This is a genomic window from Clostridium guangxiense (genome assembly GCF_021043395.1).
Classification (GTDB): domain Bacteria; phylum Bacillota; class Clostridia; order Clostridiales; family Clostridiaceae; genus Clostridium_S; species Clostridium_S guangxiense.
Map to the genome: position 1 here is coordinate 58,056 of NZ_JAJNKE010000002.1, position 57,671 is coordinate 115,726.

At 30.2% G+C, this 57,671-nt stretch carries 45 protein-coding genes and 2 riboswitches (1 of these 47 only partly in view); of the genes, 35 read left to right on the plus strand and 10 right to left on the minus strand.

Annotated features, from left to right (window positions below; all coding sequences use genetic code 11):
• Positions 1–219: 219 nt before the first annotated feature.
• The 13 genes from LQK79_RS02200 to LQK79_RS02260 all read left to right on the plus strand — a co-directional run bounded on the left by LQK79_RS02200 (position 220) and on the right by LQK79_RS02260 (position 16,552).
• Positions 220–882 (plus strand): class II aldolase/adducin family protein, encoded by a 663-nt coding sequence (locus LQK79_RS02200; RefSeq protein ID WP_231015347.1) that lies wholly within the window; start codon positions 220–222, stop codon positions 880–882.
• Between the two features lie 15 nt (positions 883–897).
• Positions 898–1,899: a dihydroxyacetone kinase subunit DhaK gene (locus LQK79_RS02205; RefSeq protein ID WP_231015348.1), complete on the plus strand. Its 1,002-nt coding sequence runs from the start codon at positions 898–900 to the stop codon at positions 1,897–1,899.
• 388 nt (positions 1,900–2,287) lie between these two features.
• Entirely contained in the window at positions 2,288–2,908 is a 621-nt protein-coding gene (gene dhaL / locus LQK79_RS02210; RefSeq protein WP_053241138.1) for a dihydroxyacetone kinase subunit DhaL, read from the plus strand.
• A 477-nt stretch (positions 2,909–3,385) separates the two neighbouring features.
• A complete protein-coding gene (gene glpX, locus LQK79_RS02215; protein ID WP_231015351.1) occupies positions 3,386–4,339 on the plus strand; it encodes a class II fructose-bisphosphatase in 954 nt (317 codons plus the stop codon).
• A 450-nt stretch (positions 4,340–4,789) separates the two neighbouring features.
• Complete coding sequence (locus LQK79_RS02220; RefSeq protein ID WP_231015352.1) at positions 4,790–5,464, plus strand: GntR family transcriptional regulator; 675 nt, start codon at positions 4,790–4,792, stop codon at positions 5,462–5,464.
• Between the two features lie 189 nt (positions 5,465–5,653).
• On the plus strand, positions 5,654–7,267 hold the full coding sequence (locus LQK79_RS02225) for a mannitol dehydrogenase family protein (protein WP_231015354.1): 1,614 nt from the start codon (positions 5,654–5,656) through the stop codon (positions 7,265–7,267).
• A 19-nt stretch (positions 7,268–7,286) separates the two neighbouring features.
• A complete protein-coding gene (uxuA, locus tag LQK79_RS02230; RefSeq protein ID WP_231015355.1) occupies positions 7,287–8,360 on the plus strand; it encodes a mannonate dehydratase in 1,074 nt (357 codons plus the stop codon).
• A 356-nt stretch (positions 8,361–8,716) separates the two neighbouring features.
• On the plus strand, positions 8,717–9,739 hold the full coding sequence (locus tag LQK79_RS02235) for a zinc-binding alcohol dehydrogenase family protein (protein WP_231015356.1): 1,023 nt from the start codon (positions 8,717–8,719) through the stop codon (positions 9,737–9,739).
• An 89-nt stretch (positions 9,740–9,828) separates the two neighbouring features.
• Positions 9,829–11,172 carry an MFS transporter gene (locus LQK79_RS02240; protein WP_231015357.1) on the plus strand — a complete coding sequence of 448 codons (1,344 nt, stop codon included), beginning with the start codon at positions 9,829–9,831 and terminating at the stop codon, positions 11,170–11,172.
• 454 nt (positions 11,173–11,626) lie between these two features.
• Positions 11,627–12,664 carry an ArsR/SmtB family transcription factor gene (locus LQK79_RS02245; RefSeq protein ID WP_053241144.1) on the plus strand — a complete coding sequence of 346 codons (1,038 nt, stop codon included), beginning with the start codon at positions 11,627–11,629 and terminating at the stop codon, positions 12,662–12,664.
• 167 nt (positions 12,665–12,831) lie between these two features.
• Positions 12,832–14,634 carry a MutS family DNA mismatch repair protein gene (locus LQK79_RS02250; protein WP_407928498.1) on the plus strand — a complete coding sequence of 601 codons (1,803 nt, stop codon included), beginning with the start codon at positions 12,832–12,834 and terminating at the stop codon, positions 14,632–14,634.
• Between the two features lie 187 nt (positions 14,635–14,821).
• A complete protein-coding gene (locus tag LQK79_RS02255) occupies positions 14,822–15,529 on the plus strand; it encodes a DUF975 family protein (protein WP_053241145.1) in 708 nt (235 codons plus the stop codon).
• A 171-nt stretch (positions 15,530–15,700) separates the two neighbouring features.
• A riboswitch (SAM riboswitch) is annotated at positions 15,701–15,901 on the plus strand.
• Positions 15,902–15,979: 78 nt separating this feature from the next.
• A complete protein-coding gene (locus tag LQK79_RS02260) occupies positions 15,980–16,552 on the plus strand; it encodes a class I SAM-dependent methyltransferase (RefSeq protein ID WP_231015360.1) in 573 nt (190 codons plus the stop codon).
• Between the two features lie 68 nt (positions 16,553–16,620).
• Here the strand turns inward: LQK79_RS02260 and LQK79_RS02265 are convergent, their stop codons facing one another.
• The 4 genes from LQK79_RS02265 to LQK79_RS02280 form a co-directional block, all read right to left on the minus strand.
• Positions 16,621–17,115 carry a PTS sugar transporter subunit IIA gene (locus LQK79_RS02265; RefSeq protein WP_231015362.1) on the minus strand — a complete coding sequence of 165 codons (495 nt, stop codon included), beginning with the start codon at positions 17,113–17,115 and terminating at the stop codon, positions 16,621–16,623.
• Between the two features lie 28 nt (positions 17,116–17,143).
• Positions 17,144–17,917, minus strand: a complete 774-nt coding sequence (locus LQK79_RS02270; RefSeq protein ID WP_231015363.1) for a MurR/RpiR family transcriptional regulator — start codon at positions 17,915–17,917, stop codon at positions 17,144–17,146.
• A 121-nt stretch (positions 17,918–18,038) separates the two neighbouring features.
• Positions 18,039–19,364, minus strand: a complete 1,326-nt coding sequence (locus tag LQK79_RS02275; RefSeq protein ID WP_231015365.1) for a 6-phospho-alpha-glucosidase — start codon at positions 19,362–19,364, stop codon at positions 18,039–18,041.
• 89 nt (positions 19,365–19,453) lie between these two features.
• The gene (locus LQK79_RS02280) at positions 19,454–21,031 is read right to left on the minus strand and encodes a PTS transporter subunit EIIC (RefSeq protein ID WP_231015366.1); all 1,578 of its coding nucleotides are present in this window, start codon (positions 21,029–21,031) and stop codon (positions 19,454–19,456) included.
• Positions 21,032–21,475: 444 nt separating this feature from the next.
• Between LQK79_RS02280 and LQK79_RS02285 the strand changes: the two genes are divergently transcribed.
• The gene (locus LQK79_RS02285; protein ID WP_407928499.1) at positions 21,476–21,733 is read left to right on the plus strand and encodes an ATP-binding cassette domain-containing protein; all 258 of its coding nucleotides are present in this window, start codon (positions 21,476–21,478) and stop codon (positions 21,731–21,733) included.
• A 46-nt stretch (positions 21,734–21,779) separates the two neighbouring features.
• Positions 21,780–21,938: an FtsX-like permease family protein gene (locus LQK79_RS21150; RefSeq protein ID WP_407928505.1), complete on the plus strand. Its 159-nt coding sequence runs from the start codon at positions 21,780–21,782 to the stop codon at positions 21,936–21,938.
• A 327-nt stretch (positions 21,939–22,265) separates the two neighbouring features.
• Here the strand turns inward: LQK79_RS21150 and LQK79_RS02290 are convergent, their stop codons facing one another.
• On the minus strand, positions 22,266–23,252 hold the full coding sequence (locus LQK79_RS02290) for an HD-GYP domain-containing protein (protein WP_084756853.1): 987 nt from the start codon (positions 23,250–23,252) through the stop codon (positions 22,266–22,268).
• Between the two features lie 429 nt (positions 23,253–23,681).
• A riboswitch (cyclic di-GMP riboswitch) is annotated at positions 23,682–23,766 on the minus strand.
• A 174-nt stretch (positions 23,767–23,940) separates the two neighbouring features.
• On the opposite strand from LQK79_RS02290, the gene LQK79_RS02295 reads away from it, so the two are divergent.
• From LQK79_RS02295 to LQK79_RS02305, 3 genes are all read left to right on the plus strand, one after another.
• The gene (locus tag LQK79_RS02295) at positions 23,941–27,075 is read left to right on the plus strand and encodes an alpha-mannosidase (protein WP_231015368.1); all 3,135 of its coding nucleotides are present in this window, start codon (positions 23,941–23,943) and stop codon (positions 27,073–27,075) included.
• A 609-nt stretch (positions 27,076–27,684) separates the two neighbouring features.
• Positions 27,685–28,875 carry a tyrosine--tRNA ligase gene (tyrS, locus tag LQK79_RS02300; protein WP_053241151.1) on the plus strand — a complete coding sequence of 397 codons (1,191 nt, stop codon included), beginning with the start codon at positions 27,685–27,687 and terminating at the stop codon, positions 28,873–28,875.
• A 127-nt stretch (positions 28,876–29,002) separates the two neighbouring features.
• Complete coding sequence (locus tag LQK79_RS02305) at positions 29,003–29,590, plus strand: type II toxin-antitoxin system PemK/MazF family toxin (protein WP_231015494.1); 588 nt, start codon at positions 29,003–29,005, stop codon at positions 29,588–29,590.
• A gap of 255 nt (positions 29,591–29,845) precedes the next feature.
• Here LQK79_RS02305 and LQK79_RS02310 read toward each other — a convergent pair whose 3' ends face one another.
• From LQK79_RS02310 to LQK79_RS02320, 3 genes are all read right to left on the minus strand, one after another.
• Positions 29,846–31,354 (minus strand): HAMP domain-containing sensor histidine kinase, encoded by a 1,509-nt coding sequence (locus tag LQK79_RS02310; RefSeq protein ID WP_231015370.1) that lies wholly within the window; start codon positions 31,352–31,354, stop codon positions 29,846–29,848.
• Complete coding sequence (locus tag LQK79_RS02315) at positions 31,344–32,045, minus strand: response regulator transcription factor (protein ID WP_053241154.1); 702 nt, start codon at positions 32,043–32,045, stop codon at positions 31,344–31,346. Before LQK79_RS02315 ends, LQK79_RS02310 begins: the two co-directional genes overlap by 11 nt.
• A gap of 252 nt (positions 32,046–32,297) precedes the next feature.
• A complete protein-coding gene (locus LQK79_RS02320; RefSeq protein ID WP_231015372.1) occupies positions 32,298–33,281 on the minus strand; it encodes a cache domain-containing protein in 984 nt (327 codons plus the stop codon).
• 192 nt (positions 33,282–33,473) lie between these two features.
• On the opposite strand from LQK79_RS02320, the gene LQK79_RS02325 reads away from it, so the two are divergent.
• From LQK79_RS02325 to LQK79_RS21035, 7 genes are all read left to right on the plus strand, one after another.
• Positions 33,474–34,865 carry an ABC transporter substrate-binding protein gene (locus LQK79_RS02325; RefSeq protein ID WP_157055653.1) on the plus strand — a complete coding sequence of 464 codons (1,392 nt, stop codon included), beginning with the start codon at positions 33,474–33,476 and terminating at the stop codon, positions 34,863–34,865.
• 74 nt (positions 34,866–34,939) lie between these two features.
• Complete coding sequence (locus LQK79_RS02330) at positions 34,940–35,878, plus strand: carbohydrate ABC transporter permease (RefSeq protein ID WP_053241156.1); 939 nt, start codon at positions 34,940–34,942, stop codon at positions 35,876–35,878.
• A 14-nt stretch (positions 35,879–35,892) separates the two neighbouring features.
• The gene (locus tag LQK79_RS02335) at positions 35,893–36,774 is read left to right on the plus strand and encodes a carbohydrate ABC transporter permease (protein WP_231015373.1); all 882 of its coding nucleotides are present in this window, start codon (positions 35,893–35,895) and stop codon (positions 36,772–36,774) included.
• Between the two features lie 98 nt (positions 36,775–36,872).
• Positions 36,873–39,167, plus strand: a complete 2,295-nt coding sequence (locus LQK79_RS02340; protein ID WP_231015374.1) for a glycoside hydrolase family 65 protein — start codon at positions 36,873–36,875, stop codon at positions 39,165–39,167.
• Between the two features lie 11 nt (positions 39,168–39,178).
• Positions 39,179–41,455, plus strand: a complete 2,277-nt coding sequence (locus LQK79_RS02345; protein WP_231015375.1) for a glycosyl hydrolase family 65 protein — start codon at positions 39,179–39,181, stop codon at positions 41,453–41,455.
• Positions 41,456–41,474: 19 nt separating this feature from the next.
• Positions 41,475–41,723, plus strand: a complete 249-nt coding sequence (locus tag LQK79_RS21030; protein ID WP_331000624.1) for an HAD hydrolase-like protein — start codon at positions 41,475–41,477, stop codon at positions 41,721–41,723.
• A gap of 14 nt (positions 41,724–41,737) precedes the next feature.
• A complete protein-coding gene (locus tag LQK79_RS21035) occupies positions 41,738–42,103 on the plus strand; it encodes an HAD family hydrolase (RefSeq protein WP_331000625.1) in 366 nt (121 codons plus the stop codon).
• Between the two features lie 58 nt (positions 42,104–42,161).
• Here the strand turns inward: LQK79_RS21035 and LQK79_RS02355 are convergent, their stop codons facing one another.
• Together LQK79_RS02355 and LQK79_RS02360 are read right to left on the minus strand one after the other, a co-directional pair.
• Positions 42,162–43,901 (minus strand): cache domain-containing sensor histidine kinase, encoded by a 1,740-nt coding sequence (locus LQK79_RS02355; protein ID WP_084756854.1) that lies wholly within the window; start codon positions 43,899–43,901, stop codon positions 42,162–42,164.
• 13 nt (positions 43,902–43,914) lie between these two features.
• Entirely contained in the window at positions 43,915–45,180 is a 1,266-nt protein-coding gene (locus LQK79_RS02360; RefSeq protein ID WP_231015376.1) for a response regulator transcription factor, read from the minus strand.
• A 312-nt stretch (positions 45,181–45,492) separates the two neighbouring features.
• Here LQK79_RS02360 and LQK79_RS02365 point away from each other — a divergent pair, with 312 nt between their 5' ends.
• The 10 genes from LQK79_RS02365 to LQK79_RS02410 all read left to right on the plus strand — a co-directional run.
• On the plus strand, positions 45,493–48,768 hold the full coding sequence (locus LQK79_RS02365; protein ID WP_053241160.1) for a CARDB domain-containing protein: 3,276 nt from the start codon (positions 45,493–45,495) through the stop codon (positions 48,766–48,768).
• Positions 48,769–48,990: 222 nt separating this feature from the next.
• Entirely contained in the window at positions 48,991–50,919 is a 1,929-nt protein-coding gene (locus LQK79_RS02370; RefSeq protein ID WP_231015377.1) for an elongation factor G, read from the plus strand.
• A 106-nt stretch (positions 50,920–51,025) separates the two neighbouring features.
• Positions 51,026–51,181 carry a hypothetical protein gene (locus LQK79_RS02375; RefSeq protein WP_231015378.1) on the plus strand — a complete coding sequence of 52 codons (156 nt, stop codon included), beginning with the start codon at positions 51,026–51,028 and terminating at the stop codon, positions 51,179–51,181.
• Positions 51,182–51,230: 49 nt separating this feature from the next.
• Positions 51,231–52,241, plus strand: a complete 1,011-nt coding sequence (locus LQK79_RS02380) for an ABC transporter substrate-binding protein (protein WP_053241161.1) — start codon at positions 51,231–51,233, stop codon at positions 52,239–52,241.
• The gene (locus LQK79_RS02385) at positions 52,216–52,974 is read left to right on the plus strand and encodes an ABC transporter permease (RefSeq protein WP_053241162.1); all 759 of its coding nucleotides are present in this window, start codon (positions 52,216–52,218) and stop codon (positions 52,972–52,974) included. Before LQK79_RS02380 ends, LQK79_RS02385 begins: the two co-directional genes overlap by 26 nt.
• Before the next feature lie 45 nt (positions 52,975–53,019).
• Positions 53,020–53,742 carry an ABC transporter ATP-binding protein gene (locus tag LQK79_RS02390; protein WP_231015380.1) on the plus strand — a complete coding sequence of 241 codons (723 nt, stop codon included), beginning with the start codon at positions 53,020–53,022 and terminating at the stop codon, positions 53,740–53,742.
• Between the two features lie 79 nt (positions 53,743–53,821).
• Complete coding sequence (locus tag LQK79_RS02395) at positions 53,822–54,778, plus strand: 2-hydroxyacid dehydrogenase (RefSeq protein WP_053241163.1); 957 nt, start codon at positions 53,822–53,824, stop codon at positions 54,776–54,778.
• Positions 54,779–55,126: 348 nt separating this feature from the next.
• Complete coding sequence (locus LQK79_RS02400) at positions 55,127–56,482, plus strand: MATE family efflux transporter (RefSeq protein ID WP_053241164.1); 1,356 nt, start codon at positions 55,127–55,129, stop codon at positions 56,480–56,482.
• A gap of 232 nt (positions 56,483–56,714) precedes the next feature.
• Positions 56,715–56,852, plus strand: coding sequence for a hypothetical protein (locus tag LQK79_RS02405; RefSeq protein ID WP_157055655.1), 138 nt, complete (start codon positions 56,715–56,717; stop codon positions 56,850–56,852).
• Positions 56,853–57,343: 491 nt separating this feature from the next.
• Positions 57,344–57,671 carry the start of a hypothetical protein gene (locus LQK79_RS02410; protein WP_231015381.1) on the plus strand. 1,169 nt of this gene lie beyond the right edge of the window, so only the first 328 of its 1,497 coding nucleotides appear in the window; its start codon is at positions 57,344–57,346; its stop codon lies off the right edge, out of view.

Consider the following 57,671-nt stretch of genomic DNA (forward strand, 5'->3'; position numbering starts at 1 on the left):
GATGAAAATCGCGGGGTTTGGGCGGAGCCCATTATCCTTCTAGAACCCAAAGCGAGCACTGTTTAAGCAACAGGCAAGAACAAAAAGTAATAAGAGATGAAAATCGCGGGGTTTGGGCGGAGCCCATTATCCTTCTAGAACCCAAAGCGAGCACTGTTTAAGCAACAGGCAAAAACAAAAAGTAATAAGAGATGAAAATATATGAATGGAGTGATATTAATGTTAGAAGAATTAAAAAAAGAAGTTGTTAAAATAGCTAAAGAGGCTGATAGATCTGGATTATGCAAACATAGATCAGGTAACTTCAGTATAAGAGATAAAGAAACGGGGTATGTTGTTGTAACTCCTACAGGTGTAGACAGAGAAATATTAACTTACCATGATATATGCGTTATGGATTTAGATGCAAATGTAATTGAAAACGTTACAGGTTTAAGACCTACAAGTGAGGTTTTAATGCATCTTGAACTTTATAAAACAAGAGATGACATATTTGCAGTTGCTCATACACATTCACGTTTTGCAACAGCTTTTGCAGTTCTTAACAAGCCAATACCAGCAATAATATATGAGTGTGCAAATCTTGGACTTAAAGATGCTGTAATACCTGTAGCACCATATGGAAGACCAGGAACAAGAGCTCTTTCTGACAGCGTTATAGAACCTATAAAAAGAGCAGATACAATACTTCTTGAAAAGCATGGAGTAGTAGCTGTAGATAAAGATCCTGAAGAAGCACTATTAAAAGCTCACTATGTAGAAGAGTTAGCAGAGGTTTATTATAGGTCACTTACAATAAATGGAGGGAAAGAACCAGCTTCATTTGCACCAGAAGAACTTCAAAGATGGGAATATCCTTCAGAAATTAAATTAAAAGGATAAGAGAGGTGAATTACTATGAAGAAATTAATGAATAAGGCAGAGGATTTTTCAAGGGAAACTATAGAGGGAATTATCCTTGCACATTCAGAAAGTTTAAAAATGGTTAATAATAACTTCAGATGTATAGTTAGAGCGGATGAAAAGAGGCCTGGTAAGGTTGCAATTGCTACAGGTGGAGGTTCAGGACATCTTCCAACCTTCCTTGGATATGTTGGCTATGGGCTTGCTGATGGGGTAACTGTTGGAAATGTTTTTGCATCACCAAGTGCTGAAGCTATGTACGAAGTGGACAAAGCTATAGATAATGGAGCTGGAATTCTTCACTTATATGGAAGATACGGTGGAGACATAATGAATTTTGGAATGGCAGCAGATCTTGCTTCAATGGATGATATAAGAGTTGAAGAAGTTTTGGTTACAGATGATGTTGCATCAGCACCAAAGGGTGAGGAAGATAGAAGAAGAGGAGTTGCAGGACTTTTCTATGCATATAAGACAGCAGGAGCAGCAGCAGAAAAAATGTATTCACTTGATGAAGTTAAAAGAATTGCTCAGAAAACTGTGAATAACACAAGAACTATGGGAGTTGCTTTAAGTCCATGCACAGTTCCAGAAGCGGGAAAACCTACATTTGCTATTGCTGATGATGAAATGGAAATAGGTATGGGTATACATGGAGAGCCAGGAATTGAAAGAACAAAACTTAGAACTAATGATGAAATTGTAGAAATCATGTTAAATAAGATAATTGAAGATTTACCATTTGAAGAAGGAGATGAAGTTTCAGTTCTTGTTAATGGACTTGGAGCGACTCCACTTGAAGAACTTTATATTGCATATAGAAAAGCTTATGAGATATTAAATAAAAATGGTATAAAAATATACAGAAATTATATAGGAGAATTTGCTACTTCAATGGAGATGGCAGGTATGTCATTAACTCTTCTGAAACTAGATGACGAGCTAAAGGAAATGCTAGATTTTGAAGCTTATTCACCATTTTTTAAACAAGAATAGATTTAAATTACTTGTATAATATTAGACTTATTAACTTGAAAGGTTAAAATGACTAATGCCAAATTAATCCTGTTAAACTGGAATTTAACTCAGAGTACAAAGTACAGAGGACAGAGTACAGTGAAGGATGATTTTTCTCCGCTGTTGCTACAAAAAATCTTAAACTTAATACACGCAAAGCGCTTAAAATATAGTGTTCAGCGCAGCTGACACTATTAAGTTCTAAGATTTACCTGAGAGTAACGAAAGGTAAATCTACCTTTACTGTACTCTGTACTTTGTACTCTGTGCTCTGAATCAACTTCCAGTTTGTCAGGATAAAGCTGGAACTTATAATTTTCAAGTTTCACGTTGTCTATCTATAGCATAATTAATTGGAGGGTGAAAAATGAATAAAGAATTTTTGAAAAAAATACTTGGAGAAATAACTAAGGTCATGAATGAAGAAAAAGAGTATCTTATAGAACTTGATGGTGCTATGGGCGATGGAGATCTTGGATTAACAATGTCAACCGGATTTAAAACTATGTATGATGAAGTTAATAATGTAGATTCAGATGATATAGGTACGGTAATGATGAAGCTTGGAATGAAAATGAACTCAACTGTGCCATCTACTATGGGAACTTTAATATCGATATGTTTTCTAAAAGCAGCTAAAGAAGCAAAAGGAAAAGCAGAAGTAGATCTTTTAACTGCTTCAAAAATGGGAAGGGCCGCTGTAAATGGAGTTATGGAAAGGGGAAAGGCTAAAGTAGGACAAAAGACAATGCTTGATGCTTTAGATCCAGCAGTAAGAGCACTTGAAAAGGCAGCAGAAGAAAACCAAGCTGCAAAAGCAGCTTTTGAAAAAGCTTATGAAGCAGCAAAACAGGGTGTCGAAAATACAAAACAAATAAAATCAGTTCATGGAAGAGCTGCATACTATGGAGAAAAGTCCCTTGGAAGACCAGATTCAGGAGCAGTTGCAGTTATGTTTATATTTAAAGGAATTGCGCAAAGCTTTTAAGTGTGAAGTAACAATGCTTCGTCATGTTAAAAAATTCTATAAATCTAAGGCTGAAAAATTTATTAGAATTTTTTTAAAATCATTCCTTCAGCATTGTTACTTCACTTCCACGGTAGTGCAAGGAAAAAATTCCTCCGTACCTACGGAATTTTTGGTGTGAACTTGTCCACTCATTTATTGATTAACAGTGATTATAGAGTATTTTTCGTAGGCAACCGTAGAAAAATTTACCTTGCATTTCCGGTTTAGCGAAGTAACAGTATTGAAGAGATGATTTAAATGAAAGCTAATAAATCTTAGGCAATGATTGTTAAAAGGCTTAGAAGCTTCAATTTGTTTGAGCCACAGGCGAGTTATTGAAACTTCTTAGAATTTTGACAATCATCGCCTTAGATTTATAGTTTTCATTTAACATCTCAAGATACTGTTAGTTCGCAATCTTTTTAATTTGTGTGATAAAGAATTGGGGGTGAGAAAATGGACGGTGATATGATTATTGGTCTTGCCAAGGTTACTGAAGCGGCGGCAATTAGATCGGCAAAGCTTGTTGGTAGAGGAGATAAAAATGAAGCAGATGGTGCAGCAGTAGATGGTATGAATGATGCATTTGCCTCTATGCCTATAAGGGGAACTGTGGTAATTGGAGAAGGTGAGCTGGATGAAGCACCAATGCTTTATATAGGACAGAAGGTAGGAAAATGGGAAATGGATATGCCAGAGATGGATATAGCTGTAGATCCAGTAGATGGTACTACCTTAATAGCAAAAGGATTGTCTCATGGAATAGCTGTTGTGGCTATGGGAACAAAGGGGACTCTTCTTCATGCTCCAGACATGTACATGGAAAAGATAGCAGTAGGTAGAGGTGCAAAAGGCGCAATAGATATAGGAAAATCTCCAATGGAAAATATGATAAACACTGCAAAAGAGCTAGGTAAGGATGTAAGAGAACTTACAGTACTGCTTCAAGATAGAGATAGACATAACTATATAATTGAAGCTGCTAGAAGAATAGGTGCAAAGGTAAAAGTATTTGGCGAAGGTGATGTAGAAGCTATTTTAACATGTGGACTGGAAAGTTTAGGTGTGGATATATTTATAGGAACAGGAGGGGCACCAGAAGGAGTAATAGCTGCTGCGGCAATAAAATGTTTAGGTGGAGATATGCAGTGTAGACTAAAACCATATACTACTGAAGAGATAAATAGATGTTTGAAAATGGGAATTAAAGACATTAACAAGGTACTTACCTTAGATAATCTTGTTAAAGGTGAAGATATATATTTTTCTGCTACAGGAATTACTAAATGTGAATTTTTGGATGGTGTAATTTTTAATAATAATCAAGCTATAACTCATACTATGGTAATGAATTTAAAAGATAGGACAACAAGGTTTATAAAGACAATGCGAAGTAACATAGTGTCTTAAAAAAATAAATAAAATTAATAAATTCTATTTAAGTTATTATGTTACTAAAGATATATTAATGTGAAACTTAAAGTTCATGTATATCAAAATTCGATATTTAGGGTATTTTGGTATATATGAATTTTACTAGTTTCAGTACTAAAAGGCAAGGAGGATTTTCTGTGAGAGGAAAATCTTCCTTTACTATTAACTTATTGTTAGTAGCTTGCAGAATACCGCAAGCAGTAAATATTATAACTTTTTAAGCATTAGGATATTCATCTAAATGTTGGCAAAAAATAACAAAATACTTATATATTTTAAGCTATCTTAGGCTGTAGATTATTGTACTAAGAATTAATATAAATTAAAATCATAAAAATATATTGAATTTATCGTATTATATGCTATAATTATTTATATCTACCATACAAGTATGGTTGTATGGTAAGCCAAAAGGAGAGTTAATAGATGATTTTTGAAACGGGAAAAAAATTAACAAGCAAAAAATTATATCAAATTTTGAAAGAAGAGATTATAAAATTAAATTTAAAACCAGGTCTTAGCATTTCTGAAAAGGGTATCTCAGAAAAGTTTGATGTAAGCAGAACTCCTGTTAGAGAAGCATTTTTACTTCTTTCTCAAGAGGGTCTCCTTGATATCTATCCTCAAAAGGGTACATTTGTTTCATTAATTGATCTTTCTCAAGTAGAGGAAGCAAGATTTTTACGTGAGCATATGGAAAGAGCCGTAGTTAAACTAGCTTGCACAACAGATTTTTCGGAAAAGAAGCTAATATCTCTTGAAATGAGTGTAAAAGTTCAAAAGATGTGCATCAAAAATAAGGATTATATAGGAGCTTTTAAAGCTGATGAAGATTTTCATAGGACTATCTTTGAAGGCTGCAATAAGTTAAGAACCTGGAATACGATTTGCCAGGTTGAAATGGATTTTCAACGTATTCGTATGCTGACGCTGGCTTCTAATTTAAAAGTTGATGATATAACTTCTCAGCACTCAGCTCTCATCGATTTAATAAAGAATAAAAAGCCTGAGGCTGCTGATGAAATTATGAAAAACCATCTAACAATGGTTAACTACAATTTAAAGAAAATAAAAGAAAACTATCCTGAGTATTTTAAATAATAATTGGTTTAAAAGAGGGGTGTTAAAATACTTCTGCAAAAGTATATAAAAATAACATCTCCTCTTTCAATAAATAATAATCGTTTTAATTTTAACACAACTACAAATTATATGCTATTAATTATTATTGGTGTATTTTAAATGAAATGGTTTACTAAAAACATTAATTTATGAGGAGGTAATTTTATTATGTTAAATTTAAGTAGTAAAGGCATTAAAGATAAAGAAGCATGGAAAAGTGCAGATATTGAACTTCCTAAATTCTCTTATGAAAACATGGCTAAGGAAACTAAAGCAAATCCAGCTTGGGTGCATTTTGGTTCAGGTAATATTTTCAGAGGTTTTATAGCTGCACTAGAACAAACACTTTTAAATTCAGGAAAAGAAAAATCTGGAATTGTTGCTGTTGAAACTTATGACTATGAAATCATAGACAAAATATATACACCATTTAATAACTTAAGCTTACAGGTGATTATGGAACCCAACGGAAAATTAAAGAATGCAGTAATTGCAAGTATAGGAGAAAGCATTGCAGCAGATACTGAAAGAAAAGAAAATTGGGCTAGATTAAATTCGATATTCGAAAATCCTTCACTTAAAATGATAAGCTTTACTATAACTGAAAAAGGATATAACTTAAAGAGTTTATCTGGAGATTTCTCAGCTGAAGTAGCACAGGATATAAAAAATGGACCAGCTAAGCCAAATAACGTTATGTCAAAGGTTACTTCTCTTTTGTACACTAGATTTAAGGCTGGAAAACTTCCACTTGCAGTAGTTAGTATGGATAACTGCTCTCACAATGGAGAAAAATTATATGCTTCAATAAACACAATAGCAACTAAATGGGCTGAAAACAAGCTTGTCGAGAAGGAGTTTGTTGACTATTTAAACGATACTACTAAAGTAACCTTCCCTTGGAGCATGATAGACAAGATTACCCCAAGACCTTCTGATATAGTAGAAGAAAAATTAACTAAGCTTGGCCTTACTAATTTATCTCCTATTATAACAAGCAAACATACTTATATAGCACCTTTTGTAAATGCTGAAGGACCGCAATACTTAGTTGTTGAAGATAGTTTTCCAAATGGAAGACCTGCTCTTGAGGATGCTGGAGTATATTTCACAAACAGAGAAACCGTTGAAAGAGTTGAAAGAATGAAGGTTTGCACATGCCTTAACCCTCTTCATACATCTTTGGCAGTTTTCGGCTGCGTACTTGGATATACTCTTATTGCTGATGAAATGAAAGATGACTGCTTATCAGCACTTGTAAACAAAATAGGCTATGAAGAAGGTATGCCTGTAGTTATAGACCCTAAGATACTTAACCCTAAGGATTTTATAAAAGAGGTTATAGAAGTAAGACTTCCAAACCCATTTATTCCTGATACTCCTCAAAGAATTGCCACAGATACCTCACAAAAGGTTGGTATAAGATTCGGAGAAACAATTAAGGAATATGTAAAGAGATCAGATTTGGATGTAACGTCACTTAAATATATACCACTTGTTATTGCAGGCTGGTTACGATACCTTCTTGGAGTAGATGACGATGGTAAAATTTTTGAAATTAGCTCTGACCCACTTCTAGAAAGTTTAAAAGAATATTTATCAGAAGTAGAACTAGGCAAAAAATACATCAAAGGTTCCTTAAAACCTATACTTTCAAATAAAGCCATCTTTGGATCAGATCTCTATGAAATAGGTCTTGGCGAGAAAGTTGAAAATTACTTTGAAGAAATGCTTGTAGGACCAAAGGCAGTAAGAAATACACTAAATAAATATTTAAAATAATGAAGAAAGAGGTGTTTTTATGAAAATGACATTTAGATGGTTCGGTGAAAATGATGACAGCGTCACACTTGACCAAATACGTCAAATACCAGGAGTTACAGGAGTTGTAGGCTTTTTATCAGATATTCCAGCAGGAGAATTATGGCCACTTGATACAATAATGGAGTACAAGAAGAACATAGAAGCTCATGGATTAGAGCTTGAAGTTATAGAGAGCGTAAATGTACACGAAGACATAAAGCTTGGCTTACCTTCAAGAGATAAATATATAGAAAATTACAAAGAAACAATCAAAAACTTATCAAAAGCTGGAGTAAAGGTTATATGCTATAACTTCATGCCTGTATTTGATTGGCTTAGGACAGACCTTGCAATGAAGCTTCCTGATGGTTCTGAAGCTATGGATTATGATGATGCTAAATTAAGGGGAATGGACCCAGTAAAATTAGTAGAAGCTACAACAAAAAATTCTAATGGCTTTACACTTCCTGGTTGGGAACCTGAAAGACTTAAGGAATTAAAAAGAGTTGTTGAACTTTATAAAGATGTACATGAAGAAAAATTATTTGAAAACTACAAGTATTTTCTTGAAGGAATAATACCTACTTGCGAAAAATACGACGTTAAAATGGCAGTTCATCCAGATGACCCTGCATGGGGAATATTTGAACTTCCAAGAATAGTACATTCAAAGGAAAACTTAGATAGGATAGTTAAGCTTGTGGACAGCCCATACAACGGACTTTGTCTATGCAGTGGTGCACTTGGATGTGAAAGAAAGAATAACATTCCTGAAATTATAAGACACTTTGGTGCTATGGGAAGAATACACTTCGGTCATGTTAGAAACATAAAATTTGTAGGCGAAAGACATTTCCACGAGGTATCTCACCTTTCAAGCGATGGAGACTTCGATATGTTTGAAATAATGAAGGCATATCATGACGTAGGCTTTGAAGGCTATATAAGACCTGACCATGGAAGAATGTTATGGGGAGAAAAAGCAAGACCAGGATACGGTTTGTACGACAGAGCTCTTGGAGTAGCATACTTAAATGGATTGTGGGAAGCAATTAAAAAAACGAGTAAATAAATTAATTTATTTAAATAAAAAAAGACATTTCACAATTTGCTATTATAAGGACTACCATCCGAATATAACAAATTATGTATGAAATGTCTAATATAAAATGTTTTCAAGGCTTAATATAACACAAATTAAATTAATTAACAAATGCATTTAAAACAGTTTTTTATTTTTTAATATGCATAAAAACGTTTTCTAGTACAAAAGTTTAAGGTCATATTTAAAATATCAAATGTTTACTAGATATTGACGTTTTTTATTACAACAGATTTTTAATAAAGTTTCTAAGTTAAAATTATTAATTTGGCTTTATTAATAAATAAAATTTTACGAAATTAACACAAAAATAGGAGGAAAAAGTTATGAAAATTGCAAGAGTTTATGGGAAAGACGATCTTAGGGTGGAAGAAGTTGAGATACCTAAAGTTATAAAATCAGATGATGTTTTGATAAAAACAAAGAGAGTTGGCATTTGTGGGTCTGATGTTCATCTATATCATGGTGAAAATCCATTAGCTGTACTACCAAGAGTTATGGGACATGAAGTTGTTGGTGAAGTTGTTGAAATAGGCAGCGATGTAAAAAATCTTAATGTTGGTGATCATGTTGTAATTGAACCAATTAACTATTGTGGAAAATGTTACGCGTGCCGTCATGGTATGCCTAATGTATGTAAGGATCTATCTGTATTTGGTGTTCATGAGGATGGTGGCATGCGAGAATATTTCACAGTATCTGAAAAACAATGTCATGTAATGAATAAGGATTTGGATTGGGATACTGCAGTATTAACTGAACCATATACGATTGGTGCTAATTCAACAGCTCGTGGTAATGTTGGTGTCGGAGATACTGTACTTATTCAAGGAGCAGGCCCTATAGGGGTATGCATACTTAAATTGGCTAAGATAAAGGGTGCATCCGTAATGATAACAGATGTTGTTGAGGATAAGTTAAAATTTGCTAAAGAAAATGGAGCAGATAGAGTTGTCAATATTGCTAAGGAAGATATTAAAGAAGCAGTTAAAGATTGGACAAATGGTGAAGGCGTAAATAAAGTTATTGATGCAGTTGGATCTACAAAGACATTTGAAGTTAGCTTTGATTTGATATCACCAGCTGGTACAATTGTTGTTTTGGGATTTTCTGAAAGAGCATCACAAATTCCTCAACTTCCTATTACTAAAAATCAATTAACTGTTGTTGGCACTAGACTACAAGCATATCAATTTGCTAATGTCATTCGTTTAATGGAATCTGGAATGTTAAAAAATGATGGATTAATTACGCATAGATTTAAATTTGATCAAATTCAACAAGCTTTTGATTTTATTAATGAACACCCTGAAGAGGTTAAAAAAATGATTCTTACTTTTGATGATTAGTTAAAATTGCTTTTTGTTTATAAACATCTAAGGTTAAGTGCGGGAAGATAAAGTTAATTTTTGTAAATAGTAAGGAAGGTGTATTAAAAATGCAGAAAAATGGTAATGATACTTATGAAATTGAAACAAAAGAATTGGTTAAAGTTGCTGCAAGTGGCTGGCTTGGAACAGCAATGGAATTCATGGATTTTCAGTTGTATTCTCTTGCAGCTGCTATTGTTTTTAATAAGGTATTTTTTCCAAATGCAAGTCCTGCCATAGGTTTAATAATGTCGATGGGAACATATGGAGCTGGATATATTGCTAGGTTAGTCGGAGCATATATATTTGGAAGAATTGGTGATAAAGTAGGCCGTAGAGCAGTTCTTTTTATTACTATAACTCTTATGGGTCTTACATCAACACTCATAGGTTTCCTGCCTACTTATCAAAAAGTTGGTATATTAGCTCCAATTGGATTAGTTATACTAAGAATTTTCCAGGGTTTAGGTGCTGGAGCAGAAATAAGTGGTGCCGGTGTTATGGTTGCTGAATTTTCAAAAGTGAAAAATAGAGGTTTAATTGGTAGTTTAGTTTGTTTAGGAACTTCATCTGGGACATTATTAGCAAATTTAATTTGGACTGTCATTTTGACGAATATTAATGAAAAGGATTTATTTGCGTGGGGATGGAGAATTCCATTCTTTGCATCTTTTATTGTTATGATTGCAGCAATTTTAATTAGAATTTTCGTTAAAGAAAGTCCGGTTATGGCAGAGAAGAAAAAGCTGCTTTTAGAAGAAAGACAGGAAATAGGGAAGAATGGCAAATCAGTTGAGGCTGATAGAAAAGGAAAAAAGAGTTTTTTAGTTGCACTAGGATTACGTTTTGGACAAGCTGGAAATAGCGGTATTTTACAAACATATTTAGCTGGTTTTGTTGTTACTGTCCTTTTGATGCAAAAAACAATTGCAACAGATGCAAATATTATTTCATCCTTAGTATCTTTTATAACTATTCCTGTGGTTGGATATCTTGGCGATAAATTTGGAAGAAGAAAAATATATATGATTTTGTCATTGGCAATGGCAGTTTATTCAATCCCAATGATGATGTTGATTAATTCAAAAAATGTTGTTTTACTGACTATTGCACTGGTAATCGGTTTGAATGTTGGCTGTCAAGGAATATTTGCTTTGGAAAATGTAATGCTAAGCGAATTATTTGGATCAAAAAATAGAGTTACTTTGGTTTCACTTGCTAAAGAAGTAGCAGGAGTTATAGCTACTGGTTTTGGTCCCTTAATTGCAGCTAGTTGGGTATCAGCAATGTCAGGTAGTTGGATTCCAGTTGCTATAATGCTGATTATTTTTTCTTTAAGCACCTTCTTTAGTTCTTATGTTTCTGAAGACGTTACCGGAAGAGATTTAAACGATTTAGATGATGCAATGTAACTTTAGATATATTTGACATGCACATTTTAATATTAATTAATATTTAATTTTTAGCTAAATTGACATATTAAGAAAGTTCGTGTGAAATAAAAAAACTCACATGAACTTTCTTAATATTTTTAGTAATTTGAGGAGTTATAGTATAAGTAGCAAATTATAAGTTTTAACATTTTAAAATATTAAAGTTTATAATTTGTCATTCATAGTATCAATAAATTCTTTAATTTTAATTATGTGGTGATTTTTTATGTTATCATATATTTCATTTTCTGGAATTTCAATTATAGGATTAATTTCCGTCTGTTATTGATAATACAGCCTTTGATAATGATTTTATTAAACAATAACTAAATTTTCTGCTATATTATTAAAAAACTATGCTATAATTATAACATAATGAGGCAAAGCTAATTATGGATAAGTATTAAATACTTAGTGTTAAAAGGATGGTATTATGAACAATTTTGAGGAAAAAGCACCTAAAGTATATTTAAAGAAATCTATGGTAATAGAACTTATAAGTATAACTTTAAGTATCTTTAATAAGGATGAAGAATGTAAGGGTTTAGTCCAAAAAGTATATGGAAAAACATTTGTGGACGAAGTGACAAGCAAATATAAAAATTTAGAAGTTTTAATAAAGTCTCTTAAAGATGGTGGATATGGAATTTTTGAGTTTTTATATTTAAATAGAGAGTTTGATGACGTTGAAAAATACATAGAAAGCGTAAAGAATACTACAAAAGAATCATTTTTTTATAATTTTTGGGGACTTGAAATAAACGAGGAAAAAATCAAAAAGGTTTTAAAAAATGACAGAAATCTAGAAGAATTTTTTTACGGATACAAATATTTATGTGATGATTTGGATTGCTTTAAATTTATAGTTAATAATAGGCAAGAGTTTTTGGATATGATTTTAAAGTGCACTTTAGAATTTTATACAGATGAATTTAATAAGCTTATGGATAATTTATATGACAGCTATAAAAACGAATTCATAAAATTGGAAAATGAGTTAAAATCAAATGAACCTATTGAAATATCTCAAAACATAATGGGTAGAAATTTTAGAAGAAAAGATCCATATGAAGAATACATATTTATACCATCATATTTTTTAATTGGAAGGTATGTAAGGTATATGAGTGATATTCAGGTTTTAGCATATAAGATGATAGAAAGTGCAGAAGTCAAAGTTGATAAAATGTTTCAAGTACTTAAGGTTATTTCTGATAGTACACGTTTTGAAATATTGAAACTTTTAATGAAGGAACCAATGTATGGTAAACAAATTTCTGAAATAGTAAATTTAACAACTCCAACAATATCACATCATCTTGAATTGTTGAGAAGCGTTGGAATAATAAGTGAAGAAAGAATAAAAAATATTAAATATTTTAGTGCAAACGGCAATGAAATTAAAAAATTTTTAAGCTGGATTGGTGAGAACCTTGATATAAGTCAGCTTCCTCACGCCGAAAATAAGTAGAATATTTTACAGGGAAAAATTAATATAAGTCTGTAATTGCGAAGTTAACATCAGTAAGCTTACTGGTGTTAATTTTTTTGAAATATTTGTGAATACTTCTAATATTATTTATTTTGTATGTTATAATGTTCTATATAATTATGAGGAGCAGAAAGGACAATATTTTTATGGAAATGAAAGATGAATTTTTAAAACGTATAGATCATTTTAAGAGCGAGGAAGCTAAGAATAAAAAAAGTTATGGATTAATAAGTTTACTTAGATTTGCAGCTTTTATACTTGCAGCATGCTTTACATACCTTGTCATAAAAAGTCTATCTATATTTATGATTTTCGGAACAGTACTATCTTACATATTATTTATATATTTATTAAGTATTCACAGTAAAATATCTTATAATCTTTTAAGAATAAAAAACATGATAGAGGTTAATGAAAAGTACTTAAAAAGGCTTGATGGTACATGGACTTCATTTGAGGACTGTGGCATTGACAAGGTCGATGAGGAAAAACCATATCTTACTGACCTTGATATACTAGGTGAAAAGTCTCTTTTTCAGCTTATAAATACTACAAAAACCTTCTTTGGTAGAGAAAAATTAATAGCAATCTTGAAAAATCCTGATAAGGATATTAATAAAATAAAAGAAAGACAGGAAGCTGTAAGAGAGCTTGGAGAAAAACTTGATTTTACCCAAAAAATTGAAGGCGAAGGTATTATAAATAAAAACACAGTTGAGAATCCAACGCAGCTATTAGATTATGTTGAAAATTTAAAAAGGGCTTTTTCTAGCCCTATAGCTAAAATAATATCATGGGTGGTTCCAGTTATAACAATAATAACGTCTATTATTATTGTTTATTATAAATTAGATAGATATTATGGTTATATAGGATTGTTTTTTACAATTCATCTTCTCATAAATGGAATTGGATATGCTAAGATATCTCCAGTATTAGGACCGATATATAAAAGAAAAAACGATTTAGAATCCTATTTTAATATTTTGAAGCTAATAGAAAATGAGGAATTTAAAAGCTCATATTTAAAGGAGCTCAAAGAAAAACTCATATTTGATGGAAAAAGTGCTAATACAATTCTTAAAGAGCTTACCTCTATAGTTGAAAGAATTGAATACACAAGCAATATAATTGGATATGTAATATTGAGCGTTATATTTTTTTGGGATTACCATAGACTTTTTGAATTTGAAAATTGGAAATCTAAATATGGAAAATACATAAGAGAGTGGCTTGATGTAATAGGAGAGTTTGAGAGTTTATCTAGTCTTTCTGCTGTGTTTCATTTAAATTCAAAGCTTACATTCCCAGAATTCTCAAAGGAACAGCTAGTGTTTTCTGGAAAAGAAATTGGGCATCCATTAATCGATGAAAAAACTAGGATATATAATGATGTTGATATGACAGATAGTATTTTTATAATTACTGGTTCAAATATGTCTGGAAAAACTACTTTTTTAAGAACAGTTGGAATTAATCTTGTTCTTGCATATGCAGGAGCACCGGTATGTGGCAAAAAGCTTACTTGCTCTGTTGTTGATATATATACCTCTATGAGAATAACTGATGATTTAAACAGGGGAATGTCTACTTTTTATGTTGAACTTATTAGAATGAAAAAGATGATAGAAAATATAAAAACAAAGCATCCAATGATTTTCTTAATAGATGAGATATTCCGTGGTACTAATTCGAATGACAGGATAGTAGGGGCAAAAAGTGTTCTTAAAAGTCTCAATGAAAAATGGGTATTTGGACTTATTTCTACTCATGACTTTGAATTATGCAATCTTGAGTATGATGATAAAAACAGAATTAAAAATTACCATTTCTCAGAAAGCTATGAGGGAAATAAAATAAAGTTTGATTATAAACTTAAAAAAGGACGTTCAGATACCACTAATGCTAAATATCTTATGAAAATGATTGGAATAGATATTATAGAGTAACATTATCATTTTCAGATATAATAAAATTTGCAAAAATCAATAGTGTTTTGAAAGATTAAAAATTTAGATCTATCTTTTAATGGTAGGTCTTTTTTTATGGAAATTAATTATAAAAAGCATTATGTAAAGAAAATTCTAGTATACATATAAGGTGATATTATATAAATTATTTATCTAGGAGGATTTTATGTATAAAGAAAGAATATCAGTATTCAAAGTTCTTTCAAATGTTATTTCTATCGGAGCAGGTAATATAGCGAAGTTTGTTTTGGCTATGCTTATACCATCCTTAGTATTTTTCATTATATGCCTTTTTTCGGGATTAATAACTGGCAGTGTAACTATACTATCTGGATTTTCTATAGGTGAAGTTTTACTTTGCATAATTGTATATTTGGTAATGATTTTTGCAATTTGTATACCGCTGAGTGTGGGAACTTATTATATAGCAAGAAATTATCAAGATACACATGAGATTGTATTTTCAGATATACTTGTTTGTTTTAAGAAGAATATGGTATTAAAATCAATAGGATTAAGCTTACTTATGACAATAATACTGATTGTAGGTTATATATTGCTTGTAATTCCAGGTGTAATACTTACTTATATGTTTATATTTGCATTTATCGTTATGATTGATAATCCTAAACTTGGAATTTTAGAAGTTATTAGCTTAAGTGCAAAGCTTTCTAAAGGATATAAGCTTAAAATTTTTGGATACAATATACTTTTAGGGATTATACCTGCACTTGTATATGTTTTGCTTAGAGGGAGTATAGTGGGAATTTTAATATATTTTATAATTTGTTTAGTTATATCAGCTTTCAATTTATTAGGTTTAGGCTTCTTTTATATGGATAGTTTAGACTGGTTGCAAAATCAGGTGAAGTAATATTTTGAAACACCATTACTTTACTTGGAACATATAGTTATACAGTATGTATTTTATTTAAATCACTTCTTCAATAATATTATTTCTTTTAAATATAGAGCAGTGCCAATCCTTGACATTGAGTATATTTAGCTATATAATTTAACTAAACATATAAGAATACTATAAATTATCTTATCAAGAGTGGTGGAGGGACTGGCCCTGTGAAACCCGACAACCGGCATTAAAGAGAAATTATTGTGAAACTTAAATTATACATTATAAAAGGATGGAATTGGTAGAGATTTTTATGATGTATAAGTTAATAGTTGAATTAGTTTCACTATTGTATGCACGGTGTTAATTCCTGCAAAGTAATTTGGAAGATAAGAAAATGGTGATAAAAGTCTGTTATAAAAGCTGTTTTCTTTTAAAAGGAAAACGGCTTTTATTTTTGGAGAGGTGAATAATTTGAACGGAAAAGATAGGATAGATATTGTAAAAAAACAAAAATTAATTTTGAAAAAGGATATAGAAGGAGAAAAAATTTTAGATATTGGCGGCGGCGGTGAAGGTGTAATTGGCGGTTTATATGGAAAAAGAGTAACAGCCATAGATAAAAGGCAAGATGAACTTGATGCTGCAGCAGAAGGACCGGTGAAAATGATTATGGATGCTTCAGATCTAAAATTTGAGGATAAATGTTTTGATGTGGCAACATCATTTTTTACAATGATGTTTATTGATAAAGATGAACATAAAAAGGTATTTAATGAAATATACAGAGTGATAAAAAGCGGTTCGAGTTTTGTATTGTGGGATGCGGTTATTCCAAAGGATGATGATGGTAAAAAGGATATATTTATCATAGAACTTGAGATAGATACACCTAATGGTCTAATTGAGACATCATATGGTGTGATGAAAAAAAATAATGAGCAGGATTTAAAGTATTTTAAAAGACTAGGAAAAAAAGCTGGTTTTAAAATTGAAAGTGAAGAACAGTATGATAAGATATTCAAAATCGTATTTAAAAAATCATAGTAAAAAAAATTAAGGAAGCCTAAATAAAAGATTTTAACACCTATATTGTTGTTAAAATCTTTTATAAATTATTTTATAAATACAGCATTTGTGTCTTTACAATTTACATTTTGTTTATTATATGTAAAATTTCTCTCTTTTAAATCTAAAAATATTATAGGAACAACTAAAGATTTTACTTTATCTTTTATTGAGGCTATATCAACGCTTAATATAAGATCTCCGGCCTTAACTCTATCTTCACTTGAGACGTGAGCGGTGAAACCTTCACCTTTTAAGTTAACTGTATCAAGTCCAAAATGAATTAATACTTCTATACCATCACTATTTTTAATTGTAATTGCGTGTTTAGTTGGAAAGATGCTTGTCACTATACCATCGAAAGGAGAAAATACATTTCCATCTGAAGGTATTATTGCAAAACCATCACCCATCATGCGTTGAGAGAAGACGTCATCATCTACAGTATCTAAACTTATTATTTCACCAGATACTGGTACTAAAAATTTGGTGATTTTTTCATTTTTTTTGTTTGTTATTATATTTTTTAATTTGCTGAACATTTTAATCCCTCCTGATTTTTAACCTAAATTATTTCTGATTTTTAGGATTTGTTTTAGCTTTTTTTAAATATTGACTAAATATAACTTCAAATAACATAAGTACATTAGGATAAAAAGAATTTGGTATTTTATTTCTATCATCCATAACGTGCTTATCATATATTTTAAAATTAATAAAGGATAAGCTTGCTAAAGTATTATTTGTTTGATTTGTAAAAGATACTATTTTAATGTTGTTTTTTTTGGCAAGTTTTGCAGCGTTTATAATAAAATCAGTTTCTCCGGATTTTGAAACTACAATTAATAATTTAGCATTTTGTGCATTTACATCGTAATTTTCGTATGCATCACTTAAAATACATCGGAAACCAGATATAAGTAATTTTTTATTTATGTATTCTATTATTGGTATAGAAAATCCTTGACCACAGGTATACATTATTTCATGCTTATTTTTTTCAAGTAAGTTTACAAATTTGTTTATATTGTCGATGTCTATTAGTGATAGCAATTCATTTACATTTATGCCGAAGTATTCGTTGGTAACATCATTATTTTGCGGAATATTTTTAGCTTTTAGAGTGAAAAATAAATTGTAGTACATATCTAAGAATCCTGAATAACCTAATTTTTTAGACAAATTCATTATAGTTGAAGTGCTTGTATAATGTTTTTTGGCGATTCCCCTTACTCCAATTTTTTTAACAATTTGTATATTATTTATTATGTATATTAATATGTTTTCTTCTATTTTGGTAAGATGGTTTTTGTAAACTATTTTACTTATATCAATTTTAGCCATGATTCAATTCACCTCTTATATAAAGTATATTAAATAATTTTTTTTTATACAAGAGTGTTGAAAATAAGGAACTGCCATGTGGATAATTACTATATTGGGACAGCTCCTTATTATTATTTTATTATTTTAATTCTGGCCAGTAATCTTTATTTGCCTCGATTAAATCATCTAATATTTTTTTTGCAACGGTTGCATTTGGAACAATTTTTGAAAGTGTAAGTGCTTGCCATAATTTTAAATAAGAGCCTTCAATCCAAGCATCTACAACTAATTTTTCAACAGATACCTGTTCTTCCATGAGTCCTTTTTGGAATTGAGGTATTTTGCCAACAGAAAGAGGTTCAGGACCAGTACTTCCGACTAAACAAGGTATTTCAACCATTGCTGTGCTATCAAAATTTACTATTGCGCCATTGTTTGGAACTATAAGAAGCATTCTTTCTTTTGTATTAAAAGCTATTGCAGTTGCAAGATCAACGATGAATGAAGCATGGTCTTCAACTTCAAGTTTTGAATTTTTAAAAGTTCCTTCTTTAACTATTTTTCTACATTCACTAAATACGAATTTTTCTCTACCATCCATTACTTCATTAGCTCTTGTGTAGTTTTTATTTGAATGTTCTACAACAAAATCAGGATATAAATAGTATTTTAAATAAGTATTTGGGATTGTTTCTGGATCAAGAGCATATACATCTTTTGCTTTCTCATAAGTTTCAAGCCAACTAGCTTCATCACTTTTACGTTCTTCCTTATTTACAACATATCCATATTTTGAAATATGTTCTTTAAGTTTAGGCATTAAATCGTTACCAGATTTGTCCCTTACATCTGTCCACCAACCAAAATGGTTTAAGCCATAGTAGCGAACATAAAGATCTTTAAGGCTTTTTAGTCCTACTATTTGAGCCATACGATTTTCTAGTCCAACTGGCATATCACAAATATTTAGTATCTTTGAATTAGGTCTTAATCTTCTAGTTGCTTCTGCTACTATTGCAGCTGGATTTGAGTAGTTAAGCATCCAAGCATTTTGAGAGTATTTTTCCATATAATCAAGTATTTCTATAACTCCGCCGATAGATCTCATTCCATAAGCAATTCCTCCGGGTCCACAAGTTTCTTGTCCAACTACGTCATATTTAAGCGGTATCTTTTCGTCAAGTTCACGCATAGCATATTTTCCAACTCTTATATGTGCCATTACAAAGTCTATATCAGTAAAGGCTTCTTCAGGGTCTGTAGTAGCCTTGAATTCAATTTCAGGAGCTTTTTCTTTTAGAATTATTTTGCAAGCTTCTGCTACAATATCCTGTCTCTCTTTATCGTTATCGTATAATTTCAGCTTCCTTATTGGAAATCTTTCTGAATTATCGAGAAGCATTAAGACTATTCCAGCGGTAAATGTACTTCCTCCGCCAGCTATTGTTACTGAAAATTTTTTCATAGTATTTCCCTCTTTCTATCTTATTTTTATATATAACAGTTCTAAAAATAAAATTTTATATAATTAAAACTGAATACTGACTGAAATTTTTAGTTATTATCAAGGTATTTGTCTACCTTATTTCTTATATTACTTACTTTAGGACCATATATTACTTGAATGTTATTACCATTTTTTATTACTCCAGAAGCACCTGTGCTTTTCAATGTAGTTTCATTTATAATACTTGGGTCTTTGACATCTACTCTAAGTCTTGAAAAACAATTGTTAACAGTTTCTATGTTAGTTTTACCACCTAATGCTTCAACAATTGTAAAGGCTATGTCGTCACCTTTTTCATTTGTGCTTTTAGTAGATTTATTTATTTTAGCTTTATAATCAGCCTTTGTGTGAAGTTTAACGTCTTCTGTAGCATCTTCTCGACCAGGAGTTTTTAGATTCATTTTCTTTATTAAGAAAGTAAAAAGAAAATAAAAAACAACGATTTCTATGAGACCTACAAGTATAAATACAGGATATCTCGTTTTAGATATTCCTGCTGGAAGATTATAAGCTAAAAAGTCTATCATTCCTCCAGCTGCATAGCATCTTGCTCCAAAGATTACTGCTACTGTTTGAAACAATCCATCAAATATAGAATATATCACCCATAAGATAGGAGCTACAAATAAAAATGTAAATTCAAGAGGCTCAGTAATTCCTACAAGAAAAGAAGTTGCAGCAGCAGGTATAAGTAGGGCTTTTACTTTTTGTTTATTTTGTGGTTTTGCAGTTTTGTAAAAGGCAAGTGATGCACCAATTAATCCAAACATTTTGACCATTCCATATTGAAGATATTTTGCAGATGGATCAAATAGTTTGGAAGATGAGTTACCTAATTCCGCTAAGAATATATTATAGGCACCATAGTATGTTTTGCCACCAATTGTTAAGGTGCCACCTATATTTGAGTAAGAAAATGGAGTCCATATTAGATGATGAAGTCCTGTTGGAATGAGGACTCTGTTGAGGAAACCATAAATAAATACTCCAATATAACCAGAAACATTAATAAAGTTTGTAAGACTGTTAATAGCAATTGCAATAACAGGCCAAATGTAACTTAAAATTATAGCGAGAACTAGAAGGATTGGTACTAGTACTATAAATACAAATCGTGTGTTGCCATAAAACGAAAATGCACCAGGAAATTCAGTGTTGCAAAATTTATTATGAATAATAGCTATTAGGATTCCTAAAATTATTCCTAAGAATACACCCATATCTATTACTTGAAAACCAAGTATGACGGTTTGACCAGTCCCATATAAGTCTGAAGTGGCTTTATATTTTACGAGCTTTCCTGTGAGTTTTAACCATTGATTATCTGCCCCAAGAAATACTAAAAAAGAAAGCAGTGATATTAATGCTGATTCAGCTTTTTTTTCTCTTGCAAGCCCCATTGTTATACCAACACAAAGAACTAAACTAAGATTGTTCATTATAGGCCATAAACCACTTGAAATAAAATTTCCTATGTTTATTAAGAAGTTAGTATGACCGACAATTGCAGGATTGCTTAAAATTGATGACAATGCAATTATTATACCAACGATTGGAAGAAAAAGTACTGGAACAATAATTGCTCGTGAAAATGTTTGCATGCCGTTTAATATTTTTTCTTTCATAATTATCCCTCTTTTATAAATATTATTTAACAGGTTTATATTTTTAATAATGCGTTTTAAAAAATTTTAGCAGCTGCTAGTAAATTTTGTTTACTCTTTACAGTTTTAATTTATCAAATATTTTATAAAAAAAAATACTTTTCGGACATTATGAAACTTGTTATGCTTAGTTGTAACATGTTTTAAACGTTTTCTATATTGAAATGTATTTTTTAAGCTATATTTTAAAATATAACTTTATATGGCATATACGAATTTTAAGAGGAAGTTTTTGAAATATTTTTTGTATTAGGCTAAATATAAAAACTTTTTATTACTTTTTGTAATGAACAATTTATGCTAGAGTAATAAAAAAGAATTATTATAATAATTGAAGTTATAATGATTGGAGTTGAAATGTTTATGTTTAAAATTTTTGAAGGAATACTTTAAGAGTATAGTCTTTTGCTGCCGCTTATTTGGACTATAGGAGGATATGAAAATGGAAATACAAGAGTAGAGGCTCTAAAAAATATAAATTTAACCGTAAATGAAGGAGAATTTGAAGTAGTTGTAGGACCAAGTGGTTCTGGCAAAAGTACTTTTCTTCATATTGTTGGAGGGGGTGAAAAAGCAGTGGACAAAAATTATCTTGAAGCAATAATGGATATTTTAGGTATAAAGGATAGAAGATTTAAGATCTTATTTTCAAAGTCCAAATGAACTTAGAAATAATTTTATAGTTAAGATTATAGTATTTTTAGTAAGCATAATAGTGGTATCTAGTGCTGCACTTATATATAATTCTTTTAATATATCAGTTATGGAGGGAATAAAACATTTTGGAATTTTGAGATCTATAGGTGAAACTCCAAAGCAAATAAAAAAGCTAATTATTAACATAGATTTATGGAGGATTTTTTTGTAAATAATACATAAATCTTAATCTTAAAATGCATAAATATTTAATTTAAAATGTCATAAAATAACTGGTACAAACTTAAATCGCAGTGCAATTTTCCGTAGGTACGTAGGAAAATGTTCCTTAAACTACCGTGTAATGAGAAGTAAAAGTATTGAAGAAATAGTTTAAATAAAATTTTATAAATCTTAGGTAGAAAACTTAAAAAAACCTTAGATGTTTCAATTGTTTAAGCATTTTTTTAGCGAGTTATTGAAACTTCTTAGGTTTTTAAAGTTTTTTATCTTAGATTTATTAATTTTATTCAATATTTTAAGATACTTTTACTTCGCATTATTCTATTAGTATTTTATCTATTGCTAAGCTATTTTCCGATAATAGATTTACAAAATATTTTTTGGATTTAATGACTACCTGTATAACTGGACGAAGAGGAAAACCCTTATTTTGCATAATTACTTTTCCTTCAATGCCATTTGTAAGTGAAACTCTAATGCCATTTGGATAACAATATATTGAAGCAGTAAAATCTTTATATATTGTAAAATCATATTTTTGGTTTGTATCAGCAGTTATTTTTTCAATAATTTCTAATGGAAAATATGCATTCTCTCCGTATGTTAAGTTTGCATATTCATCACATATTGATATAATCTTGCCAAATTCATATATTTTATCTTCTTCTAATCCTTCTGGATAACCTTTACCATCTACTCTTTCATGATGATGAAGTATACCAATTGCAGTTGTGGAGGGAAAGTCATTCGTCTTTTTTAATAGCTTGTACCCTGCATTCACATGCTCTTTACCTGGCTTGAATAATTTGCCAACATCATGAAGAAGTGCACTTATGCATAAGTTTAATAGCTTAGAACCGCTGTAATTTTTATTTATTCCAACCATTAATGTTAGTATAGCTACATCAATTGAATGAATCTCTAGATTTAAGCTATCATCTAATTTTCCTATGTTATTAAAAAGAAAGGCGTTCTCGGATAAATTTATGTTTTCAATTAATTCATTGGCGATGCTTTCAATTTCACTGTATTTAATTGCTGCTTCTTTTTTTGCAATTTTAAACTTTTCATTTAATTTTCTTATAATAGTTATTTTTTTAGATGGATCTATAACTTGCTGAAGTGTAAATTCATCGCTGCCATCTTCTACATAAACAGTATTTATGCCCATTTTTTGAATTTTTTTGATTGCAATTTCATTAAGTATTACGCCTTTATTCATGTATAGGATACCATTCGTATTATATAATGCTACAGCTAAAGTTTCTCCATCTAGTTTCTTATTTAGTACGACTAATTTCATAAAGTATTTCGTTATTTGAAAATATTAAAATATTTGTATATTCTAATAAAGTGATAACGACTTTCACCATCCTTTATTTTTATATTTTATTATTGAGTAAATAAGTTCAATGCAATTAGAGGTGTAAGCGCTTATAGTTGCCATATTTGTAGAGATAGAATTATATTTTTATTGTTATAAAAATAAGAAGATGAAGTTGGCGTGTTAAACATGAAATGACTCCCTAGAATACCTGCGTTAATCATAATTAATGAAGCTTTTGTATAAATATAATTATATATTTATTTTACATAAAATTACTTTTATTAGTTTAAATCTATTTTTAAATTCTCAATAAAAATTCTCACATAAATTATTAATTTACCAACATATTTTTAATAAAATAAAAATTCTACATAAAATTTTAATCTTCTTTTAAAAGATTAACTTTATGGCAACCTGACGATCATGGCATGATTGCTTTAGACTCATGGCTTTGCGCCGTCATCTTTCGATGATTTTGCCCATAATTAGCAAAAAATTATAAATATATATTAATAATAGCATTATTATTACAAAATGTCCATTTAAATTAAAAGCTATTTTATGATGTAGAAATAATTAAAAAAATAATATATAATAAAATTTAAGAAGTAAGTAAACGGTTAACATACCGTTGAAAACGATTTATAAAAAAGGGGATTTAGATATGAAGTATATTCTAGAAAGAGTACAGAAAACATGTGATGAATTAAAAGGTTATGTTTATTCACAAAAAATACCAATAACTAGTTATAAAATTCACGATGGTAATTTTCTTGGAATGAAGGAAATGGATAAAATCAAAGAAGGCTGGCGAGATTTTAAAACAGAAGATTTATGGGGAGGAAGGGATAAACATTCATGGTTCAAAACTAAAGTTGAAGTGCCAAAAGAATTTGCTGGCAAGACCATTGCATTAAATTTTTATACTTTTGAAGAGGGTTGGGATGCAGTAAATCCGCAATTTATAATCTATATAAATGGCAAACAAGTACAAGCATTGGATATTAATCATAGAGAGGTAATGATATCTCATAAGGTCCAAGGTGGTGAGATTTACAATATAGACTTACATGCTTATGGGGGTATGCTTAAGGATAAAAAGGCTACACTTAATGGCGAACTAGTTATTATAGACAGTAAAACAAGAGAATTATACTTTAATCTACAAGTTCCTGCATTGGTCTGCAAAAATTTAGATTCTCAAGACAAAAGAAGAATAGACATGCTTAATGTGTTAAATAGCGCAGTTAATATACTTGATTTTAGAAAAGTATTTTCGGAAGAGTACTATAGCAGTATTAATAAGGCAAATCAATATTTAAAAAGTGAGTTCTATGAAAAACTTTGTGGTGATAGTGATGTTACTGCTACTTGTGTAGGTCATACTCACATAGATGTTGCATGGATGTGGACAGTGGCACAAACAAGGGAAAAGGCTGGAAGAAGTTTTTCAACTGTTTTAAAGCTTATGGAGGAATATCCAGAGTATATTTTTATGTCTAGCCAGCCTCAGCTTTATAAGTTTGTGAAAGAAGATTATCCAGAAATATATTCTAAAATAAAGGAAAAGGTTAAAGAAGGGAAATGGGAACCAGAAGGTGCTATGTGGCTTGAAGCAGATTGTAATGTGACTTCAGGAGAATCTCTTGTGCGTCAAATATTATTTGGCAAGAGATTTTTTAAAGAAGAATTTGATGTCGAAAGTGAAGTACTGTGGCTTCCAGATGTATTTGGATACAGTGCAGCACTTCCGCAGATACTAAAAAAGTCTGATGTTAATTATTTTATGACAACTAAAATTTCTTGGAATCAATTTAATAAAATACCTTATGATACATTTATGTGGAAAGGTATAGATGGAACTGAAATTCTCACACACTTTGTAACAACTAAAGATATATCCGGTCCGTTAAGCGATCATTTTACGACATATAATGGGAATATACATCCGGAAGCTATTATGGGAGCGTGGGATAGATACCAGCAAAAGGATATAAATGATGATGTTCTTGTGTGCTTTGGCTATGGAGATGGTGGCGGTGGAGCCACATATGAGATGCTTGAAACTGCAAGAAGATTAAATAAAGGAATTCCAGGGTGTCCTAAGGTTAAAATGGGGACTTCGAAGGATTATTTTAAAAGAATTGAAAGTAAGGTTAAGGATAATAAAAGGCTTCCAAAATGGGTAGGCGAATTGTATCTTGAATATCATAGAGGAACATATACTTCAATGGCAAGAAATAAAAGAGATAATAGACTTAGTGAAAACATTTATATTACTGCTGAAAAGTTAAATTCTATGGCTGCATTTTTGAATAAAGATTATTGTAGTGAAAAATTAAATAAGGGTTGGGAAAACATACTTCTTAATCAATTTCATGATATATTACCTGGTTCATCCATAAAAGAGGTATATGAGGTTACAAATGAAGAATATAAAGACATAATAAGTTCTGGTAAGGAGGTTTTAAAAGATTCAGCTGAATTTATAGCATCAAGGATAGGATTAAATGAAAAATCAGTTGTGGTGTTTAATTCATTGTCTTTTACAAGAAGTGATATTTCTAAGTTTGAAGTTCCTCTTGATATAAAAAATCCAGCTGTTATTGATGAAAATGGACTGGAAATAGTTTGCCAGAGAATTCCACAAAATAAAGCTATTTTCTTTGCAGATAGTGTCCCTGCAAATGGATATAAAGCTTATTCTGTAGTAGAAGCATCAAAAGACAATGTATTACCTGAAATATTATCTAGTACTAGACTAGCAGAAAACAAATTCTTTAAGATTGTATTTGATGAAAATGGAGAAGTAAGCTCATTATATGACAAGAGAAATGAAAGAGAGGTTATAAAGGTAGGTTCATTAGGAAATGAACTTCAGGCATTTGAGGATAAGCCTATGAATTTTGATAACTGGGATATAGATATATACTATTCGGAAAAGATGTGGAAGGTCAATGATGTATCCAGTATAAGTATTGTAGAAAATGGATCTGTTAGAGCAGCTTTAGAAATAAAAAGAAAGTTTGTCGATTCAACTATAGTCCAAAAAATATATATTTATAGAGACATCGCAAGAATTGACTTTAATAGTTATGTTGATTGGAAGCAATCTCAAGTTCTTCTCAAAGCAGCATTTCCAGTTGATATTAATTCAAGTAAAGCTACTTATGAAATTCAATATGGAAATATAGAAAGACCAACGCACGAAAATACTTCCTGGGATATGGCTAGGTTTGAGGTTTGTGGACATAAATGGGCTGATTTATCAGAAGATGGTTTTGGCATAAGTTTGCTAAATGACAGCAAATATGGATATGATATAAAAGATGGTATTATGAGACTTACACTTATAAAGAGTGGGGTAGATCCCAATCCTGATGCAGATAAAGAAGAGCATTTTTTTACCTATTCACTTTATCCTCATAAAGGAGATTGGAGAGAAGGAAATACTGTCCAAATGGCATATATGCTTAATAATCCTCTTTATACTGTTTTAGAGGAAAAGCATGATGGGATTTTACAAAGAGAAATTTCTTTTGCAAAAATTGATAAAGATAATGTAATAATGGAAGTTATGAAAAAAGCAGAAGATAGTTCTCATGTAATAATAAGAGTATATGAGTGTTATAATAAAAGAAGTAATGTAACTATGGAATTCTTTAAGAATATAGAAAGCGTATGTGAGTGTAATTTAATGGAAAGATATTTGAATGATGTGGAATTTATAGGAAACAAAATTAGCTTTGCAATTAAGCCTTATGAGATAAAAAGCTTTAAAATCAAGTTTGACATTTAAGAGCATCTTTGGTAACATATAAAAAATAAATAATTAAAGGCTTTGAAGAGAAAGAGTAGGTTATCTAGGGTTTCTACAGAGAAATTCCGTTGTATATAATTCACAAATTCTAATGCAGTCTGCTTTTTAAGTTATCATAGGATTAAACAAATTTAGCATTGATAATTTAAAAGTTATAATGCAAGAAATTTAGCGTTATATCTTGGTGAGAGGAAAATGAAAACAGGATATTCTGAATACGTCTCTGAGCTTAACACTGAAAATATTAGGTGTCTACGGAAGCTTCAACCGTTAAAATGATAGAGTATAAACAAAGTGGGAATACTGCAAAACTTAAATTAGTTATGTTCCAAAATCTAAATATTCAAGAAATTTTGGGGTATATATAGTTTTTAGTTTAAAGCGGTTCTACTATTTATTGTTGTACTTGAAAAGAGATTAATATTGCGAAATATTAGTAAATTAAGGTGGTACCGCGGGAATATAACTCTCGTCCTTGTGAATTTTTCATGAGGACGGGAGTTTTTTATTCATAAAATTACCTGGAATTTTTAAATTAGATAAAAGTAATTTGGGTAGTTAAAAAAATATATAAAGGTGGTAATAAAAATGTTAAGTGTAAAAGATCAAATAAAAATTATAAATAAAGGAACTGTGGAAATAATAAACAAAGAAGAACTTGAAGAAAAACTAAAAAAATCTATTGAAGAAGGAAAACCTCTTACAGTAAAATTAGGACTTGATCCTACAGCACCAGATATACATCTTGGGCATGCAGTGGTACTAAGGAAGATAAAGCAAATGCAGGATTTAGGACACAGAGCTGTAATAATTATAGGTGATTTTACTGGAATGGTAGGAGATCCAACTGGAAAATCAAAAACAAGAAAGCAGCTTACAAGAGAAGAGGCAGTGGAAAATGCAAAAACTTATGAAAAGCAAGTTTTTAAGGTGCTAGATAGAGAGAAAACAGAACTTAGATTTAATAGTGAATGGTTATCAACATTGAGTTTTAAAGATGTAATAGAGTTGGCATCAAAATACAGTGTCACAAGGATGCTTGAGAGAGAAGATTTTAAAAAGCGTTTTAGTAATCATATAAGCATAGGCATCCACGAATTTTTCTATCCTTTAATGCAGGCATATGATTCTGTTGCAATTAAAGCTGACATTGAAATAGGAGGAACTGATCAAAAGTTTAATGTGCTTATGGGAAGAAATCTCCAAAGTGAATATGGTGAGGAAAAACAAATTGCACTTTTTATGCCGATTCTAGAGGGAATAGATGGGGTAGAAAAAATGAGCAAAAGCCTGGGAAATTATGTTGGAATAAATGAAGATGAAAATACAATGTATGAGAAAATAATGAAGATACCAGATAATTTAATAATAAAGTACTTTGAACTTGCCACAGATATACATCCAGATGAAATTGATAATATAAAAAATGATCTTAAAAGCAAAAATCCAAGGGATATAAAAATGAGACTTGCAAAAGAAATTGTAAAATTGTATCATGGAGAAAAAAATGCAGTTAAAGCAGAAGAACACTTTAAAACAATATTTCAAAATAATAGCGTACCTGAGGATATCAAAGAAATAAAAATTGACAAAGATGAAGATATAATATCCTGTATTGTTAAAGCAGCGTTTTCAAATTCCAAAAGTGATGCAAGAAGACTTATAAAACAAGGTGCAGTAAAGGTAAATGGAAATAAGGTATTTGACGTTAATTTATGTTTGAAACAGGACGATATATTGAAGGTTGGTAAATCAAAAATTGTTAAACTTATTAAATAGAATTGCAAAAAATATGAGATTCAAAGGATAGATTGTAAAAAAATTATAAAATTCTACTCTTATATGGTATAATAATCATATATTTATGCATACTTATTGGGGAGGGGGATAATGTGTGGGTAGTGTTATGATAAGGGATATGAATAGCGTTCAGTTAAAAAAATATATAAAAAACACTAAGGAATTAATAGAACAGCAATTAGCGGAATACGTAAAACTTAATAATGAAAAATTAATGGATAATGAGCAGATAAATAACTTGAGAAAAAGAGCCTATAACATTAAAGAAATTTTTGAATATGTAGATTGGGCTAACAGTAAAATGCAAATTAATGAGAATATAGCCGCAAGCATAAAAACAATACCAAAGCGCGGAGAAATTTGGACCTGTCAGTTGGGGAAGAATATAGGCTCGGAAGAAAATAAAGTAAGACCAGTAGTGATTATACAGAATAATACAGGAAATGAAAAAGGACCTACAACAATAATAGCCCCAATATCAAACAGAAGAAAAAAAATAGCAGCGCATATAGAAATACGGGAAAGTGATTACACGCTTGTAAAGGGAGAGGAAAATAAAATTACAGGTACTGTTTTATGTGAGCAGATAAAAGTTGTATCAAAGGCAAGGCTTGGAAGACATATTGCGACATTAAATGATGAATTTATCAATAAAATATTGAATTTAAAATTAAAGTTATCTATAGATGTTTAATTTGTTGGTTTAGGTCATATAATAGAAAATTTATATAAAAAAATGTTGATTAAAATTCAAATTAGTAATATAATAACTTTGTGAGTGATTTACATACCTAGTCTTGTCTAGGAGATTATATCCCATATTTCTTTTATCATGTTATCATACCTGGCATTGGCCGGGAGACTATATATCATATAATACCATTAAAAATGCTTCCAAAGTGCAATCAATGATTACATTTTGGAAGCATTTTTTATTTATATTAAATTATCATATAGTTTGTAGTTCTACAAAAAAGCTTATTTTATTTTCTTCGCAGCTAGCGTTTATTTTTCCGCCATGAAGATCAACTATACTTTTTGCAATTGCAAGCCCAAGACCGCTTCCACCAGTTGAAGTTGAACGGGATTTTTCAATTCTATAAAATCTTTCGAATATTTTTTCTAGGTCGTTGTGGTTAATGTGATTTCCTTCATTTTGGATACAAAATACAGCATAAATATCTTCTCTGTAAAGTTTTATAGTTATTTCACCTGGTTTTACACTATACTTTATTGCATTAGTAATTAGGTTTTCAAATACTCTTAATATTTTATTGGTGTCTACATCTACAATTAATTTTTCTTTTGAAATTTCTTTTACTAGCTTTAGATTATTTTCATCAAATATAGGAATCATTTCTTCTATAAGCTGTTCTATAAATTCATTTAATGCAACACATTCCCTGCGAAGCTTTATATTTTCGTTTGTAAGTTTTGTATATTCGAATAAATCTTCAATAAGTATTTTCAATTTTTCTGATTTATTATAGGCTATATTTAAGTATTCCTCCATTTGAGATTGATTTTCATATTTTTTATTTTTTATTAGACCAAGATATCCCATAATGGAAGTAAGAGGTGTTCTTAAGTCATGCGATACATTAGTTATAAGCTCACTTTTAGCCTTTTCAGCATTTCTTTCCCTTTCAATCTTAGAATTAACCTCACAAGCCATGTAATTTATGTTAGTTGATAATTTTGAAAGCTCATCATGGCCTTTGGCATTTACTCTATAGTTTAAATTTCCTTTGGATATTTCAATCAAGCCACTGGATATTTCCTCTATATATTTCATCTTTTTTCTAGTGAATAAAAGAAATAATACTATAAAGGATATTATTCCTAAAATTATGGATAATAAGCCATCACTGGAGTGACTGTATACAATGACACCTTGAGGAATACCATTTACTATTAAAAATCCCTTTTTATCCTTTAAATTAACAGGATAGAATGAATAAAATTCCTTGTTATAAGCATTAGAAGTATATTTACGATTGGTAGAATCGTATTCCTCTAAAAATTTGTTGGTGGAATTCTTAATGACATCATATAAGTTTATCTTTTTTAAAAAGGAATAGGGCTTAGAATTAATAATTACATTTCCCTGTAAATCTGTTATTACTGCGTTTAAATGAGAATCCTCATATAGGTCATCCATAACATTTTGTATATTAGATGAGGAGCTATTTTTACTATAAATATTATTGAGTTTATCTGCGGCTTTTTTTGTGGCATTATCTATTTTTCTAATTCCATAAGTGTACTCTATGCTTGCATTTTTTTTAGCGGAAATTGAATTTAAAATTCCGTTAAATAAAAATCCAATTACTATAGATAAAAAAAATGAAAGTACAAATACAAAAATAAGTTCCAGCCTTAAACTTCTTCTTGCAATACTCCACAACTTTATAACTGGGCTTAAGAGGACTTTTAATGGTGGAAAGTTAATTTTCAATTTTATAGCCTACCCCCCAAACAGTTTTTATATATATCGGCTTTCGTGGATTTTGCTCTGTTTTTTCACGAATTTTTCTTATATGAACCATTACTGTATTTTCAGATTCCATAAAGGATTCCTTCCACACGATTTCATAAATTTTTTCTATACTGAATACTATGCCTCTATTTTCGGCTAAAAGTCTTAAAATATCAAATTCCCTAGGGGTAAGTTTTATATCTTTATTACCTACTTTGACCTCATGAGTATTGACATTTATTATTAAGTCATCAACCTCGATGAAACCATTTTTACTATCTGGTTTTTTGAATTCATTAAGTTTTAAATAACGTCTTAATTGAGACTTAACTCTTGCAACAAGTTCAAGTGGATTAAATGGTTTCGTAATATAGTCATCAGCTCCTGTTGTTAATCCCATTATCTTATCTATATCTTCGCTTTTAGCTGAAAGCATAATTATAGGGGTGTTTTTTTCTTCACGTATTTTCATGCAGGTTTCAATACCATCCATTTTAGGCATCATAATATCAAGCAATATTAAATCAATATTATCATTATTTAAAATATTAAGTGCTTCTATGCCATTTTCTGCCTTTAAGGTTTTATATCCTTCATTTTTTAAATATATATCAATTAAGTCTCTAATTTCTTTTTCGTCATCCACAATAAGAATTGTTTCTTTTTCCATGCGATAAATCTCTCCTAATCAAATTTGAAAACAGGTTTTGTAACTGTTTCAACTAATAATATAGCACATAATATGTCTAAAAGCACATGTTGCTTCAAGAATAATGTTGAGAGTATTATTAATATACTTATAGAGTATGTTAATAATTTTATATATTTGTTTTGCAGATTTAATTCTGTTATAGATTTCATTATTATATAACATCACAATAAATGAAAATTTCTTTACATTTTTAAGTCGGTATAATTTAGATTAATTAAAATAACTTTTCTTCATTTTATTATAAAGTTTAATTAATGGTTTACATATACTATTTGAAATTGCATTTCCCATTAAGAAAGCTAAAGCGATTATTATTAAATTAATTATTAACAATAATATAAGTAAATTTTTTAGTTTATTATATAATAATGTTAGTGGAATAGCTAAAATTGCTTTGTTGTTGTAAAATAAATTATCATATAGCAATAAAAATTTATTCTTATAATCGATCCAATACTTTGGGTTTGATTTCAATGAAATTTCTTTTTTTAGATAATTATCGAGATAATCTTCATTTCTATGAGAAAGTATCTTAATTGTATCAATAGATATGTATATTCTAGAATTATTTATAAAACCACTATTATTATCTAGAAATAGGCTGTATAAATAATTTGGATCTATATCAATACAAAGAAAACCTAACATTTTTTTATTTTTATCAAATATCTTTGTCATAAATGTAATTACACCAAGTTTTTCATCATAAATGTTTCGGTTGTAATATTCTGCTGTATAGTTATCCCGGATGAACCAAAATGAATTTTTTTTGCTTGAAATAAAATTGTTTATATCCTTATTATACCTTAGCACAGTTAGAGAAGGGTAATATGATACACTTTCTGATAAATATTCATTTCCATAAGAATTGATTAGAACAACCCCTAGTATTCCTGAATAAGAGTTTTTGGGCAAATTTAATACAGAAGTAATATCTGTATTGTAATCATTAGTTCTTAAAACCTCTAAAACTGTGTTGTTTTCCATCAATAAATTTGAGGATTCTTGAATAAGCTTCATATGCGTGGAAACGTTATCAATACTTTGAGAAAAACTATTTGAAGCTAATGATATGAAATTATTTGTTATAAAAAACTTTAATGCTATATACGAAGTGATGCTAATTATAATGGAACTTATGACTAATATTAGCATAATAGTGCCCTCAATTTTAAGTTTCAAATGCTTAAACATAGAATTATCCCCCTACATATCTTAATAATTAAATTATAATAATTTTATTATAGATTACAAATATCTATGCTAAAAGAAAAACAATTTAGTAAACGTTTTAACAGCATTGTATACTTTTATACTAATTATACCTATGATAACATTAAAATATCAAATCCGGATTTTGAAAAAATGAAGTTGGGGGAGACTTTAATGAAAAAGAGAATTTTAAGTTTACTTATGTGTTCTATTGTTATTGCAACTACTTTTGCAGGATGTGGAAGTACTAGTAGTGATAAAATTAATGGACATAAACAAGTCACAATAAATGTTGGTATGTGGCCACAGGATAATGATAAGGCAGGGCAAGCGCTATGGAAGGGTTATCAAGCTAAGATGAAGAAAAAGTACCCTTATATAACTTTAAAACCAGATAGATATGAATTTTCTCCAGATACTTTTATGCCAAAAGCAGCCAGTGGACAGCTACCTACGGTATATTATGCATACTATACTGAAGCAAATAAAATTATGTCTGCAAATTATGCAGCAGATATAACAAAATATGTTCATGAATATGGATATGATAAAGCATTAAATCCTACTATTTCGAAAATATATCAAAGTAATGGAAAGTATTATGGACTTCCTTATGATGGTTATGCTTTAGGCTTGTATATGAATATGAATTTGTTCAAAAAGGCAGGACTAGTAGATAGTAATGGGCTTCCTAAATATCCTAAAAGTTTTGATGAATTAGCTCAAGATGCAGTAATAATAAAGCATAAAACAGGTAAAGCAGGTATGTTCATTCCTACAAAAGACCATGTAGGAGGATGGCAGTTTGTTCAATTAGCATGGAATTTTGGAGCACAATTTGAAAAGAAAGTGAATGGAAAATGGGTGAATGGAATTAATAGCCCAGAAACAGTTGCAGCTCTTCAATACGTAAAGGATTTAAAATGGAAATACGATGTATTATTACCTAGTACATTATTAGGTTGGGATGATTGGATTAAAAATTTTGGAACTGACCAAGTGGGAATGGTAATGGCTGCTCCAGATGCAATTATCAATCCTGTAAATGATTATAAGATGAGTAAAGATGCTATAGCTATGGCATCAATACCTTCTGGATCAAGTGGACAATATTCATTACTTGGAGGAGATGCATATCTAGTTGCACCTAATGCTACAGCTGATCAAATTGATGCTGTATTTAAGCTTTTTCAAGTAATGGGATATACACCAAAGGCAGATACAGAATCACTTTCTGGTTTGGAATCAGATTTAAAGTCAAAAGCAAGTGTTAATGAACCTACTGGTCTTCCAGGTTTACCAGTTTGGGTTAACAAAGATAGAGTAGATGCTCAAAATAACTTATACAAAAAATATAGAAATGTAAATTATGATTTGTTTAAACCTTATTACGATAGTGCATTTAATAATGTTAAAGTTGAAGAACCATATAATACACAAGATTTGTACGGAGTTTTAGATTCTTGTTTACAGGTTGTTTTAACAAATAAAAATGCAGATCCAAAATCAGTTCTTGATAAAGCAGCTAATGATTTTCAGACAAGATTTCTTGATAAGGTAAAATAATTATTTTAAAAGGAATAAAGTAGTGTATACTTTGTTCCTTTTAAACAGGATTAAATTTGAAAAGAGGTGCGTAAATGAATAATACTCAAGTTGTTAATTCTAAACTTAGTATTCACCAAAATACACTTAAAAATAAATTGAAAAAAATTATAAGTAAAAACATTGTAGGTTGGTTAATTTTATTACCTAGTGTAGTACTATTTGCTTTTTATATATGGGAACCTCTTGTTTATGGAATCAAATTGTCTTTTTTTGAAACTAGAGGTTATAATGCAGTTAATTTTATAGGACTTCGAAACTATCTTGATATTTTCAGTGATTCTATATTTAAAAAAGCTGTAATGAATACCGTTTCTTACACTCTATGGTCATTATTGATTGGATATTTAATACCAATTATTGTAGCAATAATACTAAATGAAGTTATACATTTTAAAGGCTTTTTTAGATTTGCTGTTTATTTTCCTAATATGGTTCCAGGAGTTGCAAATCTTTTATTGTGGGGCTTTTTATTTGACCCAAGCCAAGGAGGATTACTTAATGCAGTATTGAGTGCATTGAAACTTCCACAATCACAATGGCTTCAAAATCCTCATCTTACTATACCACTTCTTGTAGTTACAATGACTTGGAAGTCATTTGGTGCAACTGCTCTTGTATATTTAGCAAGTTTGCAGGATGTTAATCAGGAGTTATATGAAGCAGCAACATTAGATGGAGCAGGTATATGGGCGAGAATAAGGTATGTAACAATACCATGTATAAGTAATATAGCAAAGTTACTATTAATGATGCAGATAATTGCAGTCTTTCAAGTTTTGTATGAACCAATGGTAATGACAGGTGGAGGACCTAATAATGCATCCATTTCTCTTATGGAATTAAACTATAATTATGCTTTTATAGATGTTGCAGTTGGAAAAGCAGCCGCTGTTGGAGCAACAGTGGGATTAATCTTAATTGTGCTTACGATTATATATCTTAGATTAAATAAAGAAAGTGAAACTGCATAGAAAGGGTGGATAGTATGTTTAAATCGAGGAAAAAGGATTTTGGAATTATAAATTATCAAGATCTCAAGAGTATTAAGGGTAAAATATTATACTATAGTATGTTAGCTTTGTGCATTTTAATTGCATTTATATGTATTGTTCCTATTTTATGGGTTATGCTTTCAAGTTTGAAGGATATAAAAGAATTTGTATCTATACCGCCGACAATCATTCCAAGAAGCTTTCATCCTGAAAAGATAGCTAATATATGGCACGATTTAAATTTTGGAAAGTATTATCTAAATTCATTAATATCAGTTAGCGGAAGTATACTATGTTCTGTAATATTTAATGGATTTGCAGGATTTGTAATTTCTGTATTAAAGCCTAAAGGGAGTAGAGTTATATTTTATCTCATACTTGGAAGTTTGATGGTTCCTGCAACAACAAACTTAGTACCTATTTTTAAAAATATTGTAGGAGTTCATCTTACAAATTCTTTTATACCACTATGGCTTAGTTTCGGAGCTAACGCTTTCAATGTACTTTTATATAAGAGTTTTTTTGATGGTATACCTCGATCATTAATTGAAGCTGCGAGACTTGATGGTTGCAATGATTTTCAGATCTTTTATAAATTAATACTACCATTAAGTAAGGCCGTAAATATGGTGGTAATAATATTTTCTTTAAATGCGGCTTGGTCAGATTTTTTGTTACCAATGTTAGTGCTAAAAGATACAGATAAATACACTGTAATGCTAAAGATATACTATATGTCTACTGGAAATAACGCTTTTTCAGTGGATTATAGATTACTTGCTTTAGGATTTTCAATAATACCACCAGCTATACTTTTTATCTTCTTCCAAAAGTATATTACAAAAGGACTTGCACTATCTGGAATAAAAGGTTAGTTTTAAGTTTTATTTCATTATTCATGCTACAAGTGGCATAGATAAAATTAATGCGGGTATATGTTAAAAAAATGCTTTATATAGAAAGGAAGTTTAAAGTGGGTAAAATTGCAGATAAATATATTAAAATTGATAAATGGAAAATCATTGAGGACGGATTTAATGCTTATAACGGAATGGTATCGGAATCCATATTTTCGTTAGGAAATGAATATATGGGTGTTAGAGGATATTTTGATGAAGGATATAGTGGGGAAAAGCTTATTGGCAGTTATTTGAATGGAATAATTGAAAAGGATGAGATAAAGCTGTCAAATAGCTATAAAGGCATGGTAAAAAACAAAACTTATATGGTTAATACTGTAGACTGGCTTTATACAAGGATTTCTATAGATGGGGAAGAATTAGATTTAAGTAGAAGTAACATAAGAGAATTTAAAAGAATTCTCGATATGAAACAGGGTATACTTACTCGAGAATTTATTTGGGATACATCAAAAGGGAAAAGTATTAAAATTACTTTCGAAAGATTTGTAAGTATGGTTGAGTCTAAGTTAGGTTGCCAAAAAATTGTTTTTGAACCTTTAAATTTTTCAGGGAATATTGAAGTAGAAAGTGGACTTGACTTTTCAAGATGGCATCAAGCTGAGAAGAAAAATCTATGGGCATGTCCTAAAAAAGGAAAAGAAAAAAATATTATAGCGATTTTAGGAGAAACATTAAAGAGTAAACAGAAAGTGTTGTCGGCTTTTGAGCTTAAGGGAGTACCAGAAGAAATAGTTAGATATTTTATGGAAGAAAAATTTGTAGGAGTAAAATTTTCACTTTTTTTAGATAAAAGTAAAAAAAGAAGGTTAGAAAAAATTGTAGTTAATTATGCAGAAAAAAATATAAGCAAAACTATTGAAGAAGTATGGAAAGACGGAATGGCTGTAGCTAAGAAATTATGTAGTATTGAATATGAAAAGGCATTTGGGCAGCAAAGAGATTATTGGGAGAGTGTATGGAAAAGTTCTGATATAGTCATTGAAGGCGATGAGGAAAATCAGCAGGGCATAAGATATTGCATTTTTCAACTTTATCAGACTTATCATGGGGAGGACTCTCGTTTTAATATTGGAGCAAAGGGGTTAACAGGAGAGGCATATAGTGGAAATACCTTCTGGGATACTGAGACATATTGTTTACCTTTTTATATATTTAACAATCCAAGGGCAGCAAAGAATTTAATTGAATTTAGATACAAGACACTACCAGAAGCCAGAAAAAGAGCTGCTGAACTTGATTGTGAAGGAGCATTTTATCCTATTGCAACTAATGATGGAAGCGAAACTTGTGGATTATGGCAGCATGCTAGTCTTCAATTACAAGCAAGTACCGGAGTGGCATATGCTATATGGCATTATGATAAGCTAATAGAGGATAAGAAATTTTTGTATACAAAAGGTATAGAAATGCTTATAGAAATTAGTAGAATGCTTGCAAGTAGAGGGCAGTGGGGGCAGAAAAATAATAAATTTGGATATTTTGCAGTAATGGGACCAGATGAGTTTCAAATGATGGTTAATAATAATTTTTATACCAATATAATGGGAAAGAAGACATTAGCTTATACACTAGAAGTTCTAATAGAAATGACATTAAAAGCGCCTCAACAGCTAAATGAAATAGAAAAAAAGTTGAAACTGTGTTCACAAGAATTGGAAGACTGGAAGCTAAAGGAAGAAAATATGTATATACCATATGATGAAAAAACAGGAATATACGAGCAGCACGATGGATATTTTGATTTGCCACATATTAATATTCATTCAATTCCGGTTGAGCAATTTCCACTTTATCATAGTTGGTCATATGACAGAATATATAGAAATGATATGATAAAGCAACCAGATGTGTTGATGTATATGTTTTTGCATAATCAAGAATTTTCTTTTGAGACTAAGAAAATAAATTATGAATATTATGAACCAAGAACTATACATGAATCTTCATTATCTCCATCAATTCACTCTATATTAGCTTCTGAATTAAAGAAATACGGCGAAGCTTTTGAATTTTTTAAATTTGCAACTAGAATGGATCTTGATAACTACAATAGAAACACAAATGAAGGTCTTCACACTACATCGATAGCAGCGGCATGGATGAATATAGTTTATGGTTTTGGTGGAATGAGATCTGATGGAAAAATATTGGCATTTAAACCGTCAATACCAGATACTTGGAAATCATATAGTTTTAATTTGCTATACAAAGGTACATTGTTGCATTTTAAAATAGATAATAAATTTGTTACCGTTTACAGGATTAACGGCCCAGTAGTTAAAGTTAATATTTATGATGAAGACTATTTATTAGATAGTAATGAAGTTAAGATTGCCTTACAATAAAACTTTTGGAGGTGAGAAAAATAAGCTGGATAATTAAAGATGAGAATTTTGATAAAAGTAGGATTGAATTCAATGGCAATAAGTATATGCTTGGAAATGGATATATAGGTTATCGTGGAACTATGGAAGAATACTCAAAAGAAGGGCTGACTGCCTGTGTTCTACCATCAGTGTATGATAAGGTTGAAGGAAAATGGAGAGAGCCAGTTAATCTACCTAATGGTTTTTTTCTAAAGCTATACTGTGACGGGGAACCTCTGAGTGTACTTTCCAGTAAGATAGAACAGCATGAGCAGGGTATAGATGTAAGAAATGCAGTTCATTTTAGAAAAACTATCTTTCAGACTAAAACTGGGAAAAAAGTACAATTATTGATTGAAAGATTTTTAAGTTCAGATAATGTGCATATAATGTGCATGAAATGCAGCTTTATTTGTAAAGAAGATTCGAAGATTATAATTCAAATAGGATTTGATGATAATATATGGGACTTGAATGGTCCACATCTTAGGAAAGTGAAAGTAGATAAAAAGGATGAAATATTAATATTAGAGACAGTTACGAAAGAACTCGGTGTAAATATATTTGAAGGAGAAGCAATAAAATGCGATTTTCAATTTATTGAATATACTGATGAAGCAAATACATTAAGAGAACTTGAGGTAAACGCGAAAGCTGGAAAAGAATATGAGCTTACTAGATATATTTCGATATATTCAAGTAAAGATTGCTATAACCCAGAAGAAAAAGTTATTAAAACCTGTTCAGATGTCTTAAAAGATGGATATGATAAGCTTTATGAAATTCATTCTCAAATATGGAATAATAAATGGGAGGCTTCAGACGTAAAGCTTACAGGAGACGATGAGGCTCAACTAGCTTTAAGATACAGTATTTATCAGCTTTTATCAATTGCGCCTACCCATTCTGATAAAGTATCTATACCTGCTAGAGGACTTTCAGGGCAAGTGTATAAGGGAGCTGTATTTTGGGATACAGAGATGTTTATGCTACCTTTTTTTAATGCTACAAACCCAAAGATCGCAAGAAATCTTTTAATGTATAGATATTATACACTGGATGGTGCAAGGAGAAAAGCAAGTGAATATGGATATAGAGGAGCATTTTATGCATGGGAGAGTCAGGACACAGGTGATGACGCATGTACGTTGTTTAATGTTGCAGATGTGTTTACAGGAAGACCAATGAGAACATATTTTAGAGATAAACAAATCCATATTAGTGCTGATGTTGTCTATGGAATATGGGAGTACTATAAGCATACTGGAGATTTTAGTATATTTATTGATGGTGGCGCAGAAGTAATATTAGAATGTGCTAGATTTTTTTATTCTTATGCATACTATAAACCAGAAAAAAGAAGATATGAACTGTTAGATGTTACTGGTCCAGATGAGTATCATGAGAGAGTAGGCAATAATGCATTTACAAATGTAATGGTTAAACATACGCTTGAAATTGCAATTTCAGTTTTAGAGCTTTTATCCAATAAGAAAAAGGAATTTTTTGATAAGCTGATCATAAAGCTGAATTATTTCAAAGATATTGAAAATATAAAAAACATGAATGAAGCTTTGTATATTCCAAAACCAGATGCTGAAACTGATTTAATTGAACAGTTTGATGGATACTTTAAACTTGAAGATTTGAGTTTAGACAAGCTAAAGTCAAGAATGTTAAATAAAAATGAATATCTTGGTGGAGGTAATGGAATTGCCACAACCACTAGGATATTAAAACAAGCAGATGTTGTTACTATGCTAAATTTATTTAAAGATAATTATTCTTCAGAAGTGAAAAAAGCAAACTGGGAGTATTATGAAAAAAGAACCGAACATGGTTCAACTTTAAGTGCCTGCATGTATGGCATGCTTGCAGCCAATTTAGAAAAAACTCAATGCGCATATAATTATTTTATTAAAACAGCTTTTGTCGATTTAAATGGCAATGCAAAACAGTATGTAGGAAACTTGTATATTGGTGGAACACATCCTGCAGCCAATGGTGGGGCTTGGATGGATGTAGTATATGGTTTTTCAGGTATAACGATTGATGAGAATAAAATATCCATTAATCCACATCTCCCTTTAAAGTGGCAGGAGGTTAATTTTAAATTAGTATACAAAGGAATTAAATTTAATATTAAAATAACAAAAAATACTATTATTATAGATTGTGTTGGAAAAGAGCCTAAAAAGATTTTGGTCAATATTAAAAATGAAGACGTTTATATTAAAGCTGGAGATACTATTGAAGTTTCATATTAACTATAAATGGAGTGATTTTATGATAGAAAGTATTAAGGGAGCAATATTTGATTTAGATGGAGTAATAGTTGATACTGCAAAATATCATTATATTGCATGGAAAAAACTCGCTTGTGAGCTTGGTTTTGAATTTACAGAAAAAGATAATGAAAGATTAAAAGGTGTAAGCAGAATGAGATCTTTAGATATACTTCTGGATATTGGTAATATAAGTTTAGATAAATACGAAAAGGAAAAGCTTGCGGATAAAAAAATAGATGGTATGTAGAATATATTAAAGCTATGGATGAATCGGAGATATTGCCAGGAGTTAAGGAGTTTCTATATAAACTTAAGTCTAGTGGAGTAAAAATAGCATTAGGTTCTGCTAGCAAGAATGCCCCAATTATACTTCAAAATTTAAATATTACAAATTTATTTGATGTAATTGTGGACGGAAATCAAGTCTCAAAAGCTAAACCTGATCCTGAAGTATTTCTGCTGTGTGCAAGAAAACTTAAATTAGATCCAATTGACTGTGTTGTTTTTGAGGATGCAAAAGCTGGAATTGAGGCTGCAAAAAGAGCTGGCATGAAAGCTATTGGAATTGGTACTAAAGAAAATTTACCTAATGCTGATAAGGTTGTTGAAGGTTTATATGTACTTTAATAAGAAAAATGAGGAGCTTGGCATTTATTGCAATAGCTCCCTTTTAAGTCATAAAACATTAAATTAATCCTAATTTTATTTTTACACAGGTCCCGTTACCAACAATGCTTTGTATGCTTATACCGCAATCTTTTCCGTATTCAAGTTTTATTCTTTCATCAACATTTTTAATTCCATATCCACTAAATTTATTATTATTCTTATTTTGAGTAAGTGCTTCTGAAATGTTAAAGCCTATACCATCATCTATTACTTCCAGCAGCATATAATTATCTTGTTTTTTTCCTGTCACTAGAATATGACCTTTTTCATCTTTAGGTCCAAGACCATGTTTTATAGCATTTTCAACTATAGGTTGAAGAGTTATTTTTAATATTTTATTATCAAGTATATCTTCATCAACATTGAAATCTATATCAAATTTATCTGGAAAACGAATTAATTCAATTATTACATAACTTTTTATTAATTCTATTTCTTCCTTGAGGCTTATGAATTTATCACCTTTATGAAGACTTATTCTGAAAAATTGTGCTAGGGCAAGAACTAGAGATTCTATGTCTTTTTGCTTTTTCATTTTTGCAATCCACCCTATGGCATCTAAAGTGTTATATAAAAAATGTGGATTGATTTGTGCTTGAAGAGCTGTTAGCTCTAGTTTTCTTTGCTTTTCTTTTTCCTCATTATTTTTTCCTATTAAATTACTTATTCTTGAGGTCATTTCATTGTAGCATTTTTCAAGTTCCCATATTTCATCTTGAGGTTGTCGGTATAATGACGGATTTATTGTATTATCTTCTCCAAAGTTTTTAAGTTTATTCTTTAGTAGCCTTATTGGGTTAACGATTCGAGAAGAAATGCTTATGGAAATAAATATCGTAACTATAGATATTATTAGTACAATAATGATAATATAAGTATTAATTTTTTTGACTATACTAAATAGCTTGTCTTTATTTATGATACTTACAATTTTCCAGTAACAATTTAATCTACTAATCTTATCATCAAAATTACTAATTGTTATTATAGCAGGTTTACCATTAATTGTTTCTGAATCATGTGTGAAGTCAGAAGTTGTCCTAAAGATATTATCATCGAATATTTTATCTCCAATCTTTGATTTATCATTATCAGATATTATGTAGTTATTATTTGATATTAAGAAAGAATAACCACCATATGGAGTTTTTTTGTTATAGATATCATTAATAACACTTTCGCGTATATAAAGAATAAGACATCCTATATCCTGACCGGTTAGAAAATTTCTATATCTATTTCCTTCTAAAAGATATGCATTTCCATCAGCATCTTTTTTTATAGCTCCCCAAGCTATAGTTCCTTTAGTATTTCTAATTTTGTTTATATAATTTTCATCTGGCTTTTCTATAGTATCTTTTGGATAATTTATATTAAATTGTTCACCGTTATTAGTTATAATATAAATTTGAGCAATAATTTGTTTGTTAATTGACATACTATTAAAAATAGTATTAAGATTATTTTCTTTTTCCCTGTGAGATAAATTATTATCTTGCAATAAACTATAGATATCATCATTTGATAATAATCTAATATTTGTTGAATTTACTTTGTCTAAGGTGTACTCAAGGTCTACACCTATTTCTCTTTGAGTGAGTTCTAAATAGCTAAAAAGTTGGCTTTTTATAAGGTATTCAGAAAATTTACCTGAAGCATAAAGTAGAATGCTTGAAAACAGGATTATTCCTATTAGCAGGGATGCCATTAATCTAAATTTAATACTAAATTTTCTTAAAGCTTTAATATACATCATTTATCACCATATATTAAAATTGAGCTTTAATATATTCACTTGGCGTCATTCCAGTAGTTTTTTTAAATATTTGACTAAAATATTTTACATCCCTATAACCTATTCTTGTGCTCACCTCATAAATTTTATATTTTCTATTTAAAAGCAACTTTTTTGCCATTGTGATTCTGTAATCTGTTAAACATTCATTAAAGGTTTTTCCTAAATCTTTTTTTAATATATGCATAAGATATGATGGACTAATATAAAGTTCTTTTGCTGCATGTTCAACAGTTATATTATTATTATAATTATCTTGTATATATTTAATAGTTTCTTTGATTTCACGCCTATATCCATTAAAAGAGATATCATTTATGTGTATTATGGTACTGGTTTCTTCTGAAAGTTTATTTTGACAAGCAGTTAAAGCATCTTTGTATGTTTTATTAATTTCAAGGACGCTAGTACATAAATTACTTATTCCAATGGAAATAGTTTCTTTAAAGTGTAATTTTAAATTTTCAACTATTTTAGTACAGCAAACCTTAATTAGCTGAAGTTCATTGCTATTATGAAGTTTAAAATCTATAATAATTAGAAATTCTTCTTCAGTTCTATTTATAAAAATTGAATTAAAAGCACTATTCCCTATAAAAATGGTTGAGATAAGTTTATTTATATAATATTTAAACTTATTGAGTTCTTCAATGGAAAGCTTATGCATTATATTCTGATATTTATTTATTTTTAAAACTACAATATAGCAATTATTAAAATCAACTGAAATATTTAAGAAACATATTTTTTCATTAATTTTTCCAATGTCAGTAATATCACCAGATACCAAGTCTGATAAAAATTGTTTTGTTATTGCGGGAATTTCATCTTTTAAGGTATCAATATATTTTTTTGTGTTTTTTTCATTTGTGATTTTATTTATAACATCTTTAATAATGTTAGTTAACTGATTATTATCAATTGGCTTCAATAGATAGGCAACAGCTCCATTATGCATGGCCGTCCTAACATAATTAAAGTCTTCATAACCACTCAAAATTATTATTTTTGGATTTAAATCTTTTTCTTTAAGTTTTTGCATAAATTCAAGACCGTTCATTATTGGCATTTTAACATCGGTTAAAATAATATCAGGTTTTAGTTCTTCTGCTAAAGTTAATCCTTTAGTTCCATTGGAAGCTTCTCCAACTATTTGAATTCCAAATCCTTGCCAATCAATTGTTTGGCGTAAACCTTTTCTTACTAAAAATTCATCATCTACAATTAGTAAATTTAACATAGTATATACCCCCCTTAAAATATTTTACTATAAAATATCTAATTAGAGAAATGCATATGATTTGAAGTAATTAAGCTTATTTTAGTGATGCAAATTTTTATTAACATTTTTTAAACATAGCTTAATTTTAATATTATCATGTTAAGTTTGAAAACTATAATTTCAAACTTAAGTTATATTTCAAACCATTTAGCAGTATTACGCACTTTTAATAAAAAGTAAAGTAAAGTAAAATATAACTAATTAGACAGTATATTACTACTTGTTTGCCATAAATGTCTAAGTACTATACCTTAAATTGGAGGGTGTTTTATGAAGAAAAAATTACAAAAAATTAGCTGCTGGATTGTGTCATGCATCATGATTTTTACGCAAGCTGTGGTATTATCAAACAAGGTATATGCCGATTCAACTAATTTAGCTTTAGGTAAACCTATAACTGCAAATTGTAATACGCAAACTTATGTAGCTACAAATGCTAACGATGGAAACGTTAACACTTACTGGGAGGGAGCTTCTAATTCATATCCAAATACTCTTACTGTAGATTTACAAGGTACGGATACTATTAATAAGATTGTTTTAAAATTAAATCCTAATAGTATTTGGACAGAAAGAACTCAAGCACTTTCAGTACTTACTAGTACAGATGATGTTACCTATAATACAATAGTATCAGCTAGTAATTACACATTTGACCCTTCATCAGGTAATACTGTTACAATATCGTTTGAAGATACTAAGGCTCGGTATGTTAGATTGAATTTTACAGCAAATTCTGGCGCTACTGGAGGACAAGTTGGAGAGTTTGAGGTATATGGAACGGCAGATAATTCTGGTACACAATCTGGAAACAAATATGAAGGCGAAGCAGCTGTTCTCTCAGGAGGTGCAAAGGTAAATGTAGACCATACTGGATATTCTGGTACAGGGTTTGTTGATGGAATTCAAACAGTAGGTGCAGATGTAGATTTCAATGTAAATGTACAAACAGCTGGTTATTATGACGTAGATTTAAGATATGGAAATTCAATGGGAAGTACTATGACTGAAAGTATATATGTTAATAATACTAAGATAAGACAAGCAGCCCTTCCTAATCTATCTAGTTGGAATACTTGGGGAGATAAAGTGGATACATTGTATCTTAACGCAGGAAATAATAGTATAGCATATAAATATGATAGTACAGATACTGGCAATATAAATATAGACTATATTACTATTAATCCAACACAAGTATCTTCCCCAGATTTAATAGTAACTGATGTAAACTGGTCTCCAGCAAGCCCTAATGAAGAGGATGATGTCACATTTAGTGCAATAGTTAAAAACATAGGAACGGCAGCAACAATGGATGGAACGATTAATTCTGTTGAATTTGATGTTGATGGAACAATTGTAGATACATCAAGCTATTATAAATCTTCAATTCCAGTAGGAGGTACAGCTACTATTACAGCAAGTTCAAAATGGAGTGCAACTCAGGGAAATCATACTGTAAAGGCTGTGGTAGATAGTAAAAATAATATAGCAGAAATTGATGAAAACAATAACTCTTTGAGTAAAAATATTACTGTTAGTCCATTGCCTGGGTGTGATCTTGTAGTGACGGATATATCTTGGAGTCCTGAAAATCCGACTGCTGGGGACAAGGTAACATTAAGTGCTACAATAAAGAATATAGGAACAATTGCAACACCTTCAGTAAAACATGAGGTGGAATTTTCAATAGATGGAGCACCAGCATCATTTTATTCAGATAGCTATAGTTCATCTTTGGCTCCAGGAGCTTCCGTTACTTTAACTGCTGGTTCAGGAAATTGGACAGCAGTGGATGGAAGTCATAGTATAACTGCCTATGTTGACTATGATAATTTTATAAATGAATCAAGAGAAAATAATAATGCACTTACTAAAAATGTTTTTGTAGGCAGAGGAGCTGAGATTCCATGGATTGAATATGAAGCAGAAAAAGGCACTACAAATGGAACAGTACTGCTGCCAAATAGAAATGTAGGAGATCTTGCAGGTGAGGCTTCTGGGCGTCAAGCAGTAAAACTTACTGAAAAAGGACAATACGTTGAATGGACTAGTCTGAAAGAGGCAAATTCAATAGTTGTTAGAAATTGTATACCAGATGCACAGAATGGAGGTGGAACAACTGCAACTATAAGTCTTTATGTAAATGGAGAATTTAGGCAAAGGTTAACACTATCTTCAAAAAACAGCTGGTTATATGGATCAGAAAGCCAACCTACAAATAACCCTAGTGATGGTTCGCCAAGACGTATATACGATGAAGCACAAGCACTCACAGGAGATATACCAGAAGGATCAAAGGTAAGACTTCAGGTGGATTCAAGCGATACAGCTGCATATTATGGAATAGATTTTATAGACTTAGAAGAAGTCGCTCCAGCAAAGACTATGCCAAATGGATATCTCTCTATTACTGATTTTGGTGCAGTACCAGGAAGTACACAAGATTGTTCGAATGCAATTACTCAGTGCATGAATGCTGTGGCACAGGGAAAAGGTAAAGGGGTATGGATACCAGTAGGTACTTTCTATCAAACAAATAAAATAATAGCTCAAAGCAATGTTACTATTCAAGGAGCAGGAATGTGGTATTCAAAGCTTTATTGTCCAGATACAAATCAAAGTGATTGGGGTAATATAGGATTTAATTTAAATGGTGCCAATAATTTTAAGGTTTATGATCTAGCATTATTTGGAGAGGGTGCTATTCGTGATACAGGTGGAAAGGCATTTTGTAATACGCCAGGAACTGGAGCAGAGTTTGGGGATATATGGATAGAACATACAAACTGTGGATTCTGGTGTGGTTCTCCAAGCACAGCATCAGGTATTAATATATATGGATGGAGAATAAGAGATACTTTTGCTGATGGTATCAATTTATGTAATAGCACAAATAATACTACCATTCAAAATTGTACGGCAAGAACAACTGGTGATGATTCTTTTGCAATTTGGTCAGCTACGGATATGAGCAGTGCGCCATGTCAGAATAATGTAATAAGGAATTGTTCGGCTCAACTTACTTGGAGAGCTAATGGATTTGCAATTTATGGTGGAGCAAATAATACAATAGAAAATTGTACAGCAGCAGATACATTGACATATGCAGGTGTAAATATTAGTTCTTGTTTCAAACCAGTACCTTTTAGTGGAACTACTACTGTTGAAAATGTTACGCTTACTAGATGTGGAGGAGCATTTTGGAATGGTATACAATTTGGTGCTTTATGGATATATGCAGTTGATTCTCCACTGAATGGAATTAAAATAAATAATATAGATATTAATGATTCCACTTATGCAGGACTGGTATTCCAAAGTGAAACTTACAATTATCCTAATCCAGCACCAATTAATAATGTATCTTTAAGTAATATAAATATTAATAACAGCGGTACAGATGGAATTTGGGTTAAACCAGGAACGATAGGTTCAGCTACTCTTTCCGATGTACATGTAACTAACTCAACAGGATTACCATTAAGGAATGATGCAAACTCAACTTTTACAATAAATAAAAGTACAGGGAATAGTGGCTGGTAAATGATTAAGTTTATTTATTGATGATAATTGTTTAAAAGAGTATTATAAATTTAGCTAAATAATATTTAGGGCACATCGAAGCTAATGAAGATTGGTTTTCGCAGTGCCCATATTTTTTCATAAATTGTTTTTTGAAAATATTAATAAATTAACTCTTTAAAATCACACATTTTAATGTATACTAAAATTACAGAAACTACTCTGTCTTTAAGGGGGTACAGCATGAATAAAGTAATTGGAATATTAGCACATGTAGACGCTGGAAAAACTACATTTTCTGAGCAAGTTTTATATCACACTAAAAGTATAAGAAGTAGAGGAAGAGTTGATCATAAAGATTCATTCTTAGATAATAACAGTATAGAAAAAGAAAGAGGTATAACAGTGTTTTCTGAACAAGCTGTTTTTAATTATAAAGATTCTACATATTATTTAGTAGATACCCCAGGGCATAATGATTTTTCAGCTGAAATGGAAAGATCAATAAAAATTATGGATTATGCAATTGTAATAATAAGCGCAGTTGAAGGGATTCAAGGACAGACACAGGTAATATGGGAACTTTTGCGAAAGCACAATATTCCAACGTTCTTTTTTATTAATAAAATAGATAGGATTGGTGCAGATGTTAAAAGGGTAATTAAAGATATACAGGAGAATTTAACTAAGGATGTCTTTTTTATTAATGATGTTAATCTTAGTAATGAAGTTATGGAATTTGTTGCTGAAAGGGACGAAAGGCTTCTAGAAATATATTTGGAAGATGGATATGAAAAAGATTTATGGATTTCTTCTATGAGAAGATTAATAAGAGAAAATAAAATATTTCCATGTATGAGTGGGACAGCGCTTGAAGATAAGGGAATTGAAGAATTTTTAGAAACTTTTGATTTATTGACTTTTACTGAATATGACAGCAAGGATGCTTTTAAAGGTAGTGTTTACAAGATAAGGCATGATAATATTGGAAATAAAATTACATATATAAAGGCTCTTTCGGGAAGTTTAAAGATTAAAGAAGAATTAGAAATTGAAGATAAGTTTGAGAAGATAAATGAAATAAGAATTTATAATGGAGATAAATTTAAAAGCATTAGTGAAGCATTTGCAGGGGAAATATTTGGTGTTACAGGACTTATGAGTTCAAAGGTTGGACTTGGAGTAGGAAAATTTCATGAAAAAATCAATTATGATTTAGTACCAACCTTAAAATCAAAAGTTTTGTTTTATGAAAAAATAAATGCAAAAGATGTGCTTAATTATTTTAAGATTTTAGAAGAAGAGGATCCAGCACTTAATGTAATATGGCATGAAAAGTTGAAAGAAATAGAAATTCACATTATGGGTAAGATTCAGCTTGAGGTTTTAAAAGAAATAGTTAAGGATAGATTTAATTTAAAAGTCGAGTTTGGACCATGTGAAATATTATACAAAGAAACAATAGCAAAGGAGACAATTGGATGCGGACATTTTGAACCATTAAGACATTATGCTGAAGTTCATTTAAAATTAGAACCTAGTGAAAGAAATAGTGGAATTGTGTTTTCAAGCGAATGCAGCTTAGAAAATCTCGAAATTAACTATCAAAGGCTAATAAGAACACATATTTTTGAAAGAGAGCATAGAGGAATACTTACAGGTTCTAGCGTCACAGATCTTAAAATTACGCTTATAAATGGACGATCTCATATTAAGCATACAAGCGGGGGAGACTTTAGGGAAGCTACATATAGAGCTTTGAGGCAGGGACTTGAGAATACGGAGAACATATTGCTTGAACCATATTATAAATTTAAAATAGATGTAGATGTAGACCATATGGGAAGGATTTTGTCAGATATACAAAAGTTAAATGGAAGTTTTAATCCTCCAGAAATTTCTCAAAATAAGGTCACTATAGTAGGAAGAGGACCTGTAGCTACATTTATGAATTATGCAATGGAAATCACAGAAATAACAAGTGGAAATGGACATATAAGCTTTAATTTTGACGGTTATGATGTTTGTCATAATGCGGAAGATGTAATAAATAAAATTGGTTATAATAAAAATAGTGATATGGAATATACATCAACTTCAGTTTTTTGTTCAAAGGGCCAATCATATTTAGTTAGCGGAAAAGAAGCAAAAGAATATATGCATTGCAAATAAAGTGCAAAATGAGAGAATTTATTTAAATCAAAGGCAAAGAAAAAAGGAGTGAGTACTTTTAGTGAGTTTGTATGCTTTAAACAAGCTCGCTCACTAAAGATAAATTATGAAAGAAAAGGATATTGAATTTATGAAAAAATTAATTGAGGAAAAAAAGAACAAGGGATTGAAAAAAGGATTAAGGGAAAAAGCACATAAGAGCATTGGAGGCAAACAAAAAGGTTTTAACAATAAAAAATCAGGTGGCTTATTTGATAAATAGTTAACAAAGTTATACTATATAATTATATAGACGTATTTGGAGGGATTTCATGAAAAAAATTATCAAAAAATCAATTGTAATATTTACCACTTTAGTATTCATACTTGCTTTAACAGCATGTGGAGAAAATAAACAAAATAGTACAACTAAAGATATAACTAAAAAAACTGTTATGAACATTGCTGCTCTAAAAGGTCCAACTGGAATGGGAATGGTGCAGTTGATGGAGAATCAAGATGAAAAAAAATCTGCGTTAGATTATAAGTTTACACTTTCTGATAGTCCAGATGAATTGGTGGGTAAAATAGTTAATGGTGAAATAGATGTTGCAGCAGTACCAACTAATTTGGCTCTTTCGCTATATAATAAGACAAAAGGTAAGGTTCAATTTGCGGCCGTAAATACTTTAGGTATTCTTTATGTGCTTGAAAATGGTAGTAGTATAAAAAGTGTTTCAGATCTTAAAGGAAAAACTATTGGTGCAAGTGGTAAAGGAACTACAGCAGATTATGTATTGCAGAACATATTAAAGAAGAATAACTTAACCATTGGAAAAGACATAAACGTAGAGTACAAAACTCAGCATGCGGATTTAGCTACAGCACTTGCAGCTGGAAATACAAACGTAGCTGTATTGCCGCAGCCTTTTGTAACTACAGCTATGATGAAAAATAAAAATTTGAGGATTGCACTTGATTTGACTAAGGAATGGAACAAATCAATGGGCAGTGATAGTAAACTTGCTATGGGCTGCATAATAGTTCAGAAAAAATATATAGAAAAAAATAAGAAGGATTTCAACAAGTTCCTTGATGAATATAAAAAATCTGTGGATTTTGTAAATAACAATGTGGATAAAGCTTCAACTTTGATAGAAAAATATAAGATTGTTCCAAAAGCACAAGTTGCCAAAAAAGCAATACCATATTCTAATATAGTATATATAGATAGTAAAGAGGCAAAAACATTTATGAATCAATTTTATAAGGTTTTATTTGCTTTTAATCCTAAGTCTGTAGGGGGAAAATTACCAGATGAAGGGTTCTATTACGAGAGATAATAAAAAAATACTAAATAAATTTGTAGTTTTATTATTCTGGATTGGTGTATGGCAGGTCATTTATCTATTAATTAATAATGAGCTATATGTTCCTGCACCAATCAGCGTTCTTAAAGCTTTAAAAGTATTTGTTTTTAAGTTAGAATTTTGGAAGTCTGTTGAAGCTTCAATGCTTAGAACTCTAGCAGGAATTGTGATATCTATTGTACTTGGCATTATCTTTGGTATTATATGCAGTGTAAATAAGTTTATTTATGAATTAATGAATCCAATGGTAATTGCTATAAAAACCACGCCAATAATGTCTTTTATAATAATAGCTTTAGTGTGGTTTTCTTCTAATAATGTGAATGTATTTATATGTTTTTTAATGTGTTTTCCACTCATTTGGACTAATATCATTGAAGGAATAAGAAATGTTGATGAGAATATTTTAGAGATGGCCAAGTTATACAAAGTAAAAAAAGTAATGATTTTTAATAAAATTTATGTGCCTTGTGTCATACCTTATTTTTCAGCAGCTTGCATTAGCAGTATAGGTTTGGGATGGAAAGCAAGTATTGCAGCAGAAGTTTTAAGCAATCCTAAATATAGCATAGGTGGGCAGCTGTACAATGCAAAATTATATATGGATTCAGATGAACTTTTTGCGTGGACCTTTGTTGTTATAGTTATTAGTATCGCACTTGAAAGTTTATTTAAATTAACGCTCAAGGATAAGTTTAAATATTAACGTGCGAAGTATATATATTATGTTAAAAGGGGTGATGAGTAAGTATTGGAGATAAAACTTGAAGACATTAAAAAAAAATATAACAATTTAAAAGTAATTGAAAATTTTAATATGAGCTTTTCATCGGATAAAGTTCATTGCATTTTTGGACCTTCAGGCTGTGGAAAATCAACTTTATTAAACATAATTACAGGAATTATAACTTCATATTCTGGCAAAATAGAAGGAATGGAAGATAAAAGCTTTTCATATGTTTTTCAGGAAAATAGGCTACTTCCTTGGCTAAGTGTTGAAGGAAATATTATGTTTGTTCTTGAAAGTAATTATAGTAAAAGAGAAGCTGAAAAAATTTCTGAAAAATATATAGATTTGGTTAAACTATCTAAGTTTAAAAATAATTTTCCAAGGGAACTCAGCGGTGGTATGAAACAAAGAGTGTCAATAGCAAGGGCACTTGCCTATAATGGAGATATTATAGTTATGGATGAGCCTTTTAAGGGGTTAGATATGGAACTTAAAACAAGCTTAATGAATTTTATAGTTAACCATTGTAAATATAATAACAAGCTTTTTATATATACAACTCATGATACTTTTGAAGCTGCATACATGGCTGACAATATATATGTTTTTGAAGGACCACCTTTAAAAATCAAGAAATATATGACCATTGATATTCCATTTGAAGAAAGATGTACAAGAATAAGCGAAGTGAAAAATTATGAAGAAATTTTGAAAAATAGGGACGAAAGTAAGGAGCACAGTTAAGATTAATTTTTAATTGACAAAATACATAACTAAGTTTATTGTAAAATTATTCAGAGCAAATAATGGAGGGATACATAGTATGAAGATTTCGGTTATTGAACCACTTGGACTTTCTGAAAAAGAACTCAGGGATATTGCAAAACCTATTACTGATAGGGGAAATGAGCTTGTAATTTACAATAATAAAGTTACAGATGCCAAAACCTTAAAGGAAAGAGTTAATGATGCGGAGGTTATTGTTTTAGCTAATATGCCTCTTAAAGCAGAAGTAATAAATACAGATGCTAAACTTAAAATGATGTCAATAGCCTTTACAGGAGTAGATCATGTTGAACTTGCAGCATTAAAAGGCAAAGAAGTAACAGTTTCTAATGCTGCAGGTTATAGTACTAGTTCTGTTGCTGAACTTACTTTTGGACTAACCCTATCTGTACTTAGAAATATAGTTCCACTTGATAAACTTACAAGGGAAGGGAAAACTAAAGATGGATATTCTCAAAGTGATTTAAGTGGAAAAACTTTTGGTGTTGTTGGCACAGGGGCCATAGGTGCACAGGTATGTAAAATTGCAAAAGTTTTTGGATGTAATGTTATTGCATATAATAGAAGTCAAAAAGAAGAACTTAAAAAAATAGGTGTAAAATACGTAGGCTTAGACGAGCTTCTTTCACAAAGTGATGTTGTATCAATCCATCTTCCACAAACCAATGATACAAAAGGCTTAATAAGCAAAGAAAAAATTGCTATTATGAAGAAGAGTGCTGTATTAATAAATGTAGCAAGAGGACCAATTGTAGATAATAATGCTTTAGCAGAAGCTTTAAGTAAGGGGGAAATTGCAGGAGCTGGAATTGATGTATTTGATGTAGAACCACCTCTTGATAAGGAATATACTATTCTTAAAGAAAACAACGCAGTTCTCACTCCTCATATTGGTTTTGCGACAAAAGAAGCCATGATAAGAAGGGCACATATTACGTTTGATAATATAATTAAATGGATGGACGGAGAGCCTCAAAATATAGTGGAATATTAAAAAATTTTATTTATAAAAAATTAATATGTGGCTGTCACACTGGATATAAAAAATTACGAACTAATTAAAGTGAAGAGGGGGGTAACTTCACTATTATGATTGTTTTGCAATTTTTTAGTGGGACAGCCACATTTTGTCTTAAGCTGCTTTCAAAAAATATATAATGAAATAAAATTATGGCAAATTGCACTATAGATTACGTAGAATTTTGTGTATTTTACACATTATAATAAATAATTAAAAATTGTTAGATATATACTGGCAGTATATATTATAATTGAACGTGGCAGGTTAATATATAGCAAAAATAAGATTAAGAGATAAATTAGAAAGTATGGGGTAAGGGATATGTCAACAAAATATGTACATGATATGACACAAGGAAATGAAATTTCACTTTTGATAAGGTTTTCTCTGCCGATGCTTATCGGCAATATTTTTCAACAGTTTTATAATATAATTGATTCTATTGTTGTAGGAAAATATGTTGGCGCTAATGCTTTGGCAGCAGTTGGTGCTACTGGTTCCTTAAACTTTTTGTTTTTTTCTGTGTGTTTAGGGTTATCGGTTGGAATAGGAATCATTATTTCACAGTACTTTGGTGCTAAACAAGAAGAACATGTTAAAAGAGCCATTACCAATGCAATTTATGTTATTGGAACAGCAGGAATAGTTATGAGTATATTAGCTGTTATTTTTGCACGTTTAGTTTTACAAATCATGCAGACACCACCTGAAATTTTAGATGATGCTACTAGATTTTTAAGAATTGTATCTGGCGGTATGATAGCAGTGGCAGCATATAATGCTATAGCTGCGATACTTAGAGCTTTAGGGGATTCAAAAACACCTCTAATTTTTTTAGTTGCGTCTTGCGCAATCAATGTTGTTTTAGATTTGATTTTTGTTCTTAAATTTGGATTCGGTGTAGTTGGGACAGCTTATGCTACTGTAATTTCTCAAGGAACTGCGGCTTTTGGCTGTGCTGCCTTTGCAGTATTAAAAAATCCGTATTTCAAATTGAAAAGAAAACATTGGGAGGTAAGCTGGCCAATTATTAATAAATGTATAAAGATTGGTATTCCTGTAGCAGTACAAAATTCTATGATTGCTTTGTCTTTAGTGGCATTGCAAGGAGTTGTAAATCACTTTGGAGAGATAGCTGTTGCTGCCTATACCGCAACAAGTAGAGTAGAGCAGCTTATACAGCAGCCTTTTAATTCCTTAGGTGCAGCAATGTCTACTTTTGCAGGACAGAATATGGGAGCTAATAAACTAGAGCGAGTTAAAAAAGGATATCATAAAAGCATTTTAATAGTGATTGTGTTTAGCATCGTGGCACTTATTGCAGCTCAACTTGGTGGACATGCTATTATGCAAGTATTTGTTAATGATAAAGCTGTAATAGCGCTTGGAGCTAAGGCAATTAAGATTACTAGTTGCATGTATTTTCCACTTGGAATGATTTATATTACAAGGGGATTATTAAATGGTACAGGAGATGCATTTTATGCTATGATTAATGGTTTTGTAGAGGTTATTGGAAGAGTTGGGTTTTCAAGTGCTTTGGCTATGGTTCCTGCTTTTGGAGTTTGGAGTGTATGGCTCACTACAGGGCTTACATGGCTTATTACAGGTACTGCGAGTGTAGTACGTTATAAACAAGGTAAGTGGAGAGAAAAATCAATAGTTGTACATAAGTAAAAATAATATAATTATTTAGTTATGTTTTAAAAGAATACTAATAAAAATTTATGAAATTATGTATTACAAAATTTACTTAACATGAAATTTGCTATTTTTATTAGTTATATCCTATATAATACAAATTTATTTAAGTTATACAGGATATATTTGACATTTTTGATTTTAGTGATAATATGGAATTCATATGAATTAATGTACATAATTTACAAAAACGATATGGGGATTTTTTATGAAAAAATTTTTGATTTCATCGATTTTATGTGCTTCGCTAATTACAACTTTGGGAATGACTATTTTTGCAGCAAGTATTTTTTCATCTAATTCACATACTGGTCACTTACCAGGATCAGACAACTGGAATAGATGAATAAATTTCAACTTATATGGGGCAAAAAAATAGATAAGACAAAAATGGATACTCACTAGTTTTTATCCACTGAAAATATTTGAAAAATATAAATTTAATCAACATTAAAATGAACGCTGAAAAGCATGACTTTGACGAAATTTATATAAGGTCAGATATTAATGATACACTTAGTTGATGCATTAAAAGGTCTTTAGGTATATATAAAAATATCTAGAGACTTTTTTATTTGACACTACATAAAAAATTAGGCATAATAAAAAAATTTATATATATTAAAAAATTGCATATGAATGAAACCTTTTGAGAGTAATTCAAGAAAAATATAAACTTCAATAGGCGTGATTTTTGTTATTTTTTTAGGAAAATGATGAAATAAAAAGTATTTAAAACTTTTATAAAACAACTAACAAATAAATATCAATATTTGGAAATTTGTTGTATACTTTAATTGTTATATATAATAAAAATGAGATGGAGTAAAAGAAAAAATGAAAAGGTACAAGCAAGTTACAAAAAGAGATTTGGTTTTATCAATGGCGGCCGACTTATTATTTATATTAGTATATTGGATTTCATTTTATGAACTATACACTTTATGTAGATTTGGAAGAATCAATAATAATATAAGTATATTGTTTGGGTGCATGGTATTCTTTTTGGCTTGGTTTATAATTCTAATAATTAGAACTGTGAAAAAGCCAGAAGCTGCACTAGAGCAAAGTTTAGATAGAAGTGAGTTCTATTCGAAGTGTAAGACTAAGTGGATTTGTGTAGTTATAATAGGAATAGTTCTCATAACATGTTTTTATGGAGTAA

Coding starts and splice junctions, on each gene's coding strand:
- LQK79_RS02225 (WP_231015354.1), top strand. CDS start 5,654: ATGTTAAATTTAAGTAGTAAAGGCATTAAAGATAAAGAAGCATGGAAA.
- LQK79_RS02290 (WP_084756853.1), bottom strand. CDS start 23,252: ATGAAATTAGTCGTACTAAATAAGAAACTAGATGGAGAAACTTTAGCT.
- LQK79_RS02255 (WP_053241145.1), top strand. CDS start 14,822: ATGTATAAAGAAAGAATATCAGTATTCAAAGTTCTTTCAAATGTTATT.
- LQK79_RS21030 (WP_331000624.1), top strand. CDS start 41,475: ATGATAGAAAGTATTAAGGGAGCAATATTTGATTTAGATGGAGTAATA.
- LQK79_RS02265 (WP_231015362.1), bottom strand. CDS start 17,115: ATGTTCAGCAAATTAAAAAATATAATAACAAACAAAAAAAATGAAAAA.
- LQK79_RS02400 (WP_053241164.1), top strand. CDS start 55,127: ATGTCAACAAAATATGTACATGATATGACACAAGGAAATGAAATTTCA.
- dhaL (WP_053241138.1), top strand. CDS start 2,288: ATGAATAAAGAATTTTTGAAAAAAATACTTGGAGAAATAACTAAGGTC.
- LQK79_RS02335 (WP_231015373.1), top strand. CDS start 35,893: ATGTTTAAATCGAGGAAAAAGGATTTTGGAATTATAAATTATCAAGAT.
- LQK79_RS02380 (WP_053241161.1), top strand. CDS start 51,231: ATGAAAAAAATTATCAAAAAATCAATTGTAATATTTACCACTTTAGTA.
- LQK79_RS02320 (WP_231015372.1), bottom strand. CDS start 33,281: ATGTTTAAGCATTTGAAACTTAAAATTGAGGGCACTATTATGCTAATA.
- LQK79_RS02325 (WP_157055653.1), top strand. CDS start 33,474: ATGAAAAAGAGAATTTTAAGTTTACTTATGTGTTCTATTGTTATTGCA.
- LQK79_RS02355 (WP_084756854.1), bottom strand. CDS start 43,901: ATGATGTATATTAAAGCTTTAAGAAAATTTAGTATTAAATTTAGATTA.
- glpX (WP_231015351.1), top strand. CDS start 3,386: ATGGACGGTGATATGATTATTGGTCTTGCCAAGGTTACTGAAGCGGCG.
- LQK79_RS02200 (WP_231015347.1), top strand. CDS start 220: ATGTTAGAAGAATTAAAAAAAGAAGTTGTTAAAATAGCTAAAGAGGCT.
- LQK79_RS02280 (WP_231015366.1), bottom strand. CDS start 21,031: ATGAAAGAAAAAATATTAAACGGCATGCAAACATTTTCACGAGCAATT.
- LQK79_RS02270 (WP_231015363.1), bottom strand. CDS start 17,917: ATGGCTAAAATTGATATAAGTAAAATAGTTTACAAAAACCATCTTACC.
- LQK79_RS02360 (WP_231015376.1), bottom strand. CDS start 45,180: ATGTTAAATTTACTAATTGTAGATGATGAATTTTTAGTAAGAAAAGGT.
- LQK79_RS02240 (WP_231015357.1), top strand. CDS start 9,829: ATGCAGAAAAATGGTAATGATACTTATGAAATTGAAACAAAAGAATTG.
- uxuA (WP_231015355.1), top strand. CDS start 7,287: ATGAAAATGACATTTAGATGGTTCGGTGAAAATGATGACAGCGTCACA.
- LQK79_RS21035 (WP_331000625.1), top strand. CDS start 41,738: ATGGATGAATCGGAGATATTGCCAGGAGTTAAGGAGTTTCTATATAAA.
- LQK79_RS02220 (WP_231015352.1), top strand. CDS start 4,790: ATGATTTTTGAAACGGGAAAAAAATTAACAAGCAAAAAATTATATCAA.
- LQK79_RS02250 (WP_407928498.1), top strand. CDS start 12,832: ATGGAAATGAAAGATGAATTTTTAAAACGTATAGATCATTTTAAGAGC.
- LQK79_RS02365 (WP_053241160.1), top strand. CDS start 45,493: ATGAAGAAAAAATTACAAAAAATTAGCTGCTGGATTGTGTCATGCATC.
- LQK79_RS02385 (WP_053241162.1), top strand. CDS start 52,216: ATGAAGGGTTCTATTACGAGAGATAATAAAAAAATACTAAATAAATTT.
- LQK79_RS02275 (WP_231015365.1), bottom strand. CDS start 19,364: ATGAAAAAATTTTCAGTAACAATAGCTGGCGGAGGAAGTACATTTACC.
- LQK79_RS02295 (WP_231015368.1), top strand. CDS start 23,941: ATGAAGTATATTCTAGAAAGAGTACAGAAAACATGTGATGAATTAAAA.
- LQK79_RS02330 (WP_053241156.1), top strand. CDS start 34,940: ATGAATAATACTCAAGTTGTTAATTCTAAACTTAGTATTCACCAAAAT.
- tyrS (WP_053241151.1), top strand. CDS start 27,685: ATGTTAAGTGTAAAAGATCAAATAAAAATTATAAATAAAGGAACTGTG.
- LQK79_RS02235 (WP_231015356.1), top strand. CDS start 8,717: ATGAAAATTGCAAGAGTTTATGGGAAAGACGATCTTAGGGTGGAAGAA.
- LQK79_RS02405 (WP_157055655.1), top strand. CDS start 56,715: ATGAAAAAATTTTTGATTTCATCGATTTTATGTGCTTCGCTAATTACA.
- LQK79_RS02205 (WP_231015348.1), top strand. CDS start 898: ATGAAGAAATTAATGAATAAGGCAGAGGATTTTTCAAGGGAAACTATA.
- LQK79_RS02305 (WP_231015494.1), top strand. CDS start 29,003: ATGATAAGGGATATGAATAGCGTTCAGTTAAAAAAATATATAAAAAAC.
- LQK79_RS02370 (WP_231015377.1), top strand. CDS start 48,991: ATGAATAAAGTAATTGGAATATTAGCACATGTAGACGCTGGAAAAACT.
- LQK79_RS02375 (WP_231015378.1), top strand. CDS start 51,026: ATGAAAGAAAAGGATATTGAATTTATGAAAAAATTAATTGAGGAAAAA.
- LQK79_RS02315 (WP_053241154.1), bottom strand. CDS start 32,045: ATGGAAAAAGAAACAATTCTTATTGTGGATGACGAAAAAGAAATTAGA.
- LQK79_RS02395 (WP_053241163.1), top strand. CDS start 53,822: ATGAAGATTTCGGTTATTGAACCACTTGGACTTTCTGAAAAAGAACTC.
- LQK79_RS02245 (WP_053241144.1), top strand. CDS start 11,627: ATGAACAATTTTGAGGAAAAAGCACCTAAAGTATATTTAAAGAAATCT.